Origin of the sequence: Oceanimonas marisflavi (assembly GCF_003049725.1) — a bacterium.
Lineage (GTDB): Bacteria > Pseudomonadota > Gammaproteobacteria > Enterobacterales > Aeromonadaceae > Oceanimonas > Oceanimonas marisflavi.
In genome coordinates, this window is the sequence record NZ_QAGM01000007.1 from 57,672 (window position 1) to 115,342 (window position 57,671).

Annotated in this window: 45 protein-coding genes, 1 pseudogene and 1 riboswitch (2 of these 47 cut by a window edge); of the genes and pseudogenes, 23 read left to right on the forward strand and 23 right to left on the reverse strand. The window is 56.0% G+C overall.

Going from position 1 to position 57,671, the window contains the following annotated elements:
* From DA373_RS06315 to DA373_RS06365, 12 genes are all read right to left on the reverse strand, one after another.
* A protein-coding gene (locus tag DA373_RS06315) for an iron ABC transporter ATP-binding protein (protein ID WP_107851487.1) crosses the window boundary here: on the reverse strand, window positions 1-200 show its 5' portion. Its footprint begins 559 nt before the window's first position; the window shows 200 of its 759 coding nt (coding positions 1-200); its start codon is at window positions 198-200; its stop codon lies beyond the left edge, outside the window.
* A gap of 17 nt (window positions 201-217) precedes the next feature.
* Window positions 218-1,165, reverse strand: coding sequence for an iron chelate uptake ABC transporter family permease subunit (locus DA373_RS06320; RefSeq protein ID WP_107851488.1), 948 nt, complete (start codon window positions 1,163-1,165; stop codon window positions 218-220).
* The gene (locus DA373_RS06325; RefSeq protein WP_107851489.1) at window positions 1,165-2,109 is read right to left on the reverse strand and encodes an ABC transporter permease; all 945 of its coding nucleotides are present in this window, start codon (window positions 2,107-2,109) and stop codon (window positions 1,165-1,167) included. Before DA373_RS06325 ends, DA373_RS06320 begins: the two co-directional genes overlap by 1 nt.
* A 179-nt stretch (window positions 2,110-2,288) precedes the next feature.
* A complete protein-coding gene (locus DA373_RS06330; protein WP_107851490.1) occupies window positions 2,289-3,203 on the reverse strand; it encodes a siderophore ABC transporter substrate-binding protein in 915 nt (304 codons plus the stop codon).
* A gap of 11 nt (window positions 3,204-3,214) precedes the next feature.
* Window positions 3,215-3,499, reverse strand: a complete 285-nt coding sequence (locus DA373_RS06335) for a DUF2218 domain-containing protein (RefSeq protein ID WP_157953689.1) — start codon at window positions 3,497-3,499, stop codon at window positions 3,215-3,217.
* Between the two features lie 207 nt (window positions 3,500-3,706).
* Complete coding sequence (locus DA373_RS06340) at window positions 3,707-5,668, reverse strand: TonB-dependent receptor domain-containing protein (protein WP_107851492.1); 1,962 nt, start codon at window positions 5,666-5,668, stop codon at window positions 3,707-3,709.
* Window positions 5,669-5,964: 296 nt separating this feature from the next.
* On the reverse strand, window positions 5,965-6,660 hold the full coding sequence (locus tag DA373_RS06345; protein WP_107851493.1) for a response regulator transcription factor: 696 nt from the start codon (window positions 6,658-6,660) through the stop codon (window positions 5,965-5,967).
* Window positions 6,661-6,669: 9 nt separating this feature from the next.
* Entirely contained in the window at window positions 6,670-7,524 is an 855-nt protein-coding gene (locus DA373_RS06350; RefSeq protein ID WP_107851494.1) for a sugar phosphate isomerase/epimerase family protein, read from the reverse strand.
* Complete coding sequence (locus tag DA373_RS06355; RefSeq protein ID WP_107851495.1) at window positions 7,521-8,837, reverse strand: DUF6005 family protein; 1,317 nt, start codon at window positions 8,835-8,837, stop codon at window positions 7,521-7,523. The genes DA373_RS06350 and DA373_RS06355 overlap by 4 nt, the downstream gene beginning before the upstream one ends.
* Window positions 8,837-10,111 (reverse strand): AMP-binding protein, encoded by a 1,275-nt coding sequence (locus tag DA373_RS16370; protein ID WP_198650251.1) that lies wholly within the window; start codon window positions 10,109-10,111, stop codon window positions 8,837-8,839. The genes DA373_RS06355 and DA373_RS16370 overlap by 1 nt, the downstream gene beginning before the upstream one ends.
* Before the next feature lie 5 nt (window positions 10,112-10,116).
* Window positions 10,117-11,829 carry an IucA/IucC family protein gene (locus tag DA373_RS16375; protein ID WP_198650252.1) on the reverse strand — a complete coding sequence of 571 codons (1,713 nt, stop codon included), beginning with the start codon at window positions 11,827-11,829 and terminating at the stop codon, window positions 10,117-10,119.
* Complete coding sequence (locus DA373_RS06365; protein WP_107851496.1) at window positions 11,816-13,612, reverse strand: IucA/IucC family protein; 1,797 nt, start codon at window positions 13,610-13,612, stop codon at window positions 11,816-11,818. Before DA373_RS06365 ends, DA373_RS16375 begins: the two co-directional genes overlap by 14 nt.
* Window positions 13,613-13,751: 139 nt before the next feature.
* On the opposite strand from DA373_RS06365, the gene DA373_RS06370 reads away from it, so the two are divergent.
* Window positions 13,752-15,116, forward strand: a complete 1,365-nt coding sequence (locus DA373_RS06370; protein ID WP_107851497.1) for an MATE family efflux transporter — start codon at window positions 13,752-13,754, stop codon at window positions 15,114-15,116.
* Here the strand turns inward: DA373_RS06370 and DA373_RS06375 are convergent.
* The gene (locus DA373_RS06375) at window positions 15,099-15,548 is read right to left on the reverse strand and encodes a hypothetical protein (RefSeq protein ID WP_107851498.1); all 450 of its coding nucleotides are present in this window, start codon (window positions 15,546-15,548) and stop codon (window positions 15,099-15,101) included. The genes DA373_RS06370 and DA373_RS06375 overlap by 18 nt on opposite strands.
* A gap of 273 nt (window positions 15,549-15,821) precedes the next feature.
* Between DA373_RS06375 and DA373_RS06380 the strand changes: the two genes are divergently transcribed.
* Complete coding sequence (locus tag DA373_RS06380) at window positions 15,822-17,840, forward strand: DNA phosphorothioation-associated putative methyltransferase (RefSeq protein ID WP_107851499.1); 2,019 nt, start codon at window positions 15,822-15,824, stop codon at window positions 17,838-17,840.
* Here the strand turns inward: DA373_RS06380 and DA373_RS06385 are convergent.
* The 6 genes from DA373_RS06385 to DA373_RS06410 are packed head-to-tail and all read right to left on the reverse strand — an operon-like array spanning window position 17,830 to window position 26,099.
* Window positions 17,830-18,882: a cysteine desulfurase family protein gene (locus tag DA373_RS06385; protein WP_107851500.1), complete on the reverse strand. Its 1,053-nt coding sequence runs from the start codon at window positions 18,880-18,882 to the stop codon at window positions 17,830-17,832. The two genes, DA373_RS06380 and DA373_RS06385, sit on opposite strands and share 11 nt — an antisense overlap.
* The gene (locus tag DA373_RS06390; protein ID WP_198650253.1) at window positions 18,875-19,327 is read right to left on the reverse strand and encodes a hypothetical protein; all 453 of its coding nucleotides are present in this window, start codon (window positions 19,325-19,327) and stop codon (window positions 18,875-18,877) included. Before DA373_RS06390 ends, DA373_RS06385 begins: the two co-directional genes overlap by 8 nt.
* Entirely contained in the window at window positions 19,320-21,380 is a 2,061-nt protein-coding gene (locus DA373_RS06395) for an AAA family ATPase (protein WP_107851502.1), read from the reverse strand. The genes DA373_RS06390 and DA373_RS06395 overlap by 8 nt, the downstream gene beginning before the upstream one ends.
* Window positions 21,367-21,591: a CxC ATPase DNA modification system associated small protein gene (locus DA373_RS06400; protein WP_107851503.1), complete on the reverse strand. Its 225-nt coding sequence runs from the start codon at window positions 21,589-21,591 to the stop codon at window positions 21,367-21,369. Before DA373_RS06400 ends, DA373_RS06395 begins: the two co-directional genes overlap by 14 nt.
* On the reverse strand, window positions 21,591-23,750 hold the full coding sequence (locus DA373_RS06405) for a DEAD/DEAH box helicase family protein (protein WP_107851504.1): 2,160 nt from the start codon (window positions 23,748-23,750) through the stop codon (window positions 21,591-21,593). The genes DA373_RS06400 and DA373_RS06405 overlap by 1 nt, the downstream gene beginning before the upstream one ends.
* 9 nt (window positions 23,751-23,759) lie before the next feature.
* A complete protein-coding gene (locus DA373_RS06410) occupies window positions 23,760-26,099 on the reverse strand; it encodes a DUF262 domain-containing protein (protein ID WP_107851505.1) in 2,340 nt (779 codons plus the stop codon).
* 288 nt (window positions 26,100-26,387) lie between these two features.
* Here DA373_RS06410 and DA373_RS06420 point away from each other — a divergent pair.
* The 4 genes and pseudogenes from DA373_RS06420 to DA373_RS06435 form a co-directional block, all read left to right on the forward strand.
* Window positions 26,388-27,284, forward strand: a pseudogene (locus DA373_RS06420) (IS3 family transposase); the annotation flags it as partial.
* Between the two features lie 505 nt (window positions 27,285-27,789).
* Window positions 27,790-28,749, forward strand: coding sequence for a DUF4007 family protein (locus DA373_RS06425; protein WP_107851507.1), 960 nt, complete (start codon window positions 27,790-27,792; stop codon window positions 28,747-28,749).
* Window positions 28,750-28,752: 3 nt separating this feature from the next.
* A complete protein-coding gene (locus tag DA373_RS06430) occupies window positions 28,753-32,106 on the forward strand; it encodes a hypothetical protein (RefSeq protein WP_107851508.1) in 3,354 nt (1,117 codons plus the stop codon).
* Between the two features lie 17 nt (window positions 32,107-32,123).
* Window positions 32,124-33,023 carry a phosphoadenosine phosphosulfate reductase domain-containing protein gene (locus DA373_RS06435; RefSeq protein WP_107851509.1) on the forward strand — a complete coding sequence of 300 codons (900 nt, stop codon included), beginning with the start codon at window positions 32,124-32,126 and terminating at the stop codon, window positions 33,021-33,023.
* A gap of 334 nt (window positions 33,024-33,357) precedes the next feature.
* Here the strand turns inward: DA373_RS06435 and DA373_RS16285 are convergent, their stop codons facing one another.
* On the reverse strand, window positions 33,358-33,525 hold the full coding sequence (locus tag DA373_RS16285) for a hypothetical protein (protein ID WP_157953690.1): 168 nt from the start codon (window positions 33,523-33,525) through the stop codon (window positions 33,358-33,360).
* A gap of 22 nt (window positions 33,526-33,547) precedes the next feature.
* On the opposite strand from DA373_RS16285, the gene DA373_RS06440 reads away from it, so the two are divergent.
* Window positions 33,548-34,522: a PDDEXK family nuclease gene (locus DA373_RS06440; protein WP_232821209.1), complete on the forward strand. Its 975-nt coding sequence runs from the start codon at window positions 33,548-33,550 to the stop codon at window positions 34,520-34,522.
* Between the two features lie 77 nt (window positions 34,523-34,599).
* Window positions 34,600-34,896: a VRR-NUC domain-containing protein gene (locus DA373_RS16440; RefSeq protein ID WP_332871062.1), complete on the forward strand. Its 297-nt coding sequence runs from the start codon at window positions 34,600-34,602 to the stop codon at window positions 34,894-34,896.
* Between the two features lie 18 nt (window positions 34,897-34,914).
* On the opposite strand, the gene DA373_RS06445 is transcribed toward DA373_RS16440, so the two are convergent.
* Window positions 34,915-35,355: a c-type cytochrome gene (locus DA373_RS06445; protein WP_107851552.1), complete on the reverse strand. Its 441-nt coding sequence runs from the start codon at window positions 35,353-35,355 to the stop codon at window positions 34,915-34,917.
* A 146-nt stretch (window positions 35,356-35,501) separates the two neighbouring features.
* Here DA373_RS06445 and DA373_RS06450 point away from each other — a divergent pair, with 146 nt between their 5' ends.
* The 5 genes from DA373_RS06450 to DA373_RS06470 all read left to right on the forward strand — a co-directional run bounded on the left by DA373_RS06450 (window position 35,502) and on the right by DA373_RS06470 (window position 42,840).
* Window positions 35,502-36,533, forward strand: a complete 1,032-nt coding sequence (locus DA373_RS06450; RefSeq protein ID WP_107851510.1) for a Flp family type IVb pilin — start codon at window positions 35,502-35,504, stop codon at window positions 36,531-36,533.
* 227 nt (window positions 36,534-36,760) lie between these two features.
* On the forward strand, window positions 36,761-37,444 hold the full coding sequence (locus DA373_RS06455; protein WP_157953691.1) for a sulfotransferase family 2 domain-containing protein: 684 nt from the start codon (window positions 36,761-36,763) through the stop codon (window positions 37,442-37,444).
* Between the two features lie 24 nt (window positions 37,445-37,468).
* Window positions 37,469-38,302, forward strand: a complete 834-nt coding sequence (locus DA373_RS06460; RefSeq protein ID WP_107851553.1) for a phosphate/phosphite/phosphonate ABC transporter substrate-binding protein — start codon at window positions 37,469-37,471, stop codon at window positions 38,300-38,302.
* Window positions 38,303-38,312: 10 nt separating this feature from the next.
* Window positions 38,313-41,384, forward strand: coding sequence for a response regulator (locus DA373_RS06465; protein ID WP_107851512.1), 3,072 nt, complete (start codon window positions 38,313-38,315; stop codon window positions 41,382-41,384).
* Complete coding sequence (locus DA373_RS06470; protein WP_107851513.1) at window positions 41,329-42,840, forward strand: sigma-54-dependent transcriptional regulator; 1,512 nt, start codon at window positions 41,329-41,331, stop codon at window positions 42,838-42,840. Before DA373_RS06465 ends, DA373_RS06470 begins: the two co-directional genes overlap by 56 nt.
* Window positions 42,841-43,014: 174 nt before the next feature.
* On the opposite strand, the gene DA373_RS06475 is transcribed toward DA373_RS06470, so the two are convergent.
* Entirely contained in the window at window positions 43,015-44,238 is a 1,224-nt protein-coding gene (locus DA373_RS06475; protein WP_107851514.1) for a GGDEF/EAL domain-containing response regulator, read from the reverse strand.
* Between the two features lie 368 nt (window positions 44,239-44,606).
* Here DA373_RS06475 and DA373_RS06480 point away from each other — a divergent pair, with 368 nt between their 5' ends.
* From DA373_RS06480 to DA373_RS06515, 8 genes are all read left to right on the forward strand, one after another.
* Complete coding sequence (locus DA373_RS06480) at window positions 44,607-44,933, forward strand: STAS domain-containing protein (RefSeq protein ID WP_107851515.1); 327 nt, start codon at window positions 44,607-44,609, stop codon at window positions 44,931-44,933.
* Between the two features lie 13 nt (window positions 44,934-44,946).
* Window positions 44,947-46,116, forward strand: coding sequence for a polysaccharide biosynthesis/export family protein (locus tag DA373_RS06485; protein ID WP_198650254.1), 1,170 nt, complete (start codon window positions 44,947-44,949; stop codon window positions 46,114-46,116).
* A gap of 14 nt (window positions 46,117-46,130) precedes the next feature.
* The gene (locus tag DA373_RS16380; RefSeq protein WP_198650255.1) at window positions 46,131-47,543 is read left to right on the forward strand and encodes a GumC family protein; all 1,413 of its coding nucleotides are present in this window, start codon (window positions 46,131-46,133) and stop codon (window positions 47,541-47,543) included.
* Window positions 47,498-48,781, forward strand: coding sequence for a capsular biosynthesis protein (locus DA373_RS06495; protein WP_107851518.1), 1,284 nt, complete (start codon window positions 47,498-47,500; stop codon window positions 48,779-48,781). The genes DA373_RS16380 and DA373_RS06495 overlap by 46 nt, the downstream gene beginning before the upstream one ends.
* A gap of 10 nt (window positions 48,782-48,791) precedes the next feature.
* Window positions 48,792-49,823 carry a glycosyltransferase family 2 protein gene (locus DA373_RS06500; protein WP_107851519.1) on the forward strand — a complete coding sequence of 344 codons (1,032 nt, stop codon included), beginning with the start codon at window positions 48,792-48,794 and terminating at the stop codon, window positions 49,821-49,823.
* A 180-nt stretch (window positions 49,824-50,003) separates the two neighbouring features.
* On the forward strand, window positions 50,004-51,485 hold the full coding sequence (locus tag DA373_RS06505; RefSeq protein ID WP_107851520.1) for a WecB/TagA/CpsF family glycosyltransferase: 1,482 nt from the start codon (window positions 50,004-50,006) through the stop codon (window positions 51,483-51,485).
* A gap of 16 nt (window positions 51,486-51,501) precedes the next feature.
* On the forward strand, window positions 51,502-52,908 hold the full coding sequence (locus tag DA373_RS06510) for a nucleotidyltransferase family protein (RefSeq protein ID WP_107851521.1): 1,407 nt from the start codon (window positions 51,502-51,504) through the stop codon (window positions 52,906-52,908).
* Window positions 52,901-54,193 carry a lipopolysaccharide biosynthesis protein gene (locus DA373_RS06515; RefSeq protein WP_107851522.1) on the forward strand — a complete coding sequence of 431 codons (1,293 nt, stop codon included), beginning with the start codon at window positions 52,901-52,903 and terminating at the stop codon, window positions 54,191-54,193. Before DA373_RS06510 ends, DA373_RS06515 begins: the two co-directional genes overlap by 8 nt.
* Before the next feature lie 561 nt (window positions 54,194-54,754).
* Here DA373_RS06515 and DA373_RS06520 read toward each other — a convergent pair.
* On the reverse strand, window positions 54,755-55,567 hold the full coding sequence (locus DA373_RS06520) for a glycine betaine ABC transporter substrate-binding protein (protein ID WP_107851523.1): 813 nt from the start codon (window positions 55,565-55,567) through the stop codon (window positions 54,755-54,757).
* A gap of 212 nt (window positions 55,568-55,779) precedes the next feature.
* On the opposite strand from DA373_RS06520, the gene DA373_RS16615 reads away from it, so the two are divergent.
* Entirely contained in the window at window positions 55,780-56,463 is a 684-nt protein-coding gene (locus tag DA373_RS16615; RefSeq protein ID WP_107851524.1) for a hypothetical protein, read from the forward strand.
* Window positions 56,464-56,556: 93 nt separating this feature from the next.
* Window positions 56,557-56,641: riboswitch (cyclic di-GMP riboswitch) on the forward strand.
* Window positions 56,642-56,784: 143 nt separating this feature from the next.
* Window positions 56,785-57,671, forward strand: partial view of a response regulator gene (locus DA373_RS06530; RefSeq protein WP_198650256.1) — the start only. Its footprint extends 2,893 nt past the window's final position; the window shows 887 of its 3,780 coding nt (coding positions 1-887); it begins with the start codon at window positions 56,785-56,787; its stop codon lies beyond the right edge, outside the window.

Below are 57,671 nucleotides of genomic sequence, written 5' to 3' on the forward strand. Positions count from 1 at the left end.
TGCGCCAGCGCCTTGCCGTCGATAAACACCTCGCCGCTGTCCTTGCCAAGCAACCGGCTCGCCATGGACAACAGGGTGCTTTTGCCTGCGCCGTTGGGGCCGATAATGGCCGTGACCTGGCCGGCCCTGAAACAGGCAGAGGCCTGATCGATCACCATTTTCGCGCCGAATTTCTTGGTCAGCTGTGCCAGTTCAATCATGGTTTGATCACCCGTTTTTATACTTTTTGCCGGATCAGCAGCCACAGAAAATACAGGCCGCCAAAGAAGTTGATCACCACACTCAGGGTGGTATTGAGGGAAAACAGATTTTCCAGCAGCCACTGGCCGCCCAGCAGCATCAGCACCGCCAGCAGCGAGCTTGCAATCAGCAGCACCCGGTGCTGGTAGCTGTGGCACAGCTGGCGGCTCAGGTTGGCCACCAGCAGGCCAAAAAACAGAATGGGCCCCACCAGAGCGGTAGACACCGACACCAGCACCGCAATCAGCAGCAGCACCCGCCGGGTCACCGCCTTTACGTCTACACCCAGACCAATGGCGTTGTCCCGCTCCAGCCAGAACACATCCAGGGTGCGATGCTGGCGATACAGCAGGGTCACCACCAGCGCCAGGGGCAACAGGCAGAGGTAGACCAGATCATTGTTGATGTTGTTGAAACTGGCGAACAGCTTGCCCTGGGCCATGGCGAACTCGGTGGGATCCAGCAGCATCATAAAAAAGGAAGACAGGCTGCCGAACAGCTGGCCGAAAATCACCCCAAGCAGCAACAGCGTCATAATGCCGGCCTGCTGCCGGTTAAAATAAAAACCGAACAGCAGCAGCGAAAACAGCATCATCACCGCCACCGACAGCACGAAATTGAAATACACGTTGGCCATGGCCACGCTCAGGCCGCCCAGCAGCAACACCAGCAACAGCTGGGTGGCCTGATACAGGGCATCAAAGCCCATGATGCCAGGGGTCAGAATGCGGTTACTGGTTATGGTCTGAAACACCAGTGACGACTGGGCAATGGCCACCGCGGCGATGATCAGCGCCAGCACCCTGGGCACCCGGCGCGACAGAAAATAGCGGTAGTTGTCGGCATCGAGCCCCACGCCCACAAACAGCGCCACCAGCAGCAGCGAGGCCGTCGCCATCACCACAATGGTTAATCTGTCGGACATCATGCCCCCTGCCCGCTTTGCGTGTCTTGCAGCACCAGCCAGATAAAGGCAGCGCCCCCGAGCAGACTGATGATCATGGTGATGGGCACCTCATGGGGAAAGATAATCACACGGCCGAGCACATCGCACACCAGCACCAGAATGGCACCGCACAAGGCCGTGACCGGCATGTTCCGGCGCAGGTTGTCGCCCATGTAGCGGGACACCAGATTGGGCACGATCAGACCCAGAAACGGCAGCATGCCCACTATCATCACCACGGATGCCGACAACACCGACACCAGCATGACTCCCAGCAACACCAGCTGCCGGTAGTTGAGACCCAGGTTGACGGAAAAATCCCGGCCCATGCCCACGGCAGACAGCCGGCTGGCAAACCAGTAGCTGATCATGCCTGCGGGCAGGGCGATATAGAGCAGCTCATAGTTGCCGAGCAGAATGCTGGAAAAGTTGGCCATTTCCCAGCCGGACAGGTTCTGAATAACATCGTACTTGTAGGCAACAAAGGTGGCGGCGGCACCCACCACATTGCCGAAGATAATGCCGATCAGCGGCACATAGATGGCGTTTTTGAACTGAACCCCGTGAATAAAGTTCACAAACAGCAGGGTGCCGGCCATGGCCGAGCCGAAGATGACGATCAGGTTGTTACCGTCGCCAAACAGCACCAGACTCAGCACATAACCGAACATGGCGCATTCTATGGTGCCGGTGGTGGACGGCGCGGCAAACCGGTTCTGACTGATTTGCTGCATAATCAGCCCGGCAATGCTCAGCCCCGCTCCCGCCAGCCAGATGGCCAGCAGCCGGGGCAGGCGGCTGACCAGCAGCAGCTCAAGGGCGGCGGCGTCCCCGCTCAGCAGCGCCGCCATATCCAGGTCGATCACTCCCACAAACACCGACGCCACGCTTAACAGCACAAACACAGGCAACAAGACTTTCACGTTAACTTCCCGCTCCCATCAACGGCTTATACCAATCGGATTAAACATTTACTCATTCAGTACCTGAGCGGTAGGCGCCGCTTCAGCTGGCGCAAACATGCAGACGACGGTGCCTTCAAGGCCTGTTGCACAGGCCCTGCCGACTAAAGTGGCAGCTACAACAACAGGGCCGAAGCCGATCACTTGCTCAGGCTCTGTTTCACGTCTGCAATCATAAGTTCGGTGGCGGTCACCCCCGAGGCGGTGATGTACCAGGCGCCGGTATTCAGGTAGGTCATTGCCTGGTTTTTATAGGCCGCGGTGGCCTTGACCAGGGCGTTGTCGAACTGCTGGTGCGTGGTGCTTCTGCCCTTGTTCACCACCTTGTCGCGGTCGATGATAAACAGATGCTGAGGATTGGCCTGCTTGATGTATTCAAAAGACACCAGCTCACCATGGCGGGACTGGCTGTGTACCTCGGCCGCATTCACAAAGCCAAAATCACGGAACAGCGCGGAAAAACGCGAATAGGTGCTAAAGGTGGTCAGGTTTTTGCCGCTGCTCATCACCAGCAGGGCATTATTTTGCTCAGCCCGGTTATGCTCGGCGATGGCGTTAAACTCCGCATTCAAGGCGGCAATTTTCGCTTCCACCCGGTCTTCAATGGCAAACACCCGGCCCAGGGTGCGCCACAGCTGCTGGGTGGCCTGCCAGTAGCTGGCTCCGGCCTGCTCATCGGGGGCAAACACCAGGGTCGGCGCTATCTTGCTCAGCTCATCAAATTGTTCGGAGCTGCGCGGGCCAATAATGATGAGATCCGGCTTCAGGCTGAAAATGCCCTCGAAATCGGGCTCGAACAGAGTGCCGGATGACGCGTATTTATCATCCCGGTATTGCGCCAGATAATCGGGCAGATACTCCTTGGTCACCGCCACCGGGGTTATGCCAAAGGCATGGAGCACATCCAGGGCGCCAATGCCCGTGACCACTACCCGTTCGGGCTTTACCGGCACTCGAGTGCTGCCCATGGGGTGCTCCACGGTAATAGTGTTTCCGGCCGCCACGGAAAAGGGAAACGTCAGAGCGGCGATCAGCGCCAGTATCGCAACACGCATCACTCCCTCCTTCAATCTTGTGGCCAGTGCAGCACATGGTGCTCGCGGCGGGCAAAGCGATCAAAGTGGGACTTGATCACGTCTTTCAGCTCTTCCAGCTGAATCTCATCCTCGGCGCGGCAGTGAATATGCAGCGCCTCACTGTCCGCCGCCAGGGTGCAGCGGCCAATGTCGAACTCAATCTCGCCCTGATTGTCGGTCCAGCGGGCCTCGACCTTGTGATTGAAATGCTTGCACAGATGGCGCAGATATTTGCTGCCCTCAAGGGTGTTAATGACCGTGCTTGCTTCAAACATAAAAACCTCCGTAAACGGTAATACCAATCGGATTAAGCATTTGCTCATTCTGTACCTGAGCGGTAGGCGCCGCTTTAGCTGGCGCAAACCTGAAGACGGTGGTGTCTTCAAGGCCTGTTGCACAGGCCCTGCCGACTAAAGTGGCAGCTACAACAGGGCCTGAAACAGATCACTTGCTTAAGGAAATTGGTATAAAAGACAAGGGGATCAGAAGCGGTAGCTGGCGCTCACGCGAATATCGCGACCGGCTTCGGGCAGACCGGCTACGCCTTCATAGCCAGGAATATGTTCAAAGCTGGCAACACTGGCATGATCCCGGTACTGCTTGTCGAACAGGTTCTGTACGCTCAGGGTCAGGGTCAGGGTGTCCTGAGTCAACGGCAGCCACTCAACATAAACATCGTGTACCGCATAACCGGGCTTGGAAATATCACCAACGGCAGTTTCCTGATTATCTATGCCTTCCACAAAGCGGCCACTCCAACCCAGGTTGACCGCTTCATTGACTGCGTAGTCCAGGCTGGCCACCCAGGTATCACCAATGGAATTGCCCAGACCATTGTGCTCATAGCCGTTGAGGGCACGATCATTCAGGCGGGCGTCGTTGTGATGAAAGCTCAGGCCGGCGTGCAGGTCGCGCCATTGAGTACCGGCGCTCAGCAGGTAGCCTTCACTTTCCAGAATACCCACGTTTTCATAGTTCTTCGGTCCGAACAGGGGATCGGCGATCACGTCCTTGATACGAGTACGGTATACCTTGCCGGTAAAATAGAAGGGTCCCGGATGGTAGTCGAAGCCCGCCTCGGTATTGCTGGCCCGCTCCGGTTTCAGGCCGGGATCGTTGGCACCGAATAGCTTGAAGGAATCACGCACCTGAACACCGCGGAATGCTTCGGCATAGCCGGCAAAAAGGTTCAGAGCCGGAATTACCTCATAGTTCAGCCCCACATTGGGACTAAAACCGCTGTCCTTGAATTCCTGCTGATCGTTATCGGTCAGCTCATAGCTGTCGTAGCGCAGGCCGGCGCTCAGGGTCAGGGCATCGGTGACCCTGAGGTCGTCCTGAACATAAATACCCAGTACGCTGCCATCTTCCTCATTCTCACTGATGTTGCTGGCCGGGCCGGCATTGGAGGTATCCTTGCGATAGTCTACGCCATAGGTCAGTTCGTTACGGGTAAAGCGGCTGGTATTGCGCAGATCCAGGCCGATGCTTTGGGTTTCACCGATATAGGGCTCTGCCTCCTCAGCCACCGTCAGATCAGACTGGGTATGGTAGAGAGTGGTTTCAATATTCACCAGCTCATCGGCGGGGTTCCACTCATGATTCAGGGTAAGGGTCTGGCGCTCCAGCTCCATCGGGCGGAAATCATTCCAGCTACTCAAGGTCCACTGGGGGCGTTTGCTGGGAGTGCCTTCCTCGGTACGACTTTCATAGCTCAGGCGCAGTGTCTGATTGTCCGTAAGCTGTCCCACCACCTTGGCCAGGCCCACCTGCTGGCGACTGTCGGAGCCGGGAATATCATCACCATTACCGTCGTTCAGATTATCCTGGTCCTTGTGAATAAAGGACGCCATGGCACTCCAGTCGTCGGTGACCCGGCCATACAGGGTGGTGGAGGCTTTATAACCGTCGGCGTTACTGAAGTAACCGGCCTTAAGCAGGGCACCAAAGTCCTGGCCCGGGCGCAGCAGATCATCCGGATCCTTGGTTTCAAAACGCAGAGCGCCGCCCAGGGCGCCGGCGCCGGAGGTGGCCTTGCCGGCGCCGGCTTGTACTTCCACCCGCTTGAGCAGCTCGGGCTCAATGGAGATGCGGCCATTGTGGTGAAACAACTGTCCCCCCTGCACCGCGCCGTCGATGCTGACGTTCTGCTTGGTGTCTTCAATACCACGGGTATACAGCTTCTGGGCAAAACTTGCCGAGCCACCCACGGTTACATCGGGTTGCTGGCGGAACACGTCTTCCAGATCGTTGGCCTGGCGGCGATCCAGCTCTTCGGAATCGACCACGCTTACATTGCTGTCGATGCGCGACTCAGTCACCACCACCTGATCCAGCTCGGTATAGGAGTTGCTGCCGGCCAGGGCCGGGCCGGCGCCGATGGCGGCCAGCACGGCCACGGCCAGGGTGGAGGGTCGGGTAAGCGGAGAAACGGGTTTAGCCATTGAGAACAAATCCATTTAATGAGAACGATTTTTATTTGTGAATTTATTCTCGATATTCTCGGTGACCCGGTAAACCACTTTTACATTTGTTACATTCGGTAGCAGTTAACGGCCTGTTGCACAGGCCCTGCCGGCTAAAGCGGCAGCTACAACGCAAGCTCCTTATTTCACAAACAGCTCGGGCTGTAGGCGCCGCTTCAGCTGGCGCAAATCTGCAGACGACTGTGTCTTCAAGGCCTGTTACACAGGCCCTGCCGGCTAAAGCGGCAGCTACAACAGGGCCATTGGTATTACCCTCAGGTGAAGCCATATCCCCGGCCGTGCACCGTCTTCAGCCGCTCCGGCGCCAGCCCCGCCTGCACCAGCTTGCGCCGCACCCGGCTCAGGTGCATGTCCAGGCTGCGATCATCGGTGCTGAACGGCTTTTCCAGCACTTCACGATAAAGAAACGGCTTGTCCAGCACCCGCTCCCGGTGGGCCACCAGGGTCCACAACAGCCGGAACTGAATGGGCGTGAGCGCCACCGCCGCCTGCCCCACGCTCACCCGCATGTGCTGACGATCCAAGCAGAGGCTGTCTACCCGCAGTAGCCGGGCCGGCTGTGCCGGCCCCGGTGAGTAGCGTCGCAGCAGCGCCTGAATGCGCAGCAGGCATTCCTCAACATCGGCCGGCGCAGAGAGGGCGTCGTCGGCCCCCTGGCTCAGGGCGGCAATGCGCCCCGCCGCCGAGCCGCTCGCTTCAATCGCCAGCAGCGGGCGATCGCTCAGCTGACGGCACTGTTGCACCAGTGCCGGCCCCGCCTCCCCTGGTGGCAGGCACAACACCGCCAGTAACGGCAGCTGCCGCTCCAGCAGCGTCAGCGCCTCGGCGGCAGCGCAGCACAAAACGGTGTGCCCGGCCTGCTGCAGCTGCCGGCTCAGCGCCGCAGCAAACGCATTTTCTTCTGCCAGCACCAGAAGAACAGTGTCGGTAACCACCGGATTGAACGACATGCTCCCTCCTTATCCGGCGGCCAGCAGCTGCGGTGCCATGCCGGCCTCCCGGGCCAGTCCGGCAATGATCCGGCGATCCCGGCGCAGCACCTCAAAACTGTCGTGACCAAACCACTCCAGCGAGGCCGACACTTCCGGATCCTGCTCGTCCAGCAGGGCCGCCAGAAAATCCCGGTAGTCCAGCTCCCCTTCAAACAGCGGCACCATGCCCCGGCGCTCGCCGGCCGCCGCATACACATTGGCCGGGCTGAATACCGACAGCTGCTCACGACTGTGCACATTCTTGAGGTGAAAATACCCCACATAAGGGCGCAGCTGGCGCAGCAGGGTCAGCGGATCATCGCCGCCTTCCCACACATGCAGGGTGTCGAAATTGAGCTTAAAGGCCGGGTGGTTCACTTCATCGAGCAAACGCAGGGTAGACGCGCCACAGTCCGCCAGGGTGCCCGGGTGAGTTTCCACCAGCAGCTCCAGGCCGTGATCCGCGGCCATCATGCTCTGCTCCCGCAAACAGGCCGCAATGGCGGCGCGCTGCGGCGCTGTGGTGTCGTGGCTGCCGCAACGACCCGCAAAGGTGCGAATGCGCTTCGCTCCCCAGTGCCGGGCCAGCGCGCACAGGCTCAGGGTCTGTTGCCGCATTTCCCGGCGCGGCCCCTCGGTGGGCAGATAATCGCTGAGCATGGGCACCTCCAGGCCAAAGCCGGCCAGCCAGTCGCTATCGTAATGGGGCTGCCCCGCCAGGTTGCGGGCATGAGCACCCCACAGCTCAATGCCCTGAAACTGGTTGGCCTGGGCCCAGATGGCCAGCTCCGCCAGCGACACCAGCTGGTGCCGAAAGCTGATGGTACAGAGTGCAATCTTCATGCTGCGCCCTCCATCACGTCGGCGTCACCGGCCGCCAGGCCATGGTGAGTGCACCAGTCGGCAAACACCGCCGCCAGTCCGCCCTTGAGCCGGAACTCGGTATCGTCCAGGGTATCCAGCTGTTGAGTAATGGCCGGCACCAGCGCCAGATCGCCGCTTTGCCCCAGCTTCATCAGCTGGTAATGCAGCGTTTTAAAGCCCTGGATCAGGCTTTCTATCACTGTGCACCAGACCTCGAAATCGGCGTCGGCCAGCTTCAGCTCCCGCCAGAAAAAGGCAAAGGCGTGTTCATAGCCGTATTTGCGCACCGAGATCACCGGCAGCTCGCGCAGGGCATGGCTCAGATTGCCCAGCTGCACGCCGTCGGTGCCGTTCAGGTGGGCCTGCAGAATGCGCCGCACGCCCTCGGTCAGGGCGTTGCGCTCGGGCTGAAAGCAGGCGAGAAAGTAGTCCCGCACCCGCGCCGGTGGCGCCGGCCGGGCCGTGCTGCGGTCAAAGCGCCAGCCCCCGGCCACCGTGGGCTGATCCACCGCCTGCAATATGCGCGCCCTGGGCAGCTCGCCTTCCCAGCGGTAATCCGGATCCCGCATCATCCAGACTTCCGGGTCTTCGGTGGTTTCCAGCAACACATAGTGCGGAAAGGGGTTCTGGTTGAACTTGTTTTCCCGCTCCGGCAACTGGTAGAGATCGAGCATCACCATTACCGATCCGGTATCCGGCCGTTGCTCCACCAGCTCGCACAGGGTGGCGATATTCTCGGCCCGGGACGCGTCCGGCCGGTACCACTGCTGCAGCGGAATGCCGTACAGGCGTTCAAACCAGTGGCGGAAGAAATCATGATTAATGGAAGGAGCGTGATAGCTCAGCACCCAGCCCGGCTCAATGGCGAAGTCCGCATCCCACACCGAAAAATAATAGGGCCGGTGATCGATGCCCGCCTGCTTCAGCGCATCGCAGACACAGCTGACAAAACAGTGCACCTTGATATCGACATAATCCTCGCCGTGCACCCCTTCTCCCGCTTTATGCTCTGCGGTGGCCGGCAGCGGTGCCGGCTCAGGCTCACCGGCACTGCGCTCCAGAAAGGCGGCCAGGCCGGCCACCGTGCTGAAATCCTCCTGGCCCAGGGCCTGCTCGGGAATGGCAAAGCCCCAGTCCAGCTCCAGATGCAGCAACAGCTGCAGCATCTGTATCGAGTCCAGATACAGGTCTTCATTCAGCCGGGCACCGGGCCCGAACCCGCTCAGATGAGGATGAGCCAGGGTATCGCGCAGCACCCGGTGAATGGCGTTGATGATTTGCTCCTGTTGCATCAGGCCACCTCCCCGGCTATGAGGGTCAGCTCACCGGCGGCAAAGCGCGCCGCCACCTCCCGGCGGCTGATCTTGCCGTTGGCCTGACGCGCAATATCGTTTACCTGCACCATTTCCGCCGGGATCTGATAGGGCACCAGCCGGGCGCGGCACCAGTCCCGCAAGGCGTTCACCGCAACCGGGGCATCGGCGCTAAACAGCAGGCAGGCCCGCTCGCCGGAAAAGGGATCCGGCTTGCGCAGCACCACGGCGTCACGAATGCCGGCCATGGCCATCACCACGTCTTCCACCTCCTGGGGATAGAGGTTCAGCCCCGCCACATTGATGGTGTCATCACTTCGGGCCACAAACACCAGCATGCCGTCGGGACGCCGGTAGCCCAGATCCCGGGTGTGAATAACACCGTCTTCCCCCTCAAAGACCAGCTCGCCCGGCGCCTCGCCGGTGGGGGCATTGACCAGCGTCAGGTGCGGCAGCACAAAGCCGATATCGCTGGCGGAGGCCACCGCCGGGTTGATGGCAATGCAGCCGGCCTCGGAGCAACCGTATTGCTGAAACAGGTGCCCGGTTGCGGCCCTCAGGGTCTGAAACCAGGGGCCAGGCAGCACGGTGCCGGAGGTCATCACCCCATGCAGCCGCTCCCCGGCCGGCAGCAGCCGGCACAGGGTATTGAGCATGGCCGGTGAGGAATAGAGCAAATGCTGCGGTATGGCGCGCAGACGCCGAAGCAGGTATTTGGGGTTGAGATTGTCGATGATCACCGGCACCTGCCCCCGGCGCAGGGCCACCAGCAGACCGGCAATCAGGCCATAGGAGTGAGTGACCGGGCAGGCGATGACCGGCGTCATGGTCTCGGGCTCGCGAAAATGACTCACATAACTGCTCAGCTCCCGCTCTATGCTGGCCCAAGAGCGGGCAATGCACTTGGGCTCGCCGGTGGTGCCGGAGCTCATCTGCAGCAACTCGCCCCCCGGTGCCGCCGGGCGGCCCTGCTCCAGCGGTTCGGCATGCAGATCGTGATAAAACAGCCAGTGACAGCCGGCCCGCCGGGCCTGTCGCCGGGCCGCTTCCAGGGGCATGTCCGGGTGCAGCGGCAATACCGTGCTGCCGGCACTCTGCAGATAGAAAAACAGCGCCAGCCAGTCTGCGGTGGCCGGCAGGCACACCGCATAGCGATATTGCCGGCAGTCGGCCAGGGCCGGCAGGGCCGCAAACTCGCGGGCGGCGGCCTCAAAATGGGCCTGGTCATAAAATTGCTCGTTTACATACAACATCGGGTTCAGCTCTCTTGATGGGGTTCCGCACACAGGGGGTTGTCGATCAGGTGGTGATAGTCCACCCGGTTACCGGACAACTTGCGGGTCAACAGGGATTCGGTATAAAGCTGGCGGGCGTCGTGCCCGAGCCGGCGCTGGCGCGTCTGCAGCTGGTGCTCGCTGGCATAGGTTTCCAGCCGAAGCGCCAGCCGGGACCAGAACCGGTTTTCCGGCAGGCCGCAGTGGCTTTCAAGCAGGTTGGACACTTCGCTCAGGTTGAACACAAACAGAGTGTCCATCACCAGCTCGCGCAGCAGCTCCAGGGTTTCCATCCAGTAATACTGGTTGGGCGCGGCTTTGCGGTAGCAGGGATCCAGCGCCGGAAAGTCCGGCACCCGCTCCGGCTCGCGCAAAAAGGCGGGCACATATTCCACGCTCTCGTGAAAGTCGCGCAGCACCAGCCGCACCGGCCAGCCATTGCGGTGCACCAGCACCATGTTCTGGCCATGGGCTTCAAGCGCAATGCCGTGGGCCACCAGCAGGTGCCAGACCGGCAGCACCACCACCTCGAACAAGCGGTCGAGCCAGGGCTCCAGACCGTGCCGGTCCAGCCAGTCGGCAATAAAGGGCCGGCCGTCCTGCTCCAGCATCATCAGCGCATTAAAGGGCACCGCCTGCTCCCCCGGCTGCAGCAAGGGCGTCAGGCTTTGACGCCAGATGGCGGCAAGCTGGCCCTCATCATCGGCGATCATGCCGGCATACTCGGCCAGCAGCGCCAGCGGATAACGGGTGCTGAACAAGGGATCGGACGCCACCACCCCGGTCAGCCAGTGGGAAATGGCCGGAGCGCTGCACACCGAATGGGGTGCCAGGGTGCGCAGCGAAGAGCTGTTCACCATGTTCATCGCCAGCTTGATATTGGCCTTGTGGGGGTGGTCTGCATTCAGCAGGGTGCGCACCGACTGGCTGGCCTGATAGTGATCGCCGGCCGCGCCGAGAAAAAGATAACGCCCCTGCTCCAGCCCGTCGGCCAGCCGGGCGTGGCGCTGCTGCCACTGCCAGGGATGCAGGGGCAGCAGGCCGTATTGCTGCCAGCTGCCACCCAGGCCATGCAGCCGGGTAGACAGCAGATCCCAGGCCTCGCCGCCCAGCTCGCTCAGCCAGAAAGCGGTGTCTTCCGCCGGCAGCGACTGGCGCAGACCGGAGCGCTCCACCGCCAGCCACACCAGCTGAAAGCGGGCCGCCGCCTCGGGGCCGTATTGCCGGTGATCCGTCTCGCTGAATCCGGTGCGCGCCTTGAAACAGGGGTGGTAAGGGTGCCCCTCGTCGAGGGCGGCCTCCAGCCCGGCAAAATCCAGCCCCCGGCGCGAGCGTGGCATGGCCAGCTGCTGCCGGTTCCAGCGGCACAGCCGTACCGTTTGCGCCAGCTCCATGGCCAGCTGCTCACGCACCCGGGGCAAGGCCGGCAGCGCCGCAACCAAGGGCGGCAACCCGGCCGGCTGCCAGCCCTGGCCGTTATTCTGCTGCAGGCTGCCGGCGGTGATCCGCACCCGGCCAAAGGCACCAATACGGGCCCGGCAACGGTAATGAATGTTGCGCAACCGCCAGTGCAGATAGTCGCCGTCATCCGTGCTTCGCCACTCGGCCGCCAGCAATTTTTCAAACAGCAGGGCTTCCACCAGCTGCCGCAACACCCGCTCTTCCGGCCGGCTGAGGCACTCTTCAGGCAACGGCATCGGTCACCTCCTGCCGCTGGCGCTGCCGCCATTGCCACAACGGATTGACCAGCTCGGTATAAATGGCCTGCTCGTTGTCGGCTTCCAGTTCGTCCACGTCATACAGCCGGGTCAGCAGATTGCCCTTGGCCGGAATGGTGGATCTGTGCAGCAGGGAGCGGGCAAAGTCGCGGCCGGCGCCCTCAAGGGTGCTTGCCAGCCGCTCAAGACGGTGGTGCAGCATGGCCAGCAGCGCGGCCTCGCTGACCAGGCCGTCCTGCCCCATGCGGCTGATAATGGCGCAAACCTGATTAACGATCAGGTAATAGGCAAAGCGATCCTGGATCACCTCGTCCGGGTAATAGAGCGAGGCTATCTGCGCCGCCTCCGGGGCCAGCCGGTCGAGAGTGCCGCGATAGCGCTCAGACAGGTAATAGCCCTGATTGTCCCGGTAGTAGTAGGCGGCAGGATAGCCGCTGGCCACATCGAGCAGACTGTTCTGCTGGTGCGCCTCCAGGGCGATGCCCTGCTCATCGTACAGGCGGAGCAGCGGCTCGAGGGCGCAATCCAGATAGCGCTCAAACCAGTGGCGGGCCACCGCTTCAGGCTCTTTTCCGTCACGCCGGGCCACTTCCTTCAGCAGCGCCGCCAGCCGAGACGGCTCTCCCGGCAGGGGATCGGCGGTCAGCGCCGCTACGGTGCACACTCCCCGCTCTTCACCGCCGGTAAAGGGGTTGTCACGCAATATCACCTCAAACCCGCTTTCTTCCCGGCCGGGCAGATCCAGGGTGATGTAGGCGGGATCCTGGATCATGCGAAAGGCCGGATAACGGCGCAAAAAGCCGGTGCGCGACAGCAGGCGGTCCATCATGCCCCCCGCCTCCAGTTCGTGACGGCGGTTGCGGCGCAGCGAGTTGGTGATCCGTACCGGAATGGAAAACTTGACCATCCAGGGCAGATCCGGGTGATACAGGGTGCGGACCGACGAGGTAGCGGTAAACTCGGGGCCGGCCGGCCCCAGATAACACAGCCTGCCATCGGCAAGCAGGGCATTCACCGCCGGATCCAGCAGCAGGGCCTGAGCCTGCAGCGGGTGCATGGGCAGCAGCAGCTTGCCGTCCGTGCGCGCCAGCCTGTGAGCATCGTTACCGAGCAGTGCCGTCACCATGGCCGGGGCCTGTTCCGGCCGGGACGAGCCGTGCCGCACCAGGCCGGTCTCGGCGGCGAAATAATGCAGGGCAAAACGGCCGCCAAGCTCGGGGGCATAGGCGGTTTGCTGCCAGTCGGTCATGCCCTGGCGGCTCTTGGGCGTGGGATGCAGCCAGTGGCCGAACAGCACCGCCTGCTCGGCGGTAATAAAGGTGTTCATTTCCCGGTGCCGGCGCCGCGCTTCCACATAGGCGGTCATCAGCCGGTAGCTGTCGGTAAGGCGGTGCAGCAGCTCCAGCTCCCGCTCCCGCAGCTGCTCGGCATTGCCCCGGCAGAACACCCGGTAAATTTCATGCACCAGCATCAGCACGGCGGTGAACGGCTCCACCGGTTGCCAGCCATCGTTCAGGTGCCGGCACAACCAGAGCCGGCCAAACACATGGCAGCCGGTGAGCGAACGATAGTTCAGCTCGGCCCGCAGCACCGCCTGCTGACTGGTCAGGGGCAGCTCAATGGCCGGGGTGGTTGCCGGCTGGCCATTATTCGAGCCAACGACATGAATGCAGTCGATCCCCGGCTCGACTTCACGCAGATAACAGTTGAGAAAGGCTCTCAGGGTAGCCTGTTCGGCGATATACCGTGATGATGTGGTCATCCTTTAACCTTGCTGTCTAGGGTCGATTTCATGCTTTTGTTTGGCATGCGCAGGAAGTAAAGTATCAGTGATTGTTAATTTGCATGATAATCGTTTTCATTTCCATATCTGTTACACATGTTACATCAGGGAGTCATTCATGTCAGTTGTTGAGCGCGGCCACCCCATGGTGCAGACGCCGGTATTGCCGCTGTTTTTCCGTTTTGCCGGCCAGGCGCTGATCAGTCTGCTGGCCATTACCAGTGCCTCACTGGTGGATGGTCTTTTTGTGGGCAACCTGGTGGGGGCCGACGCCCTGGCGGCCGTTACCCTGCTGGTGCCCTATTTCACCCTGCTGTTTGCCCTTGCCCTTGTGCTGGCCATTGGCGGCTCGGTAAGGGCCGGGCACCATCTGGGGGCCGGCAATGCCGCTGCCGCCAGCCGGCTGTTCAGCGCCGCCCTGCTGACTATTGCCCTGCTGGCCATGCTGGCCGGCGTGGCCGCCACCCTGTGGCCGGATTTACTGTTCCATGCCCTGGGCGCGCCGGCACGGCTGCAACCGCTGATGGCGGAGTACCTCGGCATCATGAACATGGCCCTGGTGATTCAGCTGGTGACCATGGTGGCCTACTACTTTGTTCGCACCGACGGCCACCCCGAGCTGGCCACCCGTGCCCTGCTCGGTGGCGCCCTTTGCAATATGCTGCTGAACGCTCTGCTGGTGGGCGTGCTGGAGCTGGGACTGGCGGGCGCGGCCTGGGCCACCCTGCTGGCCCAGCTGATACAGATGCTGCTGCTGGCCCGCTATTTTCAAAAACCGGAGCGGGCGCTGCGTTTGCGCCTGAATGGCTACCCCTGGCGGGATATGGCCGCCGTGTGGAGCAATGGCCTGTCGGAAGGGATTAATGAAGTGTCGGTGGGCGTGGTGATCTGGCTGATTAACTGGCTGATGCTGAAGGCCGCAGGGCCCGACGGCGTGGCCGCCTTCAGCATTGTCAATTATCTGATCTTTACCGGGGTTATGATCTGCTACGGCATTGTGGACGGCGTGCACCCGCTGGTAAGCCACAACCAGGGGGCCGGCCGGCCGGACCGGGTGCGCCAGGTGGTGAAGACGGCGGCCCTGACCCTGGCGGCCCTGGCCGTGCTGATGAGCAGCCTGCTGCTGCTGGCCGGCTCGCACATTCCGGCGCTGTTTCTCGGCGCCGACGAACAGCACACCCAGGCCCTGGCCGGTGATTACCTGCGCATTATCTGGCCGTTGTTTTTGTTCAACGGTTTCAACATGCTGATTGCCGTGACCTTTACCGCCCTGCAGCGGCCCCTGCCTTCTGCCGTTATCGCCTTCAGCCGGGGGCTGATCCTGCCGGTGGGCCTGATGCTGGGGCTGGCAAGCCATGTTCCGGATATCTCTTTTCTGCTGGCGCTGCCTTTGGCCGAAGGCCTGACCCTAGTGCTTGCCCTGACGTTATTGATAAAAAGGCCGGAAGCGAAAAGGGAGCCGGAGTTACCTCAAATAAGGTAATGCCCCAGTGGCTGCCGGCTCACCAGAGCATCGGATTACCCCAGTGCTGTTCTGCCGGCAGCGGGTTTTGCCGCCCTTGTTATCACTCCAGGTGGTGACGCCCTGAGAGTTGGTGCGGCCACGAATAACCGTGCCCTTGTTGTCGCGCAGGGTAGTCACTCCCTGGGAGTTGGTGCGGCTGCGGGTAACCGTGCCCTTGTTATCGCGCCAGGTGGTTACCCCCTGGGAGTTGGTGCGGCCACGGGTGACAGTGCCCTTGTTATCTCGCCAGGTGGTGACCCCCTGAGAATTGGTTTTTCCGCGCCACACAGTGCCCTGGCCATCCCGGCAGACGGTGGTGCCGACAGAATTGGTACTGCACCGGGTAGCGGCCTCGGCGCCGACCACCAGCAGGGCCATCAGCATGCAGCCCAGCAAAATTTTTGCCCCCATGATCCCCCCCGGAAAAACGGACTGTGCATAGGGTAATTTTATCGCCTGCGGGGAGTGCCTGCGATTGTGATGCCTCCACTGGAGTAAATTCTTCCGATCACATGACTTCCTCTTGATGAAAATCGCCATGGCTGGGAATCCCCTCTGTCGGAATCCGTACCAGCATCTAACGATGCAGAAAATAGGTTGCTATGTAACTAAAGTGCTCTTAGCAAGACTACCCAGATCTTACTTGATAACTTATAATCACCAAAAAACTGCCAGGGATAAGCAATGAACGAAAAGCTATTTGCAGAGCTCATATCTCAAATAAAAGTAGGAAAACAACTACCAGATGCTATCTATATTCACAAGGATGCATTCAGTGCTCTACCTAGTATACTGGTTCAGTTTATTCCCGCAGTTGCAAAGGCAGTTAACCTGGAAGATGAAAAATGGAACTTGGTTAAGCTTTTCAAAAAAGAGTTTCGCCTATCCTTATTGCATTACCCTGATTTTTATAGCGACTCCTACCCGGCACTCAGCCAAAGTCTAAACGTTAACCTATCAAAGCTCAGTCATAAAATAACGAGTTACTCTGAATCAGACAACCCCCCTATTTTGCATCGTAAAGAGACCATGATCTTACCTAACAGTGAGTATTACGAGCACTTTGCAGCACTCACAAAAGAAGGGGAGAGTGCTGGTCTATATGAAAACAGTCGCTTGATAGGTTTCAAGCGCTCATGGGAAAAATTAATAGCAAGTCATGGATATGAGTTGATAGAAGGGAGGCTAATCCGAGGCTCGGCCATAGTTCGCACTAAAGAACCCGGCATTGATCGCCATAAGACAGCATTAGTTCGACATGAGCTTTCTTCGCCTATGAAGAGCCTTGCAAAAAATGGTTACCTTGAGGGATCATATTCCATTTTTGACTATGGTTGTGGCCGGGGTGATGACTTGCGAGAACTAGAAGCACATGGCCTTGACGCTTTAGGCTGGGACCCTAATTTTCAACCCGATAACGATAAAGTAACCTCAGACATCGTAAACCTCGGCTTTGTCCTTAACGTTATTGAAGATCAAGATGAACGTTTAGAAGCATTACTAGATGCGTGGGCGCTTGCAAACAAACTCCTTGTTGTTTCTGTTATGCTGGCCAATGAAAATTATATCTCTCAGTTTAGGCCTTACAAAGATGGAGTTATTACATCACGTAATACTTTTCAAAAGTACTACGCACAGTCAGAAATAAAATCATATATAGAAAGACACTTACATGAAGATGCAATCACGGTAGCTCCAGGGGTTTTCTACATATTCAAGGATAAAATTGAAGAACAGAAATACCTACAAAACAAATATAAACGACACTATAAGTGGCAGCGTCTCACCTCTCCTGAACCTGTTGGGGAAAAGGATAAAGCCAAGCTTATTATTTCTCAAAACCAAGAGCTATTCGACTCGTTCTGGAATGTTTGCTTAGAACTTGGGCGAGTTCCTGCAAATGATGAATTTGACGGATCGGATAAAGTAAGAGGCCTGATAGGTTCGCACAAAAAAGTGTTCGGCTTACTGCAAGAAATGTTTGAAACCAAAGAGTTTGAAGTGGCAGAAAAAAGTCGCAAAGAGGACCTGCTACTGTACCTTTCCATGGGGTTATTTGAAAAGAAAAAACCTTATACCCAGCAACCAAAATCGCTTAAAAGAGATATCACTGCTTTATTTTATGACTACAAAACGGCGATTAGTCTTGCTGCTGAGCTACTATTTTCCATTTCAGATAAATCTCTAATAAAAAAACTTTGTAGCCAAGCACACTCAACACTACCGGCAAGCCTATTAAACGAAGGCCACTCACTCATTTTTCACAGAGACTATATCAATGATTTGCCGCTGTTGCTTAGAGTGTACGTTGGTGCTGCTTTACAAATGTATGGGGAGCTTGATGAAGAGATCGATCTCATAAAAATTCATATTACCTCTGGAAAGCTCACTCTCACTGCATATGACGACTTTGAAAAATCAGTCCCCTTTATGGCTGAACGCATAAAGATCAAAATGGCTGAGCAAGACATTGATTTCTTTGACTATATAAACGAACATCGTAGGCCCCCTCTGCTTAACAAGCATCTGTTCCTTGCGAGCGAACACCCACAGTACAAAAAGCAAAAGAGCTTTGATAAACGCCTTTCAAAGCTCTTAGGTATTGATAATCAACGAGAAGTAACTGTTCACCGTCAAAATTTTGATGAGCAGCTCAATGCAGCAGGAAAGCACATAGTTGGCTATAGAATAACTAGCCTTTAACATGGAAAGGTGGAAGGCTTACTCTATAGGTTCTCCTGGCCTCATCATCACTCAAACCAATTGCTGTTAGCACGTGAGATGGCATGTTTGACAGGGCATTACACGCTGAACCTTGTGATATTAACCAAGCCTGCTCGCTAGTAAAACGCTGAACCTCCGCATCGTCTTTAAATGTAACATTCCAGATTGTTGGGACTACATTGTCCCCACCATTACGTTTATAGTTATAACGTTCTATTACTCTCTCAAAGTAACTATGCTGCTGGCTTGGTGTGGTAGGGAAATGATCTACAGCCGCCCCCAAACCTACAATTAGCGGCGTGGGAGATGTACCGCCTCTTAGACCCAACTCTTGCCCTCCCCCATGAATCAACGGCACCAACTCAGAGTCTCGTGCATTTCGTACATAAAGTGCACCAATGCCTTTAGGGCCAAAAATCTTGTGGCCTGACAAAGAAAGCATATCGATATTCATGTCATCTACATCAATATCAAGCTTACAAAAGCCCTGAGCAGAATCGGTATGAAATGGAATATCACTACTAAAGGCAAGATCCCCGATCTCCGCTATTGGCTGGATACACCCAAGCTCGTTATTGACATGATGAATTGTAATAAGTAACGTATCCTCTCGAATAGCAGCGGCCACTGACTCTGTCGTTATTAATCCTGTATGCTCCGGCTCTAAGTAAGTAACCTCAAAACCGATACTTTCCAAAAAAGCACAAGTATTAATAATGCACTTGTGCTCTATTGACGAAGTAATAATATGGCCTTTATCGTTAAGGTGACTAAAAGCAATCCCTTTAATTGCCATGTTATTTGCTTCACTAGCACCACTGGTAAATATAACTTCACTAGGCATAGAACCAATTCTTTCAGCAATTGACTCTCTAGCTACCTGAATGGCATTAGACGCATTTTCTGCCTCTACATGAGCTGCTGACGGATTAGCAAAACTCTCTCTCAGCCATGCTTCCATAGCCTCTATAACTTCAAAAGAAACAGGCGTAGAGGCTGCATAATCAAAGTACTTATTCATTTTCCGTCAAAAACTCTAGCGTTTGATTAAACAAGATATCAGTTGTGACTGGCTCTCCAACATTATTCATAACCCAGTTATCAATATGATGAAGCCCACCATTACAATATCCCTCAAAAATACCAATAGCATCTCTTAAGTTTTCACTTTTAATAATTTCAAGAGATGGATCTTTAGATAATGCGATCAGGTAAATGTAAGCATCATGCTTAGTAGTCGCATAAGTACTTAGCAAGATCGGAGTACTATTAACTTTTGACTCTAAAGGTTTAAACTCATCGAGTTGAAATCCTACTAAAGCAGAAAAAACCATAAACTCTTTGACTGTGCTAAATACTGATCTACTATTTTCACTATTTTTTGTTGAACAAAACTTTCCCTCTAAAGCTTCAAACCTAGAGTCTCTACGAACAGATAAACTACGCCAGTCTAGTGTTTCAGTCATCAAACGAAATCTCCTCAATGGTTACCTTTTCGAACTCACTACCAAACCGTACAACATCAAATTCACGGCCCGAGACAGTTAACCGTGTAGGATATTGTCCATTAAACTCTTCTTCAGTCAAAACTGTGTGTTGAACTAAATTATACTCTTTACCTATTTTATCTCTAATGCCTTTATCTGTATGAGTCTCTGTCCACTGAGCTTGAGAAAACATAAATATAGATTGCTCTACAGAATTTGCTATATAACGCACTAGCTCACGTCCATTATCAGGTCCAATAAAAGCTAGTATAGAGTCTGCAATAAATGGAGCTATAACCCCAGGCGTCAAAAGGTGCTGTTTACTATTCGCTCTCATTTTAGAGAATTTAATTAAAGCGACTATAAATGAAATAGAGAGCATTGCTTGATAACCGTTGCCTGCTGCAACTCGTTTACCCTCTTTATCAACAATTGACCACGTGAAGCTATCACCCTTAGCATAAGTATCTTTTTTAATGGTATAGCCATTAAATGACACTTGGCTAAAAAATATTTGCATCTCCTTTAATAATATTAGATCTACACCTCTTTTGGAGGTTTCAATCGACCCTTCATAAACGTTTAATATCTCATCTGTAGCTTTAATTAAATCTTTTAATTTTCTTGCTTTAGGCTGCGCAGATGAAAACCGCTTTATTTTATTATCTATATCTTTTATGTCAATTTCTGCCACCCTAACCTTATGCTCTAGATTTGGAACTAGAAACCTTAATTGATCACATTTCGATTTAGCTTCATCCTTTTTAAGCTCAATCGCTTTAATATCATCTATATCAGATTCTACTATTGTGTGGCTAAGATCTTTGATACGGTTTTTAAGTTCATTAATTTTATCATCACAATCATCAATTTGGCTTAGTATACTTACCATTTCTTGCCTGGGTGATGAGTGGCTTTTAAGTTTATCATGAAGCTCAAGGACACGAGTCCAACGAAGTTTTAAATCAGGGTCAACAGCAAACTTCTCTAATTCTTTAACAAGATTAGCAGCAGGGCTATTTTCGACAACAACTGAACCGCAAATACACTCTTGATTATCAAGTATAGATTTTATTAATTGCTTATCTACTGTATAGCGCAACGAGTTATTAAGTTCATCAGTATTAATCATCGTAAGATCAATACTACCCAGCTTTCTTCCGTAGGCCTGCATTATCCAGCTTGGTATAGATTTTGATTTCTCAACAAGAAGCCTATTACGTTGCCTCTTGTAATCGGAAAGATACCTTTCGAGCTGCTCACGACTCTTTATTTTTTCATCGATTGCCGTCTTATCAAACCGAGCAAACTGAGAAACTTGTTTATCATATTCTTTTTCAGCCTCCACAAGTAAAGATTTATTCTTCTCAAGCAACACTTTGTTATGCTTTAAACTTGATTGCAATGCATCTTTACTCTGAATAAGATTATCAACCTCATTGCTAGTATCGTACTGCTTAAGCTCTTTTTGATATCCACTTTTAATACTATTTAGATGAGTTACCGTCTTTTCAGCTACTGTCAGCCCAAGCACCTTACTAATTGCTGCATTGATATGAGAAAAGTCATTTTGACTATTTAAAGTTCCTGTTCCTTCTCCTTGATAAAAGAAGTATTGGGACATTTCTTTGGGCAATATAGTATTAATTAATGTATTAGGATGCTCCTCTGAACGATCGGAGTAACAGCCGTCAATAATCTCAAAAACCTTAAGGTTACTGGTGCTACTTGCTCTAGTCTGAGACCTTATTACCTCTAATAAACGGCCATCATGCATAAGCTGAACTTTGACACTAAAAGTATTAACACCTTGATTTTGTGCTTGCTTGTTCAAAAGACTTTTTGAATCGAGCAAGTTATTCGTCGTTTCTTCATATAAACACCATCTAATTGCATTTAACAGTGCCGTTTTACCTCCATTATTTTCACCATGAATAAGAGTTACACTTTTATCAAGGTCTACTGAGAATTCAATAACCTGTTTTCCGTAAAACTGACGAAAGTCATTAACTTCCAATTTAATTATTTTCATTTACAATATCTTCCACATTAATTTCTATGATCTCTCTTATTTTCTTGAGGTGATGCCCTGTTGAGCTATCTCCATAATACAACTCTTTTTCAAACTTCATAATTTGTAGAGCTGCCCTGTGTGCTGCAGATCTATTTGAGTACGCCTGATGAGCCACTTCGGTCTCCCTATGAGCCTCTTCAAGTAATTCTTTAATTTCTTTAATAGACACTAACACACCCCCAATTCAAAAATTCTTTTATCAACTTCTTCAGAATTAAGCGCTGTCGCTTTAAAATCATTAATTCTACTTAGCTCAGCCTTACGCAAACTTTGACTAGCATTATTAAAATAGCTTGGATGAGGGAGCACCACAAAATCGACGATCAATGCTGCACTTTTACCTTCCGACTTTCTAAGTACTCGACCTCTTCTTTGTACATATTGACGCGGATTTCGAGTGCTCGCCAATATAAAAGCATTTCGACAAACAGGGACATCAATTCCTTCATCAAGCACTTTCATAGCAACAAGTGAATCAATGTCTTGATTTTTAAAGTTTGTCATAATTTTATGCCGTTCATGGCTACTTTCTTCCGAAGTAAACTTAGCGACACGGCATCCATACTCATGTAGTCGATTAGTAACACGCGTGATATAAGGCACATCATCATTCATCGCATACCCTTCTCCAACATAAATTAATGTATGTGATAACGAAAGGTTTGGATGACAATGTATATAATCAAGCAAGGCAGGAAGCTTTCCCTGACAAGTAGCAAGTAACCTAGAGCGCTTTCCACACAGATTTGTCAGTATTTTTTTCTCATCGGAAGTTAATCCAGCATTTTTAGACTTTAATATAAGCTTTTGAATTTTTTCTGAACATTCCTCATACACCTCTTGTTCCTCATCATTAAGATAAACTGGTATTATCTCGTATCGATAAGGTGCTAAAACACCATCTTTGATAGCATCACGAAGAGAATATTCACTGACAATCCCTTTGAAATAAGATATCAAATTTTTCTTTACAACATCAGGAAAAGGAGACCCCTCAATTTCATCATCTTCATTCCTGAAAGGTGTCGCGGATAAGCCGATACGGTACTTACACTTAGGAAGTATTTCGAATAAGCCTTGTCCACCTAAATGGTGGCATTCATCACCAATAAAAAGTATATTGTCGAGTGATATTTTTCCTATTTTTGACTGAAACAGTTCTGAGGACATTGTTTGGTTAACAACAACCACACATACAAAGTCTAATACTTCCGCTAGAAACCTTAATATTTTTTTATCTAAAACAGAGCTCCACCTATCTGAGCTTTCATAGCACCTAACAGGGGTAATGTTAAATGTAGATAACTCCGAAACCCATTGATTTGCTAATTCAATATATGGAACACTTATGACAACAAACGTTGGCAAGCACTGCCTATGCCTCTCTTCATAAAGCTCTATCAGTGCTGAAATAGAAGTAAATGTCTTACCAGAGCCTGTGGCTAATTTAAACAACCCTTGATAACCCGCCCTTATCCAGCTCTTGATAGCATCTACTTGGTGAGGGAATAGCTCGAATGGCCTCCCTTTGATCATCAATGGCTTACGTGGTAATTTAGTCTTAATTTCTAGTTTTGATAATTGTACTTCTGACTTAGGAAAACTATAAGTAAAAAAGGGCTTACCAGGTTTAACTTCATCAACAGAGTGTTTCTTGAACAGCTTCTTACGAAGCTCTTCTAAATTGACACCTGACTTTATTTTTTGATAAGCCTCTGAATCCAAGTCAACTACTTTAACCCTCTTTTTATTATTATTCCAAAGAGAGTTGAAGTTATCTATTTCAATCTGGCCATAGTCAGAAAATGACTCTCGCCAGCTAAAGAAAACAGAAATTTCTTCTGAGTTATACTTTGAAAGGCCAGCTAACGTTTCGTTAGCTGAGCCACTAAAAACAACGACTTCTCCCCCTTGGTAAAAAACTCCTACTTTCTTGTGAAACATTCCCTTGTGAGTAAATGCAAACTTGATCTCTAATTGTTGGTTGGCAACTAAGTAAGTAAGTAAACGAAGCTTAGCATCTTCCGCTTCAAGCAACAGTTTACTCAGATCAAAAGAACGTGATTTAGCTGGGTTTGAGATCCCCTCCATAACAGCTTCATATTCGCTATCAGATAGAGGGTCTCCAATAATAAGCCTCATCTTTCCATCAGACAGAGTAAACTTTTCAAGCCCCTCAGCTACAGAAGCTAAGACATCTGAAGAAAAATATCCAACAGCACGGTCGTACTGCTTAGCCCTAGCTAATAATGGAATGTGAAAGCTAGAAAGGATGTCATCTTCATCAGAATCATATTTAGCTTTTAACTTAAGAGATGAAAATTGCATTATTTACACCTAGTTGAGCCATTCATTTAAGTTTTCCCAAGCATTTTTTAATAAAAGCTTGGTTCTTTCATCAATAGCTTTTTTGTCCCACTCATCAGCATAAGTAATTTCGGCATATTTACTTTCAAGAAGGAGAATGGATATATTCCTAACAGCCTCAATCGAAACCTCAGACTGTGTTGATAATATTTCATCTATACCTAAGAGTGAATCATTTGCCAGAGCTTCTAGCATATTTTGCTTTAGGTTATACCAAGTCTGGTTGACGCCCGTAGAGATGTTATCTCTAGCATCAACCAGTATGTTCCCTAACTTATTAAACTCTTCAGGGTTTGATATATTCGCATCTGACCAACCAGTTAAACTTCCGCCACCGCTGTACACTTTTTTCAGACAGTCTTTTCTCGAAATCAAAGCCCACATCATCGGCGTAATGAACTGGGCGCTCACATCTTCAGTACGTAAAAACCCTTCTTCATCAAGCTTTATACCATGAAACCCTGCTAGGACTAATAACTTTATATTCTTAGAGTTTTTTAGAAGAGGCTGTTTAGAGCATATATCTAACCATTTATCAAACACTCCATCCTTAGGTGAACCTTTACCTATGATTTTACTCTCCAGCTCTTGCCTAAAAAACGCTTTGATTGCATCTACATTAAATTCTTCAGAGCTCAATGAGCTATTTTTAAGTTTATAAGGCTTTGAGTAAACACCGCCAACATCAAACCCTCTTTCGTGCAGCTTCTTATAAACGCTATCAATACCGTCAGCACCACCACTCATTGCTCGCCACAAGACACTAAATCCAGTAACTGCCTTCAGCACTTGAGAAAAGCTAGAGCGCTCTTTACCCTCTACACCATACTTTTCATCTTGGAGAATGAACTGAATGAATAACGATTGAACAATATCATGCTTTATATCAACCAAATAGCACAAGCAAACCTTTGCAACATCTAGCTCATGTGGAGGAACCAACCCTGTCAAATCAGGCTCAGATGCTTGCCAGTGGTCGAATAAAAAACTGGCTGCTTTAGCTAATTGATTCAAATATTCATCTTTATTTGCATGAAAGCATTGCTCGTAACTATTTATCATCGCATTACGCTGATCACGTAAGCTAGTTACTTTAGCTTTGCCTTCATATGCTCTAATGAAAGCTAATATAAGAGCTTTTGTTTTATCATTTTTTTCTTTGCTTTTAATTATATTCTCAAAACGGTCTGTTATAGAAATGAGTGTGTTCATCGCATCATCTGCATCAGGCTCTCTATCTTTACGTTTTGAGCCAATATGTTCGATGACTTTGGGCACGAAAGTTTCTATAGCAGTTAGTGGTTCTCCAGTAGTGTTGAGAGCTTCAAACATATCAAAAGCATAAGACTCATTATTTACTTCCACATAAGTAAGACATACCCGATGAAGTAAGAACTTAGCAAACAATGTTATGAAAATGATATCAGAAACCTTGTCATTAACCTCTGAAACTTGTTGCAGTGCCTCATCAATCGGAAAATCTAAACAATCATCTAGAGTTTTAACATTAACCAAATCTTTAACATTAATTATCTCTTCCACTTCTCCATCTACACTTTTAAACTGAAATCCTTTCTGTATACAGTCAAGCTGCCTTCTTATTTCTTTAACATTATGAATGACTCTTCTAGAAGAATCATTAAGCAAACTTAGGTTAAACTCTTTGAAAACAGCCGAGCTTTCAGAGTCGAGAAGATGCCGTTGATATCTAATCAAAAGTTCCGATATTGGGCTTTCATAAACTGCTTTATTATTATCTTTCCCCCAGCAATCTACCTGCGATCTGATAATCTTAGGTAGGTACTTAAACACTGCGTGCTCTGCCTGAGTTTCTATGACAAAATTAGACGTATCTAGAATGCTTTGTAGCACTATTTCCCTTAGCTCTTCAAGTGCATTCAAAGTGGCCTCATCTTTTTCCTTTTCAATAATTTTCTTTAGTTCAGGAATAAGTAAACGCAACCTTTCATTCAAACAAACAATAACCAGCATTAAGGTAGACAATCGCTGCTGACCATCTATTATTAGCTTTATATTGTTCGGGGTGTGTCGCTTAACTAATGGATATATAGTTTTTGCTCCTACATCATCTACGGTAAGTATAGTTCCGAGAAATATGATTGCGTCTGATGACTCCAGGAGATTTCTAAAAACATTATCAAAATTTGAAAAAAGATCCTTAATATGAGCCTCTTCCCATGAATAAGGCCTTTGATACGCAGGCATATAAAAGCCTGTATTATTCCGATCACACAGCACATGGTACACCGACTGTGGCTCTGCCTTGAATATATCGAGGGACTTTTGCATAGATATAAATTTTCCCGAGTAGTTAGTATGTTATTATTTTCGCTCAAAAATAGTTTATAGCACGCTTCTATAGAACTTTCCATACACTCCCAGGCCGAGAGCATACTTTGCTGGTCATTTAACCAAAGAATAATTGAGCCCGGTAATCGTCGTTCCAACTGGCCCGTTTCAGCTTGTTGCACTGACTCGGCGAACCACACTCACTTTGCTTGAGGATGTCTATGAAGAGTTGAAGCAGCTGCGCCGGGAGGACGCCCGACTCAAGGAAGAGCGAGAGCTGCTAAAAAAGGCAGCCGCCTTCTTCGCCAAAGAATCTCGCTAAGGTATACCTTTATCGACGCCAATCAGGGCAGGTTCAGCACCGCTCTGATGTGCCGCGTGTTTGAAGTGTCTCGTAGTGGCTATTATGAGTGGCGGTCCAGGCCGCCCAGCCCACGAAAACAGCAGGAGAAGGCGTTGAAGGCGAAAATCCGGGAGCACCACGAAGAAAGCCGGGCAACCTATGGGACGCGGCGTATTCAGAAGAAGCTGACAGGAGATGGTGAGGCCGTCAGTCGCCGCCGGGTTGCCCGCTTGATGAAAGAAGAAGGGCTGGAATGCAAGACACGGCGGAAGTTCAAGGCCACCACCAACTCGAAGCATGACAAGCCGGTCGCGCCGAGCCTTCTGGCGCAAAACTTCTCGGCAGAAAAGCCGGATCAGGCCTATGTGGGTGATATCACTTATATCCCGACACGGGAGGGATGGCTCTATCTGGCCGTCTTTATCGACCTCTGCTCACGGGCGGTTGTGGGGTGGTCGATGGGTAGCCGAATGCCGGCGTCTCTGGTGAACGATGCTCTGAGCATGGCGATCTGGAAACGCAGGCCAGCCGCCGGATTACTGGTTCATAGCGACCGAGGCAGCCAGTATGTTTCAGATAGCTTCCAGCGGTTGCTCAAGCAGCATGACTTCCAATGCAGCATGAGCCGGAAGGGAAACTGTTGGGATAACGCCCCGTCGGAGAGCTTCTTCCATACGCTGAAGACAGAACTGATCTATCACGAGGATTTTTATACTCGGGGAGAAGCGAAGCAAGCCGTCTTCGAGTATATCGAAGTGTTTTATAATCGGGTGCGACTGCACTCCAGCAATGATTACGTGAGTCCGTTGGACTATGAATCAGAGCTGCGAGCAGTTGCTTGATAATGTGTCCGGAAAACTGTTGCCAGATCAAAGTATGCTCCCGTCCTGACATGGCGCTCAACATGCTCAATGCAGAGCCAACCAAGCTGAGCATTGTTGGTAAGCAGAGAAGGTGCTGGATGAAAACCGACCATCTTGAAAGGTGCTTAAAGCAGGAATCTCGAAGTTGATGAAAAACTAAACACTCATGCGGTCGCCCTGCCATCGCAACTGCTGGAGCATGTAACTGACACTCCGTGCAGAAGCCTATGCTTTAGCAAGATTAAAGCTCACACAATGCAATACTTATCAACAACTTACAACAAAAAAACACTTTATAATCTGACAATGAGGTTAAGCTTCCAACTGCAGGTTAAAGCCTCTTCAGGAGTAACCGTCAAAAATCTCAAAGTTCTTGTACCGTTTATTGAGGGGGTCACGTTACCCTATTCCGAACCCTTTCTCTCTGCTACAATCTTGACTTGTTTGGATAAAGTCTCCAATTCAGAAATTCAAGGTAACGACATTGAACATAGAGTCTAGTAGCCTGAAATTTTCCGGGCATCAAACCTTCCCTATCCGATATGGATGGATATATAAGATAATTCAAGAAGTTGACGAAGGAAGCTCCCTATCGAGCAAAGAAAATATTGAAGATCAGATGAGATCTATGGGTATGGGTAAGAACATGGTGCTATCCGTCAGGCACTGGATTCGCACCCTCAACCTCGTTGTCTGCACTGATAAAAAAGATCAAAAATACGAGCTAACAGATCTGGCGGAAAAGCTGTTTGTAGGCGAAAATGCCTATGATGAGTTTATCGATAAGATTGGAACAGTTTGGCTGTTGCATTGGTTAATGCAGTCCATTAATGCTCATAATGCAGAATTGAACACAGCTCGTTGGTTCTTCAACTACTTCAATGGTGTTCGCCTCGACAAGCTTCAATTAGCAAAAGAAATTCAGCTCTCACTTGCTAATCATGACAAAAAGCTCACAGAATCCACCCTCAATAAAGATATCGACTGTCTGCTCCAGATGTATGGAGTAAGAAAAACAGCAGCGACTAAAGTTAACGAAGACAGCTTTACGTCTCCCTTTACTGAGCTAGGCCTGATATCCCAAGTAAGCACAAAAGATTATCGAGCAGAGCTGTCTGCCCAAAAATCACTTCCTGTTGAAATATTCGCCTACGCTGTAATTGATTACATGACCAGAAAACAACTGGGGCCAAACGGTGAAAAAGAAAACAATAACAACACTCTATCTTTTGACTCTCTCCTCAATGATATAGGTTCACCGGGCCGGGTATTCAGACTAACAACAGCCGGGTTAAGTGAGAAGCTGGACGCTCTGGAGATCCTCAGTGAAGGCAAAATTGCCTGGACTGATACACAAGGATTAAGACAGGTTCAGCATTGCTATGATGATTTACAAAGTGTAGATCCTGGTATGTTCCTAAAGCATTACTATCAGGGAGAGTAAGACATGACACTAATTAAAAAGTATTCTATTGCTACCAGGCAGCAACGCTCCACACGTATTGATAGCGACTTAAGCCCTGACTTTTTTCAGGGACTGGTATATCACGGCACCGCTCAGTCTGCTCTAGAAACTTTATTCAGACAGTTTTCTCAAGTTAATCAAAGTGCCTACACACTAACTGGCCCATACGGTTCTGGTAAGTCGACGATTGCTTTACTATTAACAGGCCTTTTACATCAAGACGCTCAGATACGTAATGCTGCATTAAAAGTTATAAACCAAGAGTCAAAAGTACTTTTGGACGACAGTGTTATTTATAATTCTGGCTGGTTACAAATCCGCTCTGTTGGTGGAGTAAGTAACCCTGTCGATACCTTTTGGAGCGCTACTTTGTTGGCTCTAGAAGAACACCCTAACACTCATGGCTTGCACGAAAAGTACAAAGATAAAACAATAAAAGATGAGTCTCACCTTGTTGATGAATGGGAAACTCTTTTCACGGAAGTTAACGAGCTAGTAGATGGCGTACTACTTATTGCTGATGAAATGGGTAAAAGCCTCGAGTTTATTAATAAAAATCGTGGTGAGCTGCATCTATTTCAAGACTTAGCAGAAGTGCTCAGCCGAATAAAAACTCCTGTTATTTTTCTAGGGTTACTCCACCAGGCTTTTAGTGAGTACGCCAAAGACAGAGGAACCAAGCTACAAGAAGAATGGAGTAAAATCCAAGGTCGATATAACGACATTCTATATAATGTATCAACCGATGAAACCGTAGCTCTGATCGCTCAGTCCATTACTAACAACGACGCCATCAGTCATAGCAATGATAAGCATGTAAAACTAGTACTTGATGCGCTGGCTGACAAGCCTGATAGAAAACAACAACTCAAGAATCGCCTGGAAAACTGTGTACCATTACACCCCTTGACCGCTTTACTGCTTGGTCCTATTTCTAAGCGTCGATTTAGCCAGAATGAGCGTAGCACATTTAGCTTTCTGAATTCTCATGAGCAATACAGCTTTCAGATGTTCCTTAAGCAAAGTGTCAACCCTGATGCACGCTATACGCTAGAAAACCTTTGGGACTACCTTGAAACCAACTTAGAACATGCGATTTTAGGTTCTCCTGACGGGCATGCTTGGGCGGCAGCAACAGAGTCTATTCGCCAGGCCAGCAAAAAAGAGGTTCCAGAAAAAGCGATTGATGTACTAAAGTCTATTGCATTAATCACACTATTTGGAAAACCTGCAAACCTTTCAGCTACTGAGGAGATGCTTCTTGCCTCCTGCGAAGTCAATAGCAAAGCCGAACTCAATGAATATTTACAAAGCTTAAAAGACGCTTCCTGCATTATCTTCCGTAAGCATTTATCTTCCTGGGTTATCTTTGAAGGTTCAGACCTTGATATACCTGGCCTGATAGAAGAAAAAATTGAGCAACAAGGCGACAGTATGGAAGCCATCAGCCATGTCGTCTTTTCTAAGCAAATTATCGCCAAGGGCTACTATCATAAGGTTGGTACTCTTCGCTGGGCTGAGCAGTCCATCGCATATAACTTTAGTTCTCAAGACGCCGCAAAGCTCATTGCACAACGTAACGGTGCGTTTTCCAACATGGTGTTACTGTTAGAACACCAACCTGAAAGCGCCCTGCAAGAGTTAACTCAAAATGAGCCAACCCTTATTCTTGCTAATGCTGTAAATCCAGAAGAAATTATAGCCTTGGCAAAAGAGTTGTACGCTTTGGAGCTAATACGTTCAGATAAAGAAGTTGGCCGCGTGCTTCAACATGATAACGTTGCACTCAAAGAGTACAATGGTCGTCTCACTAATGCAGAGGAAGCTCTTCGCAACGCAATTGATGAGTCTTTCAATCAATCAAAATGGTTCAATCACGGCCAAGTATATAGCACCAACACTTTAAGTGAAATCGTCAGTCTCACTGCGAGCAGAGTGTTTAGTAAAACACCTGTTATTATGAATGAGCTGGTAAACCGTAATAAGCTATCAGGCACAGCAGTTTCAGCACTTAAGAAGCTACTGGAAGCTATGCTAGATAGTGAAGATCAGGTTAACTTAGGTATTACTGGATTTCCTCCCGAGATGTCGATGTACATCAGTTGCCTTAAGAGTACAGATATACATGCATCAAATGCTGAAGATGGCTCTCACTGGCATATAAAAAACTTGGGTCCAAGATTAGATAGCCTATTTAGCGATGCTTTCCAGTTGCTCGAGCAGAACCCAGGCAAAAGCATTCGTCTGTCTGAAATAGCTACTCTTTGGACTAGTGCTCCCTATGGTGTGACTCAAGGGGTCATTCCTATTTATATGCTCGCTTTCTTAAAAGCTCTTGGGCAGAGCATTGCATTTTACGAGAAAAACCTTGGTGGTGAATACGCCTTTATCACAGAGCCTGACGTTGACTACGTCCACAAACTGATTAAGAGCCCTCAAGAGTTAGCAGTAAAATATATCGTTCTTGATAAAACCGAGAGTGACTGGTTACAAAACTTAGCCGTCTTTACCTCTTCTGAAACAAATAAAGAAGTTACAAATAATATACTATCAGTTGCAACGCCTCTTGTTACAACTATGCATAACCTCCCCAACTGGGTGAAGAACGCTCACAACTTTATTGAAAATGACCCAGAGCACAATAAACAAATAGTTGAGGTTCGTGATCTCTTCCTCCAGGCAAATGACCCTCACACTCTTTTAATTAAGAGCTTACCGAAAGCGCTCGACCCTAACAATGAGCTTAAGTTCTCTCAAAAAATAGACATTCTTGAAAACTGCTTTAACGTGCTACGCAGTAAGCATGATCAAATGCTTTCTCAAATAAAGAGCAAAGTGAAAACCATTTTCCCTGAAACCGGTGAAGAATTAGCTTCAATGTGTCAACTAGTTGAAAAACGCTCAGGAGATATTCGACTGAAAGCATTTGCACGTGAGCTAGGAAAGAGCGAAGATGGTCTTTTTCAGTGGTTGGAAAGCATCATCCAAATTGTTGTTGGACGTAATAAGCAAAGCTGGAATGAAGGGCTTTTACTGACTGCTTCAGCAAAAATTAGTGATTTCGCACAAGACTTTTTGAGTATTGCAAAGTCTGGCAACACTTCTGGTGGAAATCATGAAATAGCGAGCAAAACCAAGCTGGTTTCACTTGTTTTAGAAGACAATAAAGGCCAGCTAAAGTCATACAAAAAAGAAGTGCGTATCGTCGAGCAAGAAGATGCAAAAAACAAGCTAGAAAACGTACAGCAAACACTAAAAAAACTAGAGTTGAATGAGTTTGAGCGCATTCACATCCTTAAGACTCTTTTAAAAGAAGCCCTGGAAGCTCAAGGTTAACTTTGAAGGTATTAATCATGAGTCAAGAACGTAAAGTAAAGCATGTACTTGGCCTATCTGGCGGCAAAGACAGTGCCGCTTTGGCGATTTACATGGCTCGTAATTATCCAGAGATAGATATTGACTATTTCTTTACTGATACAGGTAAAGAACTACCGGAAGTCTATGAGTACTTAGAACAATTAGAGATTGTACTGGGCAAACCTATCTCGCACATTAACGACAAAAAAGGCTTCGATTACTGGCTAGCGCAACACAATAACTTCCTTCCAGCAGGACGGCAGAGGTGGTGTACTATCCGTATGAAACTTGAGCCTTTTGAAAAATGGATCAAACCTTACCTTAATGCAGGCTACGAAGTTTTTTCTTATGTTGGCATTCGTGCTGATGAACCTTGGCGAGACGGCTACCGGCCAAATGAAAACCAGAAATATCTGAAAATAAAAATGCCGTTTGCAGAAGACGGTATCAAAAAGCAAGGTGTTCTCGATATTCTTGATAGCGCTGGGCTCGGCTTACCTAAATACTACGACTGGCGTTCACGCTCTGGTTGTACGTTTTGCTTCTTCCAGCGCAAAATTGAATGGGTTCGCTTACGTGAACGCCATCCTGAAGCGTTTGAAGAAGCTAAAGCTTATGAAAAGCGTGCAGAAACAAGTGAAAACGGTGAAACATTCTTCTGGATGGGACCGAATGAGCCTCTTGAAACTCTGGAAGATCCAAAACGAGTTGCTGAAATAAAAGAAAACCATGAAAAGGTTAAGCAACGGTTTGCGAAGAAGAAAGCGCGTGAGAAAAAGCGACGCTTAGGTATGCATGCCATGGTAGATGAAAGCATGCTTATTGACACTTTAGATATGGATGCTATGTACGATCTTGAGGAAGGCGGTGGGGCCTGCATAACATGTTATAAGTAACATTAAAAATATGTGGTTTGCCATTATAAGCTGCAAGCAAACCACATATCTCCAACGCTCACTATTTTTTAATATTTACCCCCACAAAGCACAGTCATTCCCTTGACACCACAGGGTATCCCAGCAGAAAACATATAAAATAACCACTCACGCTCTAATTTATGTATCAGCCCACCTACTACCCCCTCTCTTTCAATAACATCCAGGGGTAGTTAAAGCAACAAACCACTGGTGATCTTACATCATCCAAGACAATGTATCATTGGCCTAAGCTCATCATAAATCTTATTTTACAGCAACTGAGATAAATGCCGAAAAAATCCTTTTTTGGCTGTTATCTTGTAGCTGGTAAGCCCAACGCCCCCATATCACTGGCAACATCATCGACACACAAAGATAAACTAACTTCTATTGAATAAATTATTTTTCCCTGCCATTCATCTATGAATTGTTCAATTTCTCTTGTATAGATCGAATATAATTCATCAATAACATTCAGCATATCATTTACTTACAATCCTCCCATGACCAAAGCCCCCATCACCCCCACCCCGCTGGACGATCCTTTCTATTACCTGCGCAATATGCAGCAGGTGGTGCAGTTCTGCCTGGCCCGTTATCACGATTTGTGGCTGGCCGGTGAGCGTGACCAGCTTGCTGCGTTACTGGCCCTGAGCAAGCCGGCTCAGGGGCTGCTGGTGCGGCTGGTGATGCGCAAGGGCTGCCTGTTCAGAAACGACAAGCTGACCTATGCCGAAATTCCGGAGTTGGATCGGGCCCTGGCCGAGCTGGCCGGAGCCGGCTTTATTAAGCTCAACCCCAGCCTTGGCTTAAGCGAGGTCTGTGCCTTGGCCCGGCGCGAGGAATGTGTGCAGCTGGCCCGGCACCGGCTGCCGGAGCAGTCCTTTACCGCCGCGGCCCGCAAGCGGGATCTGGAAGAGGCGTTGTTAACCGGGCCGGCGCCTCCCCCTCAACCGCTGCAAGCCTGGTGGCCCGGTGCGCCCTTTGCGGTGATTGAGCTGACCTGCGATGAGCTGTTTACCCGGCTGCGGCTGATGTTTTTTGGCAATCTGCAGCAGGACTGGTCGGAGTTTGTGCTCACCGGGCTGGGGCTGCAGCAGTTTGAGCCGGTGGTGCTGAACGGTCATTCTCGCCCCTTTCAGCACAGGGACGAGGTCAATGCCATGCTGGCGCTTGATCAGTTGCAGGAGCGCATGGCCACCGAGCCGGTGGCAAGGCTGTGCGCCGGCTTGCCTGCGCCGGTAGCCTGCGAGTGGATTGAATACCGCCGCCACAAGCTGCTGTTTCAGTTAGGGCGGGAAGCAGAGCGCCAGGGGGATACTGCCCTTGCCCTTCGGCTTTATGAGCAAAGCCGGCACCGTGAAGCGCGCATTCGTGCCCTGCGCCTGCGGGAAAAAACCGACCCTCCCGCCCGGGTTGCCGAACTGGCCCGGCGGATCTGTACCGGCCCGGTTTTGGTGAGGCTCGCCGTGAGCTGATAGAAGACGGTTTTACCCGGCTTGCTCATGGGGATTACCGGCGCATCGTTTGCGAGCGTTACCGGCAAAAGCACGGCATTCGCTGTTCGTTCCTGCACTGGCCGTCATTGCCCGAGGAGCTGGTGGAGCTGGCGTTGGGCATTATTCCCGCGGCTCATCTTGAGGCGGTGTTCCGCCATTTGTTGCTGGATCTGCGCCATCATCGCAAGGGCATGCCGGATCTGATTGAGCTGAATGCAAAAACTGGCAGTTACCGGTTGATTGAGGTGAAGGGGCCGGGAGATCGGCTGCAGGATCATCAAACACTGTGGATACGGGCCATGCAGGCCCGGGGCTTGCCGGTGAGCGTATGCCGGGTGCACTGGCAGGCGTGACCCTGCCAGTGCCCGATGTCAGCGGTAAGAGCGATAATCGGTAGTCTCGTAAGGCTCCAGCTCATATTTGGATTCCAGAAAGGTAACCAGATCCACCATCTCCGAGACGGTCATAATGTCGTTATAGACCGGCATCACAGACTCACCGGCCTCGGTCTGAATTTGGGACAGGTCGTAGCCCCTGGCCAGTTTGTGGGAGGGGTTGATCACCGAGGTGACCAGCTCGCCATAGGTTTTCACGCTTTTGACCTTGCCGCCCAGCGCCACTGCCAGATCTTCGGTGTTCCCCGGACGCTCATAACCGTCCATGGTGTGACAGCTCAGGCACTGCATATCCTTAAATACCTGCTCGCCCCTGACAATATCCCCCGGCGGAAGACTGAAGCCCCGCGCATCGGGATCACAGCCGCTTATTCCCACAGCGGCCAGCAAAACAATCAGTGATTGAAGGCGTTTCATGTGCATTGACTCCCTTACTTGTCAGTAATACCCCTGACAAGTTTAGGGTAAAAATTCATCACGCATGCGGTGAAGGTCGCCCGGCAGGCAAAGACGCAGGACTCACCCTAAACTGATTGGTATTTGAACAATAAAAAGGTGAGAGCATGGCAGGGAAGAAAAGCAGGCAGCAGGGGCTGACCACGGTGGAGTATGCCCTTGCCGGCGCCCTGGTGGGAGGAATGGTGGCGGCCAGCTTTGCCGGCCTGGGCGGCACGCTGGGAGACACGATCGAAGATCTGGCCCAGGTGGTGGAGCAAGTCACCCAGGGTAATAACGGCTCTGGCAACGACAGTGGCTCCGGTGGTGGTGGTTCGGGCACCGGCGATGGTGGCACCACGGCCGGTGGCGGTGGTTCAGGCTCCGGTGATGGCGGCACCACGGCCGGGGGTGGTGGCTCGGGCACCGGCGATGGCGGCACAACGGCCGGTGGCGGCGGTTCGGGCTCCGGCAATGGTAGCACCACGGTCGGGGGTGGTGGTTCAGGCACCGGCGGTGACGGCACCACGGCCGGTGGCGGTGGTTCGGGCTCAGGCAATGGTGGCACCACGGCCGGGGGCGGTGGTTCAGGCTCCGGTGATGGCGGCACCACGGCCGGTGGCGGTGGTTCTGGCTCCGGCGATGGTGGCACCACGACCGGTGGCGGCGGTTCAGGTTCCGGCGATGGTGGCACCACGACCGGTGGCGGCGGTTCAGGTTCCGGCGATGGTGGCACCACGGCCGGGGGCGGCGGTTCGGGCACCGGCGATGGCGGCACCACGGCCGGTGGCTCAGGCTCTGCAAGCGGCGGCAGCACCGCAGGTAATGGCAGTTCCGGCTCTGCCGGTGGCGGCCTTGCCGCTGGTGATACAGCCAACGCTGGCTCCAGCGGCACTGAAGGCCTGAACTCAACCCCGAATGCCACTCCCGGTGTGGATGGCACATTACTGGCAGCCAATACCGGTTCACCCGGTTCCGGTTCCGGTTCCCGTTCCGATCAGGGTGGCCTGTCCGCTCAAAGCGGTGATGGCGCCTCAGCGGCACTGGCTCGGGGTGAAAGCCAGCAACGCCGGCTGTGGTGGCTGTTGCCCTTGCTGCTGGCCGGCCTGCTGTTCTGGCGTCGCTCGCGTAAAAAGGAAAACCAGGCCTCCTCTTCCTGAACCTTACTGACTGCAAAATGCACTCGGGCCCGTCTTCCGGCCCCGAGTGCATTTTGCACTGACCTTATTTCTCCCCGGCCGGCCCTGTGCATTTTGCACATACCAGCTCCCTCATTCTGTTTGTATATTGCCACCAGGCCCGCTCTGCCGGGCTTTTTCATTCACTGGCATGGTACTTGCTGATGATCTGGTTAAAGCGGCAGCTACTGAGCGACTGGAGGCCTTATATGCTGATTAACGATCACGACGGCTGGGTGTTTATTCACAACCCCAAGTGCGCCGGCACCACGGTGCGCCGCAGCCTGATGCAATATGAAACCCGCAACGATTTTTACTGGCTGTTCGACATGCTCGACGGCCGCCAGATAGACAAGGCCCATCTGCCGCTGGCGCTGCTGCAGCGCTATGCGCCGTCCGACTTTGCGCTGCTGTCCCACTACCGGGTGTTCGGCTTTGTGCGCGATCCGCTGGCGCGCATGGTGTCGGCCTATAACGAAAGCCATCCGCGGGTTTACCAGAAATTCAGCGAGGGCCGGCTGTCGCAGGATGACTACCGCCAGGCCCTGAATCACTTTTGCCACGGCCTGGAGGCCCAGGCCCTGAAAGGCTGGAATTTTGAATACCGGCACTGCATTCCCCAGCGCGACATGTTTTATCTGCGCGGCAAGTGCTATGCCGATGTGCTGGTGAAAATGGAAAGCCTGGAGCAGCAGGTGCACAAGCTGACGGCCATCGATCACCGCCTGCCCGCCGCCCTGGCGCTGAAAAACAAACGGGAAAACAGCAAAAAGCTGCCGGTATCCCACCACGAGCTGCTCGACAAAAAATCCCTGGCCAGCCTGAAGGCCATTTACCACGACGACTTTGTGTTGTTCGATTATTCGAATGCACCACAGGTGTGTTATATCTGAGCCATGGATGAAAAGGACATCATCATGAAAAACATAAAAAAAATATTGCTGATTATACTGCTGGCGCTGCCGTGGCTGGCCTCGGCCAATACCCATCAGCCGGTCTACTCCTTTGGCATAGTACCCCAGCAAACGCCCAGCCAGCTGCTGCACGCCTGGGCGCCTGTGCTGCGCTATCTGGAGCAGGAAACCGGCGCCCGCTTTGTGTTTCGCACCGCCCCCGACATTCCCACCTTTGAGCAGCGCACCGCCGCCGGGGAATACGACTTTGCCTATATGAATCCCTATCACTTTACCGTGTTCAATCAGGGTGAGCAGGGCTATCAGGCGGTGGCCCGGGCGCGGGACTCCACCCTTCAGGGCATAGTGGTGGTGCGCAAGGACTCGCCCATACAGCAACTGAACGAGCTGGACGGCGCCACCCTGGCGTTTCCCGCCCCTGCCGCCTTTGCCGCCAGCATTCTGCCCCAGGCCCACTTTCGGGCGCAGCACATTGCCTTTACGCCCCGCTATGTGTCGTCTCACGACTCCGTTTATCAGGCGGTGGCCGCCGGCCTGTTTCCCGCCGGCGGCGGCGTGGAGCGCACCTTTATGGCCACCGATGCCAGCGTGCGGGAGCAGCTGCGCATTCTCTGGACCACGCCGGGGCATACTCCCCACGCCATTGCCGCCCGGGAAGGCCTGAATGCCGCCCTGGTGCAGCAGGTGCAGCGGGCACTGGTCACCCTGGAGCAAAACGCCGATGCCGCCACCGCCCTGGACCGGCTGAAGATCAAGGGCTTTACCGCCGCCCAAAATGCCGACTGGAACGATGTGCGCGCCCTGAATATCAACCTCAGCCTGGGTGCCACGGAATAAGGAAACCGCCATGTCCTTTCGCCTGAAAACCATTCTCGGCGTGGCCCTGATCGAGGGCTGCCTGTTGCTGATAATGGTGTGGAGCAGCATCAGCTATCTGCGGGATGCCAGCCAGCAGGAAACCACCCTGCGCGCCGAAACCACTTCGGCGCTGTTTGTGGAGCTGGTGCGCGATGCGGTGCTGTCTTCCGATCTGGCCCGACTGGAAAGCCTGGCCACCCAGGCGCTGCAGGCCCCGGACATGGCCTATGTGCGCATTATGGACAGCGAGCGGGTGCTGGTAGAAGCCGGAGCCGAGGCGGAAACCGGGCATGCGCATCCGCCGGAGTTTCATACCGGAGCCGACATTATGATGGAGGGCCAGCGCTACGGCCGGGTGGAGCTGGGCATTCACACCGACCGGGCCGACGACTTTATTGCCGGTGCCCGGCACTATCTGCTGTCGCTGGCCGCCATTGAAATGGGGCTGGTGGCGCTGTTTTCCTTTGTGCTGGGGGCCTATCTCACCCGCGGCCTGGGCCGTCTGGCCCGGGCCGCCGAGGTCATTGGCCAGGGCAAGGATCCCGAGCCCATCGCCATTCGTGGCAACGACGAGCTGGCCGTTACCGGCCGGGCCTTTAACACCATGGCCGAGCGACTGGCCCTTTCCCGCCGGGATATGAATGAACAGCTGCACATAGAGCAGGAAGCCCGCCGCCACGCCGCCATCAGCACCGCATTGGTGGAGGCCAATATGGACGCCGTGGTGATCATCGACCTGGATGACACCATTGTCGAGTTCAGCTCCATGGCCGAAAAACTGTTTGGCTACACCCGGGCACAGGCCATTGGCCACAGCATGGCCGAGCTGCTGATCCCGCCCGGAGTCCGGGAGCATCATCACAGGGGCATGCGCCACTATCGCGATACCGGCCACGGCCCCATTCTTGGCAAGCACATTGAGCTGGAGGCCATGCGGGCCGACGGCAGCCTGTTTCCGGCCGAGCTGACGGTGCAGACCATCAAGCTCGACGGCTCTGTGCTGTTTGCCGGCTTTATGCGCGACATCAGCGACCGCAAGGCCGCCGAGCAGGAGCTGAAAGACGCCCGGGTGCGGGCCGAGGCGGCTTCTCTGGCCAAGTCCCGTTTTCTGGCGCACATGAGCCATGAAATACGCTCGCCGCTCAATGCGGTGCTGGGCTCGGTAAGCCTGCTGCTGGAAGATAACCTGACCCGGGAGCAGCGGCTCTATGCCCAGACCGCCGAGTCGTCGGGCAAGGCGCTGCTGGGGCTTATCAACAATATTCTCGACTTCTCCCGCATCGAGGCCGGCCAGCTGCAGCTGGATAACCAGCGTTTTCGGCTGCACGATCTGCTGTCGGACATTGCCGCCCACATCACCCTCACCGCCCGCACCAAACGCCTGCAAACGGCCCTGGTGGCCGATGCCGGGGTGCCCGCCGTGCTGGTGGGAGACGCTTCACGGCTGCGGCAGGTGCTGATTAACCTGCTCGACAACGCCATCAAGTTTACCGATGAGGGCGCGGTCACCCTGCGCATTGAGGCCGGCCCCTCTGCCGCAGAGCAGGTTGAACTGCGCTTTACCGTGCAAGACAGCGGGGCTGGCATTCCGCCCGACGAGCAGCACAGCCTGTTTGAGGAATTTCAGCAGGCCGACAACTCCGACTCCACCCGCCATGGCGGCAGCGGCCTGGGCCTGTCCATCAGCCGCGGCCTGTGCCGGGCCATGGGCGGCGATCTGGTGCTGGCCGGCAGCGGTGCCGGCGGCACCAGCTTTATGGCCAGCCTGCCCTTTGGCAACCCGCAGCCTGCGGCGCAGCCGCCAGTGGTGAGCCAGACATCCCGGCTGCTGTGTGCCGGCCTGCATCCGCTGGTGCTGAGCGCCATGCAGCTGGCCTGCCGGCCCGCAGGGGTGAGGGTGCAGGCCTGGCAACCCGGTGCCGCAACCGGCCATGAAGCCCCACCGGCGCTGCTGCTCTACAGCGGCCTGCCGGCGGCCGGGCGGCAGGCCCTGCTGCAGAACATTGAGCAGCAGGGCATTGAGCACATTATTGAACTGGGCCACGACAACGGCCATAACGGCACGGATGCGCTGAACCAGCGCATTACCGCAAAACTCACGCTGCCGCTGCTGGCCGCACCGCTGCTGCAGCGCCTGCAACGGCACCTCACGGGCCGGCAGGAGCCGCTGCCGTCTTCCGCCCGGGAGCCGCACGCCGGCGTCCGGCCCCATGCAAGGCCGCACCGGCTGCTGCTGGCGGAAGACAGCCCCGCCAATCAGCTGGTGGCCCGGGCCATGCTGGAGCGGGCCGGGTTTGAGGTGGACATTGCCGAAAACGGCCACGAGGCGCTGAGCGCCTGCTCAAAACAAACCTATGATCTGATCCTGATGGATTTGCGCATGCCGCAAATGGACGGGCTGGAGGCCACCCGGCGTCTGCGCACCCAGCAAAGCACCGCCCGGGTGCCCATTCTGGCGCTTACCGCCAATGTCAGCCAGCAGGATGTGGATCGCTGCCTGGCCGCCGGCATGGATGACTTTATTCCCAAGCCCATTAACGGCGAGCAGCTGCTGGCCACCCTGGCGCGGCACCTGCCCGCCACCGGTCAGCCTGCGGAAGCAGCCGCGCCCGCCCCGAAGCAACCCAGTGCCGAAGAGCACCAAAACGCGCTCCCCTTGCTGGATCACGCCGTGGTCGATACTCTGCATCAGGCCATGGGTGCCGAACGCTTTCCCGCCACCATGCAGCTGTTTATTGATGAAAACCAGCAGCGGCTGACGCGGCTGCAGCAGGCCATTGACCAGCAGCAGTTTGAGTCGGCCACCCTGCAGGCCCACACCATCAAGGGCTGCGCCGGCACCTTTGGTGCGCCCCGCCTGCAGGAGTGGGCCAAAGATATGGAAGCCGCCTGCCGCCGCCAGGACAAGGCCCAAATGGCGCAGCTGGCCGCCGGCGTCGATGCCCTGTATCGCCAGACCGAGTGGCATTTCAATAATAAAATCAAAGCGCTGACAGGAGATCAGGATGACTCGAAGAGCACTCAAGGAGCGCCCCCGGCAGGCTCGCATACTGCTGGTTGAAGACAGCCCGGCCATGGCTGCCGTGTATCAGAGCTATCTGGAGGCGGAGCAGCACACAGTGCAAGTGGCGGGCAACGGTGCCGAGGCCCTGGCCGCCCTGGATGAGGCGCTGCCGGATCTGGTGCTGCTCGACCTGCACCTGCCCGACATGCCGGGCATGACCATTTTGCAGCATATTCACGACCACAATCTGGGCTGTGCCGTGGTGATCATCACCGCCCACGGCTCGCTGGACATCGCCAGCGAGGCCATGCGCCTGGGGGCCGCGGATTTTGTCAGCAAGCCCTTTGACGCCGCCCGGCTTAACCTCACCGTGGCCAACGCCCTGGAAAACCGCCTTCTCAGCAAGGTGGTAAACCAGTATCGCCGCACCTTTACCCGGGATCGCTTTCACGGCTTTATCGGCTCGTCGCTGGCCATGCAGGCGGTGTTCCGCATTATTGAAAGCGCCGCCCCCAGCAAGGCCACGGTATTTATTACCGGCGAAAGCGGCACCGGCAAGGAGCTGTGCGCCGAGGCCATTCATCAGGAAAGCCCCCGCCGCAAGGGGCCGCTGGTGGCGCTGAACTGCGCCGCCATTCCCGCCGACCTGATGGAAAGCGAGATCTTCGGCCATGTGAAGGGGGCCTTTACCGGTGCCGTGAGCCAGCGGGAGGGGGCCGCCAGCCGGGCCGACGGCGGCACCCTGTTCCTCGACGAGGTGTGCGAAATGGATCTGGATCTGCAGAGCAAGCTGCTGCGCTTTATTCAGAGCCGGCGCTACACCCGGGTGGGCGACAACAAGGAGCTGCAGGCGGATATTCGCATTGTGTGCGCCACCAACCGGGATCCGCTGGAAGAGGTGCGCGCCGGCCGCTTTCGGGAAGATCTCTATTACCGGCTGAACGTGATCCCGCTGCCGCTGCCGCCCCTGCGCGAGCGCGGTGACGACATTCTGCAGATTGCCGAGCACCTGCTGGCCGACATGGTGCAGGAAGAGGGCAAGGGCTTTCGGGGTTTCAGCGAGGCCGCCGCCGATGCCCTGCTCAGTCACCACTGGCCGGGCAATGTGCGCGAGCTGGAAAACGTGCTGCGCAACATGGTGGTGCTTAACGACGGCACCCTGCTGGAATACAGCATGCTGCCCGCCCATCTGCAGGCACCAGCACCTGCGGCCGCCGCCCCGGCGGCAGCGGCACCAGAGCAGGCCGCCCCGGAGAGAACGCCGGCGGCAGCCCCGGCCGAGCCGGCCCCGGCGCCGGCATCGCTTGCCAACGACGAGGCAGCGGCGCAGATCCGGCCGCTGTGGCTGCAGGAAAAGGAAATTATCGAGCGCAGCATTCGGCTGTGCGACGGCAACATTCCCCGGGCCGCCGCCCTGCTGGAGATCAGCGCTTCCACCATTTACCGCAAGCGCATGGGCTGGGAAAAAATGCAGGAAGCAGACGCGCTTTCCTGCACCGACGAGACATCCTGAGCACGCATCATAGCAACCGGATTAAACCATTGTGTACCTGAGCTGTAGGCGCCGCTTTAGCCGGCGCAAGCCTGAAGACCACAGTGTATTCAAGGCCTGTTGCACAGGCCCTGCCAACTAAAGTGGCAGCTACAACAGGGCCGAAAACAGATCACTTGCTTAAGATAATTGTCCTCAGCCGGCCCGGGCGGGCCAGTGGTTGCGGTCAGGCCGGTATTCCCGCAACCACTGGGCCGCCTGCTCCGCCGGCAGCGGCCGGGACACATAATAGCCCTGCAGCAGTTCGCAGCCGGCCTGGCACAGATAGCGCAGGGTGGCGTCATCCTCCACCCCTTCGGCAGTGATCTCCAGCTTCAGGTTGTGGCCCAGATCGATAATGGACTCGATAATCACGCGGGATTCGTGCGATGCCATGGCCGACATCACAAACGACTTGTCTATCTTCAGCTCCGAAAAGGGCATGCGGGTCAGCTGCAGCAGGGAAGAATAACCGGTGCCAAAGTCGTCAATCGACAGCTGAAAGCCGCGCATGCGCAGCCGGGTCAGCATTTCCAGCGAGCCGCCCACATCCTGAGTGGCGCAGGTTTCGGTCAGCTCCAGGATCACCCGCTCTGTGCTCAGCCCCCTGGATTCCACCGCCTGACTCAGCCAGTCCGGCAAGCCGGCGTCCGACAATAACAGCGCCGACAGGTTGATCGACAGCATCAGGCGGCCGCCGTATTCCGGCTCCAGCCCCGCCAGCCAGTCCAGCGCCTGTTCAAATATCTGCCGGCTGAGCGGATGGATCAGATTGTGCTGCTCGGCCAGGACAATAAAGTGATCCGGCGGCACCATGCCCAGCTCGGGATGAACCCAGCGCGCCAGCGCCTCAACCCCGATCACCGCCCCGGTGCGGTAACAGATCTTGGGCTGATAGGCCACCGACAGCTCACGGCGATCCAGTGCCCGGCCCAGATCGATGCGGTCGGCCTTCAGCCCCTGCAGCGGCGAGCGGTGGCGGGCCAGGGCGTTATCGGCCGGCTCGCTCTCAAGGGGCACCAGCAGGCTCAGCAGGTCGTCGGGGGTAAAGGGCTTGGGCAACATGCCTGCTATGCTCAGGCCATTTTCCACGGCGGATCGCTGTGCCGCTTCCAGCACCCGGGGGCTGACCCCGCTGGTAATGATCAGCCGGGCCCGGCAGCGACGCCGGGCCAGCTCCTGGATCAGCTGCACGCCATCCATGCCCGGCATCACCAGATCCAGCACCACCACGTCGGGCTGCCACTGCTCCAGCACGGCAAAGAACTGCAGCGCATCGCTGGTATAGCGGGCCTCTATGTTCAGCGGCCGGGCAATGTTCTGCATCATCAGCCCGAGAATGGTGTCGTCATCAATAATCAGCAGTTTCGGCTGGCTCATGAAACAGTCCTTGTTGTTGGTGAGTCCGTTAACAACAGCTTATGCATAAGGCAGGCCATCTGGTGAAATATCCACGTTTTTTGTAGCTGCCGCTTTAGCTGGCAGGGCCTGCGGTGCAGGCCTTCGCTTTCCCCGTCATCCCCCGCCTCCCCTTACGTCCCCCCCTTCCCCCTCACGTCACCCCCGCCGCCCCCGCACTTTGCATATTGCACAGCCGAATTCCGGGTTCGCCCGGGCCGGCTGCAAAATGCACTCGCCGCCGCAATAAAAACAATAAACCACTGATTAAAAACAAAATTTAAATATGGCATTGATCCTGCACATTCCCCTGCAACCGGTGCACACCACCAGCCAGAGGAACCGCCGCCATGTCATTACAAACGTCTCACCACCAGCTGATCACCCTGCCCGTACGCATGAGCCGGGCCGAAACCCCCACCCTGCGCCAGCAGCTGGCCACGCTGATTGCCGAAGGCCGGCACCAGCTGGTGCTGGATCTGCATCAGGTCCGGCACATTGATGCCAGCGGCCTGTCGGTACTACTCAGCGCCTATTTTGCGCTGCAGCCCCACGGCGGCCGGCTGGTGCTGCTCAGCCCCTCGGCCGAGGTTCGCGCCCGCCTGGTGCCGGCAAGACTGCACCGGCTGTTTGAGGTGTATGAAGACGCCGATTCCGCCCTTGCCGCCTGCGCCTGAAAGGAGGTTCGCCATGAAAACCCGTTATCTGTTATCCCTGCTCCCCCTGCTGCTGAGTGGCTGTACGCCCCTGCATCAGGTGCATATCAATCAGCAGCCGCCGGCGGCGGTGGAAGCCGGCCGGGAGCATGCTCTGGGCCCCGGCCGCATGCCGGCCGGCCTCACTGCCGCCCGGGCGGTGCCGGTGCCGGCCGCACCCGCACCGCTGCCGCGCTGGGCCGCCGCGCCGCCGCTGTCGCCCGGTGACCGGCTGCAGATTGACGTGGTGGACGGCGAGGAGTTCAGCGGCCGTTTCGAGGTAAACACCAACGGCACCCTGAGCCTGCCCTTTCTGCCGCCGCTGGCGGTGGCCGGCCAGCCCCTGGCGTACGCCGAACAACGCATTGCCGAGGCTCTGGTGGCGGCGCGCTTTTTTCGTCCGCAGCGGGTGGCGGTCAGTGTGCGCCTGCATGAGTGGAGCCATGCCCAGGTGCATGTAAACGGGGCCGTGTTCAACCCGGGCATGGTTACCGTGAACGCCCGCGGGGTGGAAGAGCGGGCGCTGAAGGACCGGCTGAGCGCCGGCGACTTTGCGTCCGAACGGCTGCTGGCCACCGCCCTGCGCGCCGCCGGTGGCGTGCGCCCGGACGCGGATCTCAGCCAGATCCGGCTGACCCGCGGCGAACAGACCCTGGTGCTGGACTACCGCGCCCTGCTGCAGGGCCGGGCGGTGCGTCAGGTGGCGCTGATGAGCGGCGATGTGATTGAGGTGCCCGAAAGCGGTCGCTTCGACCGGGATCTGGTCACCCTGTCGCCGATCACGCCGCCGGGCATTCGCGTGTTTCTGTCCAACCTGACGGTGCCCGCCACCGGCAACGCCATTTCGGCGGTGGGCCGGGACGCCAGCAGCCTGCCCTACGGTGCCCGTCTGCTTACCGCCGGCACCTCCGCCAACTGCCTGGGCGGCACCCGCAGCACCAATGCCGACCGCTATCTGGTGCTGGTGCGCACCGACCCGCTCACCGGCCGGGAAAAAACCCTGGAGCGCTCGGTGCAGGCGCTGCTGAGCACCCCCCAGCGGGACGACATCAACCCGCTGCTGATGCCCAACGATGCCGTCAGCTGCTACGACTCGGGCGTGACCAATCTGCGTGATGTGGCCCGCACCCTGTATGAACTGCTGCTGCCGCTGTCGCTGCTATAACCGGAGAAACCGGCATGACGCATACCCCTGCCCCCTCACCTTCTACCGCCGGTCAGCGCCTGTTGCGCATGCTGACCCACGGTACCAGCCTGCCCACCGGTGCGCGGCTGCGGCTCTACGGCCTGGTGGCGGCGGCGGCCCTGGGAATGATCTGGCTGCCCTTTGCCCTGTTTATGTGGGTCAAGCCGGTGTCCTTTACCAGCGACTGGATCCTGATTTTGCCCGGCACCGGGGCCGGTTATGCGGTGTCTCTCGACAGCGTGGGCCAGGCCTCGGCCTCGGCCACCTCCCCCTATAACAGCCATTCGGTGGATCCGCGCGTTAATTACAAGGCCATTGCCACCAGCGCCCCGGTGCTGAGTGCCGCCGCCGCCGAGCTGGGCATGACCCGGGCGGCATTCGGCAAGCCCGATATCAAACTGGTGGATCAGACCGCGCTGATGAAATTCCGGCTGTCGGCCCCCACCGCCGGGCTGGCCCTGCACAAGGCCGAGGCGCTGGATCGGGCGCTGCAGCGGGAGCTGAACCGGCTGCGCAGCGACGAGCTGGCCCAGCGCGAAGACAACCTCGACACCATGCTGAATGATTTCAGCGACAAGCTGGGCCAGGCCCGCCAGCGCATTCTGGAATATCAGTCCGGTGCCCGCATTGTGTCTTTGGAGCAGTTCAACGAGCTGACCCTGTCGCTGGAGCGCATGCGTGGCCAGCTGCGCGAACTCAGGGCTCAGGCCGCCGGGGTGGAAGGACGCCGCCAGGCCCTGCAACAGGCGCTGGCCATCAGTCCGCAGCAGGCCGCCGAGCTGCTCACCCTGCAGCAGGATGTGCTGTTTCGCGAGCTGGCCGGGGCCTGGGCCCAGGCCGCCACCGAGCTCAAGCGCAATCTCACCCACTGGGGCGAGCGCCACCGCAAGGTGGTGGCGTCCCGGGACGAAGAGCGCCAGCTGCATCGTGCCCTGCACCGGCGGGTGCGCATGCTGGCCCCCAGCCTGCCGGAGCATGACCGGCTGCTGTCGCGGGTGACCGACGACATCGCCCTTTACAGCCAGCTGGTGGCGCTGGTGGTGGAAAGCCAGGGCCTGGCCGCCGAGACCGCCATGCTGGAGCAGAACATTGCCGGGCAGCAGACCCTGCTGGAGCAAAGCACCCTGGATGCCAGCCACCTGGAAGATCTCAAGCGCAAGCATCAGGTGGCCACCGCCGTGTTCGGCACCGGCCTGGCCAAGCTGGATATCGGCAAGGGCGACAGGTTCAGCGCCTATCCCATGACCCAGCTGCTGTCGCCGCCGTCGCTGCCGGAAAAACCCGACACCCTTGGCCGCAACCTGGCCCTGCTGGGCTGCGGGGCCGCTTCACTGTTCACTTTTCTTGGTCTGGTGCTGCTATGGATACGCAAACCCTATCTCCAGAAACATCTGCCGAGCGCCTGATCTGGCACAGCATTCGGCTGACCTACGGCTTCTATCTGCTGGGGGCCGTCTATCTGGTGGCCCCGGTGCTGGGCTGGTCGCTGCTGCTGGCCCAGGGCTGGAAATTGCTGCGCCGGCCGGCCCCGCTGCCCGGCCCCGGAGCCCTGCCGGTGGCGGTGCGCTGGTGGCTGGGGGGCATGCTGCTGATGCTGGTGGCGCTGGTGGTGGGCCATCTGCAGCAGCAGCTGGGCACCACTCAGCTGATTAAATCCACCATTGGCTGGGCCAAGGGCTGGGCGCTGCTGGCGGTGTTTCCGCTGCTGGGTTGCCTGAATATTCGTCCTGCCATCGTCTACCGGGCCTGCATGCATGTGTGCCTGCACACCCTGCTGCTGCTGCCGGTGTTTGTGGGGGCCTGGCTGGTGGGGCTGCCGCAAACCCTGTATGTGTCGCCGCTGCAGGCGGTGGGCGGCCCGGGGCCGGAGTTTTTTGCGGTAAGCCTGTATGAGATCGATCCGGGCAGCGGCCTGCCCCGCTGGCGGCTGTTTACCCCCTGGGCACCGGCGCTGGGCTTTATGGCCAATATCTTTTTTGTGTTTGCCCTGCAGGAGCAGAGCCGCCGCTGGCGCGCGGTGGGGGTCAGCGCCAGCGTGCTGATGGCGCTGATGTCCGCTTCACGGCTGGCGCTGGTGGCGATACTCAGCATCTGGATTATCAGCGGCATTATCAGCCGGCTGCGCTCGCCGCTCACGCCCTTTGTGGCCGCCGCCGGCTGCACCCTGGCCGGGTTGCTCGGCCACCCGCTGCTGACCGCCGCCGAGCAGTTCTGGCAGTCCTTTCGCAGCGCCCGGGCCGGCTCCACCCGGGTGCGGGAAACCCTGGCCCGCATTGCCCTTGACCGCTGGCAGACCGAGGCCTTTACCTGGGGCCACGGCGTGGTGGAGCGGGGGCCGCACCTGGTGGAGTTTATGCCCATTGGCTCTCACCACAGCTGGTATGGGCTGCTGTTCGTCAAGGGCCTGGTGGGGGCGCTGGCGCTGGCCGGGCCGCTGCTGCTGAGCCTGGTGCAGCTGGCCTGGTGGAGCGGGGTGCTGCCCCTGGCCCGGGTGGGCCTGGCCATGGGCCTGCTGCTGTTGATGTATACCTTTGGCGAGAACCTGGAAATTCTGGCCTACCTGATCTGGCCGGCGCTGCTGATCATCGGCAGGGCGCATCACGGCATTGTTTATGCAAGACCTTCTTCACTTCACCCCTCATAAGGAAGCGACCATGACCGCCATCAGTGTAATTATGCCCGTGTATAAGGTAGAGCAGTTCGTTGCCGACGCCGTGCGCTCGGTGCTGGCCCAGACCTTTACCGACTTTGAGCTGCTGATCATCGACGACTGCTCTCCCGACAACAGCATTGCCATCTGCGAGCAGTTTGACGATCCGCGCATTCGCATTATTCGCCACAGCACCAACCGCGGCCTGGCCGGTGCCCGCAACACCGGCATTCGCCACGCTCGGGGCGAGCTGCTGGCCTTTCTCGACTCGGACGATCTCTGGTTGCCGGAAAAGCTGGAACGCCACGTCGCTCACCTGGCCGCGCGCCCCGAGGTGGGCGTGTCGTTCAGCCGCTCGGCCTTTATTAACGAAGACGGCAGCGCCACCCAGTGCTTTCAGATGCCGCGCCTGACCGATATTGAGCCGGGCTATTACCTGTGCCGCAACCCCATCGGCAATGGCTCGGCCCCGGTGATCCGGGCCGGGGTATTTGAGCAAATTCGCTATGCCCTGCCCGGTGACGACAACGAATACGGCTATTTCGATGAAGCGCTGCGCCGCTCGGAAGACATTGAGTGCTGGATCCGCATTGCCCTGACCACCGGCTGGAAAATAGAGGGCATTCCCGCACCGCTGACCCTGTACCGGCTCAATGCCGGCGGCCTGTCCGCCAGCCTGCTGGCGCAGCTGGCCTCCTGGGAGCAGGTGATCAAAAAAACCCGCCGCTATGCTCCCGAGTTTGTGGCCCGCTGGGAAGACACCGCCCGGGCCTATCAGCTGCGCTATCTGGCCCGTCAGGCCATTCGCCTGCACGACGGCCCCATGGCCCTGCGCCTGAGCGGCCGGGCGCTGGCCACGGATGCGCGCATTTTGTGGCAGGAGCCGGGCCGCACCCTGCTGACCCTGGCCGCCGCCACCGTGCTCAGCCTGTCGCCCAACCTGCTGGCTCCGCCCCTCACCCGGCTGGTCCAGCGCTGGGTGGGCAAACTGCAGGCCCGGCGCATTGATCGCGATATGCAAACGCCCAGGGCCTGAGCCGTTGGCAGACTCGTGTGCAATATGCACAGCCCCCTGCCGGCAGGGGGCTGCAGCCGCAAAAACCGTTTCAAAAAAACCATCAAACCCTTACAAATCAATCACTTAATAAGAAATTAACGAGTTGGCACGGCGCTCGCATTAGTCAGGTTACATCAACCGAGCACGCCAGGAGGTGCCATGATGCTTTCACACCTGATGCCCCGTTTGCTGCGCTCACGCGCCGAAGAAACCGCCCCCCTGCCCATGCCCGCCGAGGTGCGCCTGTTCGACCTGAACATCAGCAACATCAGCCTGCCCGAGGCCATGGCCGATCTGATGAGCCGGGCCCGCAGCCACACCCCCTCGCTGGTGAACTTTGTGAATGCCCATTGCTGCAACCTGTCGGTGGAAAACCCCGAATACCGCAAAGTGCTGCAGCACAGCGACCGGCTGCTGCCCGATGGCAGTGGCGTGCGCCTGGCGCTGAAACTGCGCGGCCTGGGCCTGCGGGAAAACCTCAACGGCACCGATCTGCTGCCCCATTTGTGCCGGGCCGCCGCCGCCGAGGGCCATGGCCTGTATCTGCTGGGCGGCGAGCCGGGCATTGCCGCCGAGGCGGCGCGCCGGCTGCAGCTGGCCCACCCCGGCCTGGTAATCGCCGGCACACGGGACGGCTTTTTTACTCAAGAGCAGGAGCCGGCGGTGATTGAGGCCATCAACGCCTCCGGTGCCGCCATTTTGCTGGTGGCCATGGGCGTGCCCCGTCAGGAGCTGTGGCTGGCCCGTCATCTGCCGGCGCTGAATACTCATCTCAATATGGGGGTGGGTGGCCTGTTTGACTTCTATGCCCAAAAAGTGAGCCGGGCCCCCAAAGGGCTGCGCCGGCTGGGGCTGGAGTGGACCTGGCGGCTGCTGCAGGAGCCGGGCCGCATGTGGCGGCGTTATCTGCTGGGCAATCCGCTGTTTGTGTGGCGGGCCTGGCGTGATGCCCGCCAGGCTAGGGCCTGCGCCCGGCCGTCTGCCCTTGCCCGTCTCAGTGCCGGCTGGCACCGGCTGAGCTGGAAACTGGGCCTGGCCCTGCCACGGCTTGCCAAGCGCAGCCTGGATGCCTCGGTGGCCGCCACGGCGCTGGCGTTGCTCAGCCCGCTGCTGCTGGTCACGGCGCTGGCCATTCGGCTGGAGTCCCCCGGTGCCGTGCTGTTTGGCCAGACCCGCATCGGGCTGAACGGCCGGCCCTTTCGCTGCTGGAAGCTGCGCTCCATGTATCGGGATGCGGAGCAACGGCTGCAGGCGCTGCAACAGGCCGGCACCCTGAGCGGCGAGGTGCGCTTCAAGATGAAACGGGATCCGCGCATCACGCGAGTGGGCCGGGTGATCCGCAAGCTGTCCATCGACGAGCTGCCCCAGCTGTGGAACGTGCTGCGCGGTGACATGTCGCTGGTGGGTCCCCGCCCAGCCCTGCCTCAGGAGGTGGCGGCCTACGGCGCCACCGAGCGCCAGCGGCTGCTGGCCACGCCGGGCATTACCTGCACCTGGCAGGTGTCGGGCCGCTCCGACATTCCCTTTGCCCGGCAGGTAACCATGGACCGGGAATATGTGTTTAACGGCTCCCTTACCACGGATCTGCGGCTGCTGCTGAAAACCGTGCCCGCCGTGCTGAGCGGCCGGGGTGCCTACTGAGCGCAAGGAGAACATCATGCAAGCCATTATTTTTGCCGACCGGCGGGGCGACGAACTGTTTCCCCTCAATGAAACTCAGGGTCCGGCGCTGCTGCCGGTAGCCAACCAGCCGCTGCTGCAATACGCCATTGAGGATCTGGCGGCGGCGGGCATCAGCCACATACTGGTGGTGGCCGCCGATGAACTGCCGCAACTGGAGGCACACTTTGGTAACGGCGAACGCATGGGCGTGCAGCTGGATTATGCCCTGTCCCGGGGGGAGGAAGCGGCCGATGCCCTGCTGGCGCGGCTGGCGGGCCGGCTGCAGCCGCCCTTTGTGGCCCTGCGCGGCGACATGCTGCGCTCGCCCTGCTGCGCTGCCTTTTTGCAGGCCTGTGCCGGTTCTCCCCATGAAACACTGATCCACGCCCGGGCCGGCCGGGCCAACGCCGGCCTGTGCCTGGTGCGCGACCGGAGCGCGTCTCTGGCCGGACTGAGCTGGCCGCTGGCCCCCTCCGGCGCACACTGGCTGGACCTGCCCGATACCGAAGTGAATGCCGTAGCCAGTCTGCGCCAGTTGTTCGAAGCCAATATGACCGCCATGGCGCGGGTACTGGCCGATGACAGCGCGCCGGGCTGGCTGGTGGGACCCGGCGTCAAGGCCGGTCGTCAGTGCCAGCTGGCCGGCAAGGCCGAAGGGCCGGCGCTGCTGAGAGCGCAGAGCCGCACCGAGGCCGGCACTCGCCTGCTGGGAGGCTGTGTGATCGGCGAGCGTTGCCTGCTGGATCGGGACTGCCGGCTGCAGCGGGTGCTGGTGCTGCCAAATACCCATATCGGCCCCGGCCAGCAGCTGGCCGACTGCATTGTCAGCGGTCACTGGCGCATTCCCCTGGCCACCCTCAGGCCCGAGCGCATTACCGACACCGCGGTGCAGGCCAGCCTGGCCCCCACCGCCGGGGCCAGCTTCTGGCCGGAGCGGCTGCTGGCGCTGGTGCTGCTGGGGCTGTCGCTGCCGTTGTGGCCACTGGCGCTGGCGCTGTCGTTGCTGCGGGCACCGCGCCGGCCCCGCCTGGAGCGCTGGCTGCCGTCGCTGCGGGCCCCGGCAGAAAGCTTTGTGTGCGCCCGCTTGTTTGCCACTCCGGTGCCGCTGTTGCGTTACCTGCCGTTGCTGGGGCTGGTGGTGACCGGGCGGCTGCGGCTGTTTGGCGCGGCCCTGACCCCGGCCACCGCTGTGCTGCCCCTGCCCGCCGCCGCTCCCGGCCTGCTCAGCCCGCAGCTGGTGGAGCTGGACGCCGGTGCTCCGCCGGAAGAAGTGGCGCTGGCGGAGCTGGCGTTCACCACCGAATGCAGCCCCGGCCTGCTGCTGCGCCGGCTGGCCCGGGCCGCCCGGCTGCTGTGCTCGGCCAGGGCATGGCGTGCTCCACAGGAGCCGGCCCATGACTGATGCCATTCTTTCGCGGCCGGTCATGAGTCTGCTGCTGAGCGCCGGCACCAGCCTGCTGCTGCGCGCCCTGGGGCCGGCCAGCGCCTTTGCCCTGACCCTGCTGCTGGCGCGCCAGCTGGGGGCCGAGAACACCGGCTATTTTTTTCTGAGCATGACGCTGATCACCGCGCTGGCCATGGTGGCCCGCTGCGGCCTGGATACCGCCCTGCAACGGCTGGTGGGTCAGGCCGGAGGCTGTCCGCACCGGCTGGCGGGCATTGGCCGGCGGGCCTGGCAAACGGTGCTGCTGCTGGCGCTGCCCCTGACCGGACTGTGCTGGCTGACGGCCCCGTTGATCGCCGGCGCGCTGCTGCAAAATGCAGATCTTGCCGGGCTGGTGCGGCTGCAGGGGCTGATGATACTGCCGCTGGCGCTGCTGAGTGTGCATGCCGCCCTGCTCAAGGCGCTGGAATATCCGGCACTGGGCACGGCGCTGGAAGTGACCGCCTGGCCCGCCCTGACCCTGCTGTTGTTGCTGGTGCTGCCGGTCGCCGGTGAACTGACCGGCCTGGCCGGCCTGTATCTGCTGGCGGTGTGCCTGGCCGCCGCCATCAGTGCCCGGCTGGTGGCGCGCCGACTGCCGGCCACCCGGCAGGTTACCGCCCTGCCCTGGCGCACCCTCTGGCAGCGCGCCCTGCCGCTGGCGGGAGTGGATCTGATGAACTTCGCCCTGCTGTGGCTGCCCTTTCTGCTGCTGCCGCTGCTGGCCAATGCCGCCGAGGCGGGCGTCTACAACGTCAGTCACCGGCTGGCGGCCCTGCCCGGCCTGCTGATGCCGGTGTGCGCCGCCATCACCTCGGTGCGCTTTGCCCGTTACTGGCAGCAGGGAAACACCGCGGCCCTGAGCCGGCTGGCGGGACACAGCACCCGGCTGATGACGTTGCTGGCGCTGCCGCCGGTGTTGCTGATGCTGGGCCTGCCCGGGCCGCTGCTGGGGCTGTTTGGTGAGGAATTTGTGGCCGGGGCCGGGCCGCTGGCGGTGCTGGCGCTGGGTCAGCTGGGGCTGCTGGCACTGGGCCCGGCAGGCTATCTGCTGGCCATGAGCGGCCATGAAAAACAGCTGCGCAACCTGACCCTGATCACCACCCTGCTGAGCCTGCCCCTGTGCCTGTGGCTGCTGCCGGCCTTTGGTGCCTGGGGCGCGGCCTGGGTGGTTACCCTGACCCGCCTCGGCAACGCTCTGCTCTGCGCCCGGCTGGTGCGCCGCCGGCTGCCACTGCCCGGCTGGCTGTTACTGGCTCGGTGAGATTCTGCAAACGATTAACGTCTGCTGTAGCTGCCACTTTAGTCGGCAGAACGTGCGAAGCACGTTTAAACACAGACGCCGCCGGTCATATTGCGCCAGCTAAAGCGGCGCCTACAGTCGGCAGAACGTGCGAAGCACGTTTAAACACAGACGCCGCCGGTCATATTGCGCCAGCTAAAGCGGCGCCTACAGTCGGCAGAACGTGCGCAGCACGTTTAAACACAGACGCCGCCGGTGATATTGCGCCGGCTAAAGCGGCGCCTACAGTCGGCAGAACGTGCGAAGCACGTTTAAACACAGACGCCGCCGGTCATATTGCGCCAGCTGAAGCGGCGCCTACAGTCGGCAGAACGTGCGCAGCACGTTTAAACACAGACGCCGCCGGTCATATTGCGCCAGCTAAAGCGGCGCCTACAGTCGGCAGAACGTGCGAAGCACGTTTAAACACAGACGCCGCCGGTCATGTTGCGCCGGCTAAAGCGGCGCCTACAGTCGGCAGAACGTGCGCAGCACGTTTAAACACAGACGCCGCCGGTGATATTGCGCCGGCTAAAGCGGCGCCTACAGCTGCTCTGTTTCGCTTCGCCATTTATTCACCGCTACGGTCAGATCGGGCTCGGCGGCTACTTGCTGCAGCAAGTTCGTCAGCTGCTGTTCATTCAGCCTAATCTGGCTCAGCACTGCCATGGCCTGAGGAGCGCTGTCTTCCAGCCCCCGGCGCACCAGGGTGTGGGCCCGCTCGGTGGTGGGAAAATAGCCCTGATCGTCTTTCAGCCACTTGAGCCGTTCGTTCATCATCACGCTGCCCGGCGACCAGGCGGCGATGACCACCGGCAACTGCTGCTCGATGGCGGTGTTCACCAGATGGGTATAGGCCTCGCCCGAGCCGGTGAGCAGCCGGTATTCATCCAGCTGATAACGGGCCAGGGCCTGCTCGGTAAGCACCAGGCTGCCATGGCCGGGCATCATGCCGATGACCTTGTTACTGCCATAATCACTGCCGGCCAGCTCGCTGATGCTGCTCAGCCCGGCCGAGGCCGGCACCGCCAGCCCCAGTTTCAGCACAGGGCCGTTGGGGCCGAGATCGTGCAGCTTGTCGAAAAAGCGCTCGGCATGGTGGCGGCTGCTGTCGGGCAGCCAGGCGGCCAGGCTGGCGTCGGCCTCGCCGGCAGCCAGTTTTGACCAGATTTGCCCCGGCGGCACCTGCTCTACTGTGACGGCAAAGCCGGCCTGCTCCAGATCCTGACGAGCCAGTTCGGTGGTGACGCGGGCCGAATCCCAGTCGCCACTGAGCAGGCGAATATGCTTTTGCTCGGCGGGAGAGCAGGCGCTCAGCAGCAGCGCCCCCATCATCAATAAAAGCCTGTGTTTCATTTGAATTTGTCCTCGAATCCAAGGCCCTCAGCATGCCAAAAAATGGCGCGGGAATCATGACCTGAGCGGGCATTCCATTATTTTTCACCGGCGCTGATCTTTTTTTACTCAAGCTGTGCTAATTTGCGCCGGCCTGCTCATCACCGGCCATTCAAGCACCGGACTCGAACAGGTAAAACTTTATTATTATCAATAGCCTGGAATATATTCGAATGCGTCTGTCTGTTCTGCTCAAGGCCGCCCTGCTCTCTTTCACTCTCAGTGCCTGTGTGGCGCCCCTGCTGACCATGGGGCCGGGCCAGCTGATGTGGGCCATGCTCAAGCCCATGGTGGGACTGGATCCCAATACCACCAACCTGTTTGAACAGCCGGTAATCAAAACCCGAATGACCAGCCTGCTTGGCCCCCACTACGACACCACCGTCTCGCTGCTGCGTACCGCCGGCGAGCTGCAGCAGCAGGGCCCGCTGTTCTATCTGGTGTCCCGTACCGCCCAGCAGCCGGACGCCGACAAGGCCGGTCTGGTCTGGAACGCCGACAGCAACCAGCTGTCGGTGCTGCTGAGCGCCAACGATCAAACCAAGGTGTTCAGTGAGTCACACACCGGCAAGGCCGCGGTCTGGCCCGAGGTGATGCAGGGCTGGCTGACTGAGGCCGCCAACCAGCCGGCACAGCCGCTGGGCGGCGCGCTCACTCCCCCTGTGGCTGCACCGGCCGCTGCTCCGCTGCAAAACGAGCTGGACGCCACCCGTGCCCAGTTGCAGGAAGCGCAAGAAAAGCTGAAGGCGCTGGAAAAGCAGCAGTCTGCAGCAGCCAAAGACACCGGTCAGAATGCATCCCCGCGCACCCGTGAAGATGCCGAAGCAGCCATGGAAGCCTTATTGAACAAACAGTAATCACATGACGGCAATGTCCCCCGGCTGGAGCCTTGTCATCCGACCCCGGCCTGTGGGAGAATTTGTTCACGATTCGCCCGCCTTTCAGGCGGGTCCGGTACCGGGCAAAACTGTCGAAAGGCGGTGACGCAAAGCTTCTGGCCTAATGGGTTAATCCTATGGCAGCAGAGCCGCAGCTCCCCAGCAGCACCATCCTGTTGCCGCTGCCCGCAAATCATTCAGAATTTCCCTTTTCCCCAGCAGAACAGGGCGGCAGCCCCCATTGTGCAAATACGGCACACGGGGATGTGTTTATCATCAGATGACGGAAACAAAACAGCAATGACACTACGCAAAGGCTCTATCGCCTCACGTTTCTTGAAGGTGACCCTGATCAGGGCACTTTTTGGCCTGGTCGTGGTGGCGAGTGTCATGTACAGCTCCAATACCATTCTCACCGCCAATAAAGAGCTGGGTCACCACAATGCCAGCCTGCGCCATACCCTGAACACCCATGGCCTGATCCGCTCTCTGGTCATCAATTCCCAGGGCTTCATCAGCAGCGGGGACCGGCTGTTTCTGAACACCTTTTACGATCGTCATCATGAACTCAAACAGGAGCTGGAGCAGCTGCAGCAACTCTGGAGCAAACAACCGGAAAAACTGAGCCGCCTGGCCGATATCAGGGCCTTGATCGACGACTGGGTCAATCTCAAGATTGAGCCCATAATGATCGTGCAGCAGGGCCTGCATAACAACGAGCAGGCAGATTCAACCTCGCTGGGAGACATACTGCTGCTTAACAATGCCTTTCTGGAAAGCCTGAGAGACAAACTGGCGTATCTGGAAACAGAAGAAAAGCGCCAGGTCGCCGAGCAGGTGATACAGGTCAAGGAAGCGACCGAGTTTGCCCGCACGATATTCATTATCAGCACCCTGGCCCTGATTGCATCGGGCCTGCTGCTGTCACTGTTTGCCACCGCAGGCATTACCCGCCGCATGAAGCTCCTGGCCAAGGCGGCCCGGGAGCTGGAGCAGGGCCATCTGGATGTAAAGGTAGAAATAGACTCAAACGACGAAACCGGCGTACTGGCCCATACCTTCAACCAGATGGTGCGGCGCCTGCGCCATGTGCATGCGGTGGCCAGGGCCACCGCGGAGGAAGATTTCTCCAAGCAGGTAGAGGTGATGGGTGAGCAGGATAAGCTGGCCCAAGCCATCAATAAAAT

Bases quoted from the DNA above. Each gene is read 5' to 3' on its own strand.
- DA373_RS16370 (WP_198650251.1), bottom strand. From the start codon at position 10,111: ATGTTGTATGTAAACGAGCAATTTTATGACCAGGCCCATTTTGAGGCC.
- DA373_RS06370 (WP_107851497.1), top strand. From the start codon at position 13,752: ATGTCAGTTGTTGAGCGCGGCCACCCCATGGTGCAGACGCCGGTATTG.
- DA373_RS06445 (WP_107851552.1), bottom strand. From the start codon at position 35,355: ATGAAACGCCTTCAATCACTGATTGTTTTGCTGGCCGCTGTGGGAATA.
- DA373_RS06480 (WP_107851515.1), top strand. From the start codon at position 44,607: ATGTCATTACAAACGTCTCACCACCAGCTGATCACCCTGCCCGTACGC.
- DA373_RS06375 (WP_107851498.1), bottom strand. From the start codon at position 15,548: ATGGGGGCAAAAATTTTGCTGGGCTGCATGCTGATGGCCCTGCTGGTG.
- DA373_RS06495 (WP_107851518.1), top strand. From the start codon at position 47,498: ATGGATACGCAAACCCTATCTCCAGAAACATCTGCCGAGCGCCTGATC.
- DA373_RS06515 (WP_107851522.1), top strand. From the start codon at position 52,901: ATGACTGATGCCATTCTTTCGCGGCCGGTCATGAGTCTGCTGCTGAGC.
- DA373_RS06395 (WP_107851502.1), bottom strand. From the start codon at position 21,380: ATGAAAATAATTAAATTGGAAGTTAATGACTTTCGTCAGTTTTACGGA.
- DA373_RS06410 (WP_107851505.1), bottom strand. From the start codon at position 26,099: ATGCAAAAGTCCCTCGATATATTCAAGGCAGAGCCACAGTCGGTGTAC.
- DA373_RS16285 (WP_157953690.1), bottom strand. From the start codon at position 33,525: ATGCTGAATGTTATTGATGAATTATATTCGATCTATACAAGAGAAATT.
- DA373_RS06430 (WP_107851508.1), top strand. From the start codon at position 28,753: ATGACACTAATTAAAAAGTATTCTATTGCTACCAGGCAGCAACGCTCC.
- DA373_RS06465 (WP_107851512.1), top strand. From the start codon at position 38,313: ATGTCCTTTCGCCTGAAAACCATTCTCGGCGTGGCCCTGATCGAGGGC.
- DA373_RS06385 (WP_107851500.1), bottom strand. From the start codon at position 18,882: ATGAATAAGTACTTTGATTATGCAGCCTCTACGCCTGTTTCTTTTGAA.
- DA373_RS06520 (WP_107851523.1), bottom strand. From the start codon at position 55,567: ATGAAACACAGGCTTTTATTGATGATGGGGGCGCTGCTGCTGAGCGCC.
- DA373_RS06460 (WP_107851553.1), top strand. From the start codon at position 37,469: ATGAAAAACATAAAAAAAATATTGCTGATTATACTGCTGGCGCTGCCG.
- DA373_RS06475 (WP_107851514.1), bottom strand. From the start codon at position 44,238: ATGAGCCAGCCGAAACTGCTGATTATTGATGACGACACCATTCTCGGG.
- DA373_RS06320 (WP_107851488.1), bottom strand. From the start codon at position 1,165: ATGTCCGACAGATTAACCATTGTGGTGATGGCGACGGCCTCGCTGCTG.
- DA373_RS06470 (WP_107851513.1), top strand. From the start codon at position 41,329: ATGACTCGAAGAGCACTCAAGGAGCGCCCCCGGCAGGCTCGCATACTG.
- DA373_RS06390 (WP_198650253.1), bottom strand. From the start codon at position 19,327: ATGACTGAAACACTAGACTGGCGTAGTTTATCTGTTCGTAGAGACTCT.
- DA373_RS16380 (WP_198650255.1), top strand. From the start codon at position 46,131: ATGACGCATACCCCTGCCCCCTCACCTTCTACCGCCGGTCAGCGCCTG.
- DA373_RS06350 (WP_107851494.1), bottom strand. From the start codon at position 7,524: ATGAAGATTGCACTCTGTACCATCAGCTTTCGGCACCAGCTGGTGTCG.
- DA373_RS06365 (WP_107851496.1), bottom strand. From the start codon at position 13,612: ATGACCACATCATCACGGTATATCGCCGAACAGGCTACCCTGAGAGCC.
- DA373_RS16615 (WP_107851524.1), top strand. From the start codon at position 55,780: ATGCGTCTGTCTGTTCTGCTCAAGGCCGCCCTGCTCTCTTTCACTCTC.
- DA373_RS06345 (WP_107851493.1), bottom strand. From the start codon at position 6,660: ATGTCGTTCAATCCGGTGGTTACCGACACTGTTCTTCTGGTGCTGGCA.
- DA373_RS16375 (WP_198650252.1), bottom strand. From the start codon at position 11,829: ATGCCGTTGCCTGAAGAGTGCCTCAGCCGGCCGGAAGAGCGGGTGTTG.
- DA373_RS06510 (WP_107851521.1), top strand. From the start codon at position 51,502: ATGCAAGCCATTATTTTTGCCGACCGGCGGGGCGACGAACTGTTTCCC.
- DA373_RS06440 (WP_232821209.1), top strand. From the start codon at position 33,548: ATGACCAAAGCCCCCATCACCCCCACCCCGCTGGACGATCCTTTCTAT.
- DA373_RS06455 (WP_157953691.1), top strand. From the start codon at position 36,761: ATGCTGATTAACGATCACGACGGCTGGGTGTTTATTCACAACCCCAAG.
- DA373_RS06500 (WP_107851519.1), top strand. From the start codon at position 48,792: ATGACCGCCATCAGTGTAATTATGCCCGTGTATAAGGTAGAGCAGTTC.
- DA373_RS06340 (WP_107851492.1), bottom strand. From the start codon at position 5,668: ATGGCTAAACCCGTTTCTCCGCTTACCCGACCCTCCACCCTGGCCGTG.
- DA373_RS06435 (WP_107851509.1), top strand. From the start codon at position 32,124: ATGAGTCAAGAACGTAAAGTAAAGCATGTACTTGGCCTATCTGGCGGC.
- DA373_RS06505 (WP_107851520.1), top strand. From the start codon at position 50,004: ATGATGCTTTCACACCTGATGCCCCGTTTGCTGCGCTCACGCGCCGAA.
- DA373_RS06335 (WP_157953689.1), bottom strand. From the start codon at position 3,499: ATGTTTGAAGCAAGCACGGTCATTAACACCCTTGAGGGCAGCAAATAT.
- DA373_RS06330 (WP_107851490.1), bottom strand. From the start codon at position 3,203: ATGCGTGTTGCGATACTGGCGCTGATCGCCGCTCTGACGTTTCCCTTT.
- DA373_RS06380 (WP_107851499.1), top strand. From the start codon at position 15,822: ATGAACGAAAAGCTATTTGCAGAGCTCATATCTCAAATAAAAGTAGGA.
- DA373_RS06355 (WP_107851495.1), bottom strand. From the start codon at position 8,837: ATGCAACAGGAGCAAATCATCAACGCCATTCACCGGGTGCTGCGCGAT.
- DA373_RS06485 (WP_198650254.1), top strand. From the start codon at position 44,947: ATGAAAACCCGTTATCTGTTATCCCTGCTCCCCCTGCTGCTGAGTGGC.
- DA373_RS06405 (WP_107851504.1), bottom strand. From the start codon at position 23,750: ATGCAATTTTCATCTCTTAAGTTAAAAGCTAAATATGATTCTGATGAA.
- DA373_RS06450 (WP_107851510.1), top strand. From the start codon at position 35,502: ATGGCAGGGAAGAAAAGCAGGCAGCAGGGGCTGACCACGGTGGAGTAT.